This window comes from Micromonospora sp. NPDC005324 (assembly GCF_040607155.1).
Lineage (GTDB): Bacteria > Actinomycetota > Actinomycetes > Mycobacteriales > Micromonosporaceae > Micromonospora > Micromonospora trifolii.
Genome location: NZ_JBEXGE010000042.1, coordinates 1 through 57,671, shown reverse-complemented (window position 1 = coordinate 57,671; position 57,671 = coordinate 1). Strand labels below are relative to the sequence as shown.

Below are 57,671 nucleotides of genomic sequence, written 5' to 3'. Positions count from 1 at the left end.
GGCGTTCGCTGGCTGGCTGGTCGCGGCCTGGCAGGTCAGCCTTGGCTTCGGCGTGGGGCTGGGATTCGTATACGTCCTCGCCGCCCTCTGCCTGATCACACTGATAGCCTGGCTGATCCACCGCCCACGCCTTAGCCGCCGGCTGATCGTCGGTGATCTGATCGGCGGGCTGGTCTTCACCGCGGTGACCGGATACTTCGCATACGCGTACCAACACGTGCGCGAGCTCAACCCACATGTCACCCGGGACTGGGACTACGTCGCCTTTTTCTCCCCGACACTGCGCGGACTTCTCGTGGCTCCGCAGTCCTCGCTGCCCTGGGGCAACCTACACAACGACGCCCGCACCGCTCTTGGTGGCGCACCGACTGAGAAAGTGCTGCTGTGCGGGTATGCACTGTATCTACTGGCCTTCGCCGGCCTGTTCCTATCCCGCTGGTCACCGGTGCAACGGCTCCTGCTGCTGTTTGGGGCGGTCGTCGGAGTGTTGTTCGCGCTGGGCACGAACGGGCCGATCTACCGCCTGCTCTATCTTTACGTGCCCGGGTTCGATGGATCCCGTACACCGGGCCGGTTGATCTTGTGGCCCACTCTCTGCCTGGCCATCCTCGCGGCCGGCCTGGTTACCCACCTGGCCGAGGTGGCTCGCAGGCACGCCAAGCCGAAATGGTCGGTGGAAGCGGCACGGATACTGACCGTTCCGTTGCTGGTCCTCGTGCTAGCTGAGGGCCTGCCTGACCTGAACCACCCCCAAACCCCAGCCAAACCGGCCGCGATGGCGCTAGCCTCCGCGCACGCTCCGATCATGGTGTTGCCGTCCGACGACGGCATCGACCTCAACGTCCTACTTTGGTCGACCGACGGTTTTCCCGCCATGGTCAACGGTGCGGCCAGCTACACCACACCCAACCGTCAGGCGATCCGCGACGTTATGGCGACCTTCCCCAGCGAGCCGGCCTTGGATCGGTTGCACCAACTCGGCATCCGCAGCGTCGTCCTGCTGCGCAACCGGGTCCAAGGCACCCCATACGAACCACTGCTTAACGTGACCGACGTACCCGGCATCACCCGCCACGACGTCGAGTCAGACGTGGTTTACACCATCGACACCAACACGAAGTGATGTAAGGCGTGTCCTCGGGATACGGGAATCGTTCTGTCTGGACGTGAGGAGGGTGAGCAGCCGCCGTGGATCGTCTCGGACGAACTCTGGCCGAGGTCAAACCGCTGCTGCCACCCCGACCACCACGCCGGCCGGTTCCCCGGCCGCAAGCCCTTCGATGCAGCGACAGCCGACAACATCTGCAGCGCTTGACGCGCAATCAAGAGCAGAACTGCCGCTCCATCCAGGACGCAGATGAAGCGGCAGGTCAAAGCGTTGTGCAGCAGGCACGTTGACGGCCAACCATCCACGCCGTTACCGCCAACAAAGATCATCCGTTACCGGATGTTACCGCCGACACCTGGAAGGATCTTCATCCTTCCAGGTCAACCGGTCGGGACGGCCGGATTCGAACCGACGACCCCTTGTTACCGACAGTAGTCGGACCAAGCTTGTCATTGCCTGCCGAACATGGTCGCTGAGCTGCAGAGACACCGCCAGGCACTCATCGCTTCTTGTCACCCTTCGTCAACGATTGGACGGGGTTTTCGGGGGGTAAACGGGGGGCCCTCACAGAATCCCGCCAGGTCTGACCGCCCCCGCTAGCCCTGCCTCCGTGCCGCGCCCGCCTCAGGGCATGCGTACTGACCGAACCTGTGGCAGCCCTTCCTCAGCCAGTACAACCGTCACCGGGACCTCACGCGACGGGGGCCGCTCGATGCTGTCCCGCAACGACCGGTGCACCAGGCACTCGCACGACGGACTCAGCGGATCCGTACACCGGGCAAGAGCAGGCTTCAACCGTTGAACCCCGTCAACGGCGACCGGCCACGACCAGTCCATGTCCCACGGCTCCTCCCAGGGCTGGTGGAAACAATCATGATCGAAGTGCACGAGGAGGCCCGCCTCACACAAGGGACATGCGGACAGGCTGCTCCAGCGGTAGTTGACCTGGTGCCCGGGAGTACCGTGCGGCAGGCCCCAACTGCCGATACGAACAACGGTGCGGTGGTCCGCCCGGCAGGCGATACAGGTGCGCATGGCTAACCGTCCTCCGACATCAGGCGGCAGTCACTGTAGAGATCGACGCAATCACGGCCACCGTCCACCAGCAGCGCACAGCGCGTCAAGGGAGGTAAGACATCGACGCGACCAACACCGACACGAGCACCAGTAGCGGGCGAACGTAAAGATGCCTACCCCGTCCGGGATGATGGCGCCTCTCTTGTCAACCCGCGGGCAGCAGAGAGGTCTCCGTGTCTTTGATCATGATGCGGTAGACGACGTCAGGCGGGCTCAACCGGTGGTTGCAACACCGAGGACTTGGGCCACCTTCTCACCGGGGGTGGCCCAGCCCAGAGTCATGCGGGGACGGTCGTTGAGTTCGTCGGCGACGTGGTCGAGGCCGGCTTGGTCGATGGTGGTGAAGTCGAATTGGCCTTTGGGGAAATACTGGCGTAGCAGCCCGTTGGTGTTCTCGTTGCTGCCGCGTTGCCAGGGACTGTGCGGGTCGCAGAAGTAGACCGGGCAGTCGGTGGCGATGGTGAAGTCACGGTGCCGGGCCATCTCGACGTTGTTCGTCGGCTGGTTGTGCCGTGGCACCTCTCGGTGGTGTCGGCTTGATGGGTGCGTGAAAGCGCTGCTGTGTGAGCGGAGAGGCGTCTTGTTGGTTCAGTTCGATCGTCTGGACGGATTGTTGTGGGTTGGCTCAGGTGACGACGAGGTTGGCCATCATGGCCATGTCTTCGTGTTCGAGGTTGTGGCAGTGGAATACGTATTTGCCTCGGTAGCCGTCGAAGTGGATGAGGATTTTGGTTTGTTCGCCGGGGCGTAGGTCGATGGTGTCTTTCCAGCCGGCGTCGAACGGACCTGGACCTCCACTGCCCCGAGCCAGGACTTGGAAGGGGCTGAGGTGGATGTGGACGGGGTGGTGGAAGTCGGCGTTCAGTTGCCAGATTTCGGTGCTGCCGAGGCGAACGTGTGCGGCGACGGAGTCGGGGCTGAACGGGGCTTGGGAGATGAGCCAGCCGTCGTGGTCGTTGACGTCACCGGCCCGAAAGTCGAACTTGCGGGTGGCGACCGCGTCGGCTGGCCGCAGAACCGGGATGGCGGATAGTCGATCCGGGACTTTGAATGTCTGCGGCCGGCCTTCGCCGACGACGAATCGCATGACCTGTCCCATCGCTGCAGTGCCGAAGTCGTTGACCAGGGTGACTTCGGCGCCCGGGGCGTAGTGGGAGAAGTCGACGAGTACGTCGAAGCGTTGGGCGGGGGCCAGTTCGAGGTGATCGTGTCGGGTGGGTTCGGCGAGGAGCCCGCCGTCGGTGCCGATCTGGGTGATGGCGGACGGAGCCGCCGGGTCAAGGCGCAGTGACAGTCGTCGGGCGTTGCAGGCGTTGAGCAGGCGTATCCGGTAGGTGCCCCGGTCGACCGGCGCGATGGGCCAGGGTGTGCCGTTGACGAGCATGACGTCACCGAGGACGCCAGCGACGTAGTCGCCGTGAACTCCGTGTTGGTTGACCAGGGTGGGGTCGAGGCTGGGGTAGAGCAGCGATCCGTCGGTGTCGAAGCTGCGGTCGGTGATCATCAGTGGCAGCTCATGCTCGTTGTCCGGCAGGCGAAGATCTGCTTCTTCGTCGTCGTGGTGCAGGTGGAAGCCGGCGAGTCCTCGCCAGACGCTGGGACCGGTGAAGTCCATGCGGTGGTCGTGGTACCACAGGGTTGCTGCCCGCTGCTGGAGCGGGAAGGTATAGGTCCGCTCACCCTGTCGGGTGTCGCCGCCGGTGACCATTTCGTGGCCGCTGCCCGTCTGTTGATGGCGATGGTGCCGGGTGTAGTAGCTCATGTCGGTCGGGTAGACGTAGTCGGTCGGGTAGCCGTCGCTGTCCTGTGGTGTCCGTCCGCCGTGCAGGTGGACGACGGTGGGTAGCGGCAGGTTGTTGGTGTGCCGGACTTTGACGGTGCGGCCTCGTCTGCTGCGGATGGTGGGCCCGGGAAAAGAGCCGTTGTAGGCCCACAACTCGGTCGACAGCCCAGGCAGGATCGTGGCCCTCTCGACGCTTTGCGCGATGTCGTAGTAGTCGGTGGTCGCGTCGGAGCGGGTCGGGCGTAGTACGGGCGGGAAGGTGAGCCGCCGTCGGAATGGCGGTGGGAGCGGTGCGCGGCTGGGCAGGACCTTTCCGGTGGAACTGGCGCCGGCGATGCCTCTGACGAAGGGGACGCCGATTCCGGCGGCGGCGACCCCGGCTGCGGCGATGCCGAGAAAGGTTCTGCGGCTGATGGTGCTCATCGGGTCTTCCTCCACGCAGCGGCGGTGAGGGCGATCAGCAGCACGATGATGGTGACGCCCAGGGGGATGTGCACGGCCAGGATCAGTTGGTAGCCGAGCCAGGTCTGCAGTGCGGTCAGGACGAACAGCACGATCGACGCGGGCAGCGGCCAGCGTGGGCCCGCCCCGGCGCGGCGCCACACGGTCGCGGTGACGACGCTGGCCGCGAGCGCCGCGACGGTAAAGGTGGCTGTGTCCCGATGCAGGTGCAGTGCCCCGTAGCTGCCGGACAGGAACTGGCCGGCGAAAACGGCCTGGTCGAAGGCCAGAACCGCAGCGGTGGTGATGGTGAGCCGGAACAGCCAGATCGGCCACCGCCGCCTCGACGACGTGGGTTGGGACTGCGGGGATGGTGTGGTTCGCGTGGTCGTCACGATGCGTCAAATGCCAGGGTGTGGTGGGAACGGATGACCTGCACGTCGGCGAGCAGACGAGAAGCCGCCATGCTGGAACGGCCGCCAGGGCTGGCCAGCATTGCCGCCAGGGCGTCGTCGTCGCGCCAGCGTGCGTGGTGGATGACATGTCGCCCGTCGTCGGATCGGCTCAGTGTCGAACCGAGGGATCCGGGCGTGTGCTCCAGGACGTCGTGGCCGTTGGCGGTCAGCAGCGCGTGCAGCTGGTCCCGGTGTTGTTCGGTTACGGTGAAGACGCTCGTCACGGTCAGCTCGGCGCTCGCGGCTGCGGGATTGCCTGGTCGGCCGGCCGGGCGCTCGGTGGGGGCGGTCATCGCTGAGCTGCCAGGGTCTTGCGGACGGCGACGATCGTGACCGCGGCGAGGGTGGCGAAGACCGGTCCCGTGGCCGCGTGGGCGACGGCGAGCACGATGGTGTCGCCCCGGTCGTAGAAGATCACCTGCACGGTGGCGTTGATGACGTTGACACCGATCGCCGCACTGGTGGCGGCCAGGTGGACGCGGCGCAGCGCGGCGTTGCGGTACCAATCGCGCGGGCCGCCGGTGACCCGGTTGAGCAGCAGTCCTGTCAACGGGCGGCAAGCGATGATGCTGGCCAGGCACGCCATGATCACGGCGAACGGGATCAGCGTCGGCACCAGGAAGAAGCCCCGCGCCTCGCCGGTAACCGCGGCGACCAGCGCGCACACCGCCACCACCAGGATGCCGATCAGTGCCGACCTCGGCGACTGCCGGCGCGCCAGCCGGTAGCCCAGGCCGGCGAGAGCGGTCACGGCAGCGGCGATGATCGCCGGGTACAGGGAGGCAACGACATTCGCCGCGACAAACACTAGGCCTGGGGCCGCGGCCACGAGGATCCCGACCCAGCGCTCAGGGTCACTCCAGGTTTGCCTGATCGCCGCCCATCCTGACTCCGGTCCCTGGTGGCGGCCCTGCTGCGGGCCAGGTTGGAGTCGTGGTTCGGGGTTGCGGCTGGCGTCGTACTCGGGCATTCGATCGCCGATCGTCAGGGTGGCTCGTTGGTTGCTCATGACCAACATGGTTGCATGTGAAACGGTTTCTTGCCAACCTGTGTCTCGTGAGATAGTGTTCGGGCGTGCCTAACGAACAAGCCTTCGCCGACCAGTCAGCTACGTCCGGCACTCCGGAAAACCCGGAGGAGGGGTCGCCCTTTGCGATCGGGCTACTGCTGCGTCAGGCGCACGACCGCGTAGCGGCGGCGATGGACGATGCTTTGGCGCCGTTCGGCATCGAGCGGCGCCACTTGATGGTGATGATGCGGCTGCACGCCTCGGGGCCGCTCAGCCAACGTGACCTCGTCGCGCACACTAACCACGACAAAGCCTCGATCGTCCGGATTGTCGACGACCTCGAACGACTCGATCTCGCTTCACGCCAGCTGGTGCCCGGTGATCGGCGGCTGCGGGCCGTCACCCTGACCGAGCACGGGCGTGAGGTCTTCGCCCAGGCCCACCAGGCTGCCGAACCCGCGGCCTCGGCCGCAACGGCTCCCCTCACTGCTGCGCAGGCCCAGCAACTCCAGCGGCTCCTGCGCACGATGGTCGCCCCCGTGAACCCACCCGCCTGATACTCCGGGGGCTCACCGCACCGCCCGTCTCGGGGCGCCGGGTGTCGGCCGGCGGGCTCTACCGCCAGCTCGCTGGCACGAAAGGCAGCACCTCATGCGCGTTCTCATCACCGGCGCGGGCCTCGGCGGCCTGGCTCTCCTGCACGGACTACGAAGCGCGGGAATCGACGCCCGAGTGTTCGAACGATCGGCACACCGAGCACAGCAACCGGCCAGCTACGGGATCCACCTCAACGCCGACGGCCTTCGCGCCCTGCACGCCTGCCTCCCCGCCGAGAACTGGAAGATGATCGACGCGGCCGGAACTCCCGTACCGATGATCATCCGGTTCCACGACCCCCGCCGCGGCGTCCTGGCCACCATCGACAAGAGGTTCCCCGCAGACACCACCGACCCGATCACCAAACGCCGCGCGATCAGCCGCGGCAAGCTCCACGAAGCCCTCCTGCACAACACCCGCACCGACGATGCGGAACCACTCGTGCACTGGGACAAGAAGTTCACCCACTATGAGTTGCACAGCGACGGCGTCCGGGCGTACTTCGCCGACGGCTCCCACGCCGACGGCGACATCCTCATCGGTGCCGACGGCAGCAACTCCCAGGTACGCCACCAACGTCTCCCCAGCCTGCAACGTCAGGAACTCGGCATCATCAACATCGCCGGCCGCGTCCCCCTGGCAGGGACCGTCGCCGCCGCCCTACCAGCCGACCTCGCCGACGGCGGCATCAACAACGTCGTCCCCGCCCGCAACGGGTGGATGTTCCTCTCCACCTGGCCCACCGGCGATCCCGACAACACCGACGTCAGCAACGGCGCCGCCGAGTACGTCGTCTGGGCCTGGGCCGGATCGGAAAACTCATACCCGCAGGGAATGAAAGACCTCGACGGGATCCAGCTCAAGCGACTCGTCACCGAACGCGTCCACGACTGGGCAGCACCGCTACGGACCCTGGTCGACGCCACGGACGCCGCGACCATCACCACCGTGCCGCTACGGACCATGCCCCAGCTCCCCGAGTGGGCACCCTCGCGAGTCACACTCCTCGGCGACGCCATCCACAACATGACACCCATGGCTGGCATCGGCGCCAACACCGCCCTGCGCGACGCTGATCACCTCCGCCGAGCCCTCAGCACCAGCACCGACCCGGTAAGCGGCATCGGCGTCTACGAAACCGCCATGCGGCACTACGCCAACCAGGCCCTAGCCCTCTCCACCCGAAACGCGACCAACGCCGCCCTTGCCACACCAACGAACCGGGCCACATTCCGTGCGCTTCTCCGAGCGAGCGCCGCCATCCCCGCCCTACGACGCAAAATCTTCGGCCCGTCGATCTAATCAACCAGACACGGTTCTGTCTCTGCGGCGGATGACGTACATCGTGCCGATGCCGTCTGTCCCAGAGCATGCTCGTTCGTCACCCTCCGCACACTCAACTCGGCTACCGGAAGCCGCGCGGCGTTTCAGTTGCCATCCAGGGGGGCCTCGGCCGCCGTCACCGCGAAACCGGTGTGCGGGTCGTCGGCGCGTGTGGAGCGCTGGCCCCAGTGGGCCCGCACGAGTGGCCTGCCGAGCGACGCTTCCGTAGGGGCCGCCGCCGCAGCCGCGCCCCCGGCAATTCGGACCATTCTGATGTCCGACGGTGCCAGCAGATCTGGTGTCACCGCGCGTTGGGCAGGCCGGCCTCCGAGCGTAGTGTGCCCGGCGCCAAGGAAGGTGTGTCCGCACATGCCGGCGCGCTGCGTGTACGCCACTAGGCCAGGGCCGGCCTCGGCGGTTACGCTGCGCCGGTGGCAGAGTTGCCGGGGACGTGGAGCGTTCCAGTGGTGCGGGCGGACTTCACCGATGACGCCGACTGGAACCGGATCAGGGAGTGGATCGCGGAGCCTACCGAGGAGGGCTTCGGCGCGGACGTAGATTTCGTTGAGGACCGCGCGTTGAACGGCCTGGACGAAGGGACGATCGTGGCCGGCTACCCACCGAGCTACCCGCACGAGTACCGGCACCCGGTGCTGTTCGTGATCGACGCTGTCGCTGTGTCCACGCCAGACCAACCCGTGCTGGTCATCAACCTCAACGCCGGGGTCGACGCGCGACCGTTCCGGGCACTGCCGCAGCAGGTGCAGGCGATCCAGAACAACCTATCGCTTGCGAAAATGGACTACATCGAGTTTGCGACTTCAGCGGGCGCGGATGGTGTCTTCCGAGGTTTCTGACTCAAGATCAGGAACACTCTCATGCCGCGTCCCGGGCGGCGGCCCGCGATAACAGTTCGAGGTCGAATGGCCGTCTGGGGCAGGATGTAGGCGTGATCTTGTTGGTTCCCGCGGACCCTCTTCGGCCGCGCCACCCGGACGAGCATTTTGCCGCGGAGGCGCGGGCTGCGCGTGCTGCCGGGCTGGACGTGGCGGTGATCGACCACGACGCGTTGGCGCGGGGCGGAGATGTGCGCCGTGCGGTCGCCTCGGTCTCGAGCAGCGGTATGGCCGTGTACCGCGGCTGGATGCTGCGTAGCGAGCAGTACGCCATGTTCGCTGAGGTGCTCGCTGAACGTGGTGTGGTGTTGCGGACTGGTGCTGAGCAGTACCGGCGGGCACATGAGTTGCCTGGCTGGTATGCCGCTCTAGCTTCCGTGACCCCGCTATCGGTGTGGACCACGGGCTCCGAGCGGGCGGACTTCGACCGCGCGCGTGCCGAGCTGGGCGCTGGACCAGCGGTGTTGCGTGACTACAGCAAGTCGATGAAGCACTACTGGGACTCGGCCGCGTTCATTCCCGAGCTCGAGGACGGCGCGGCCGCGTGGAGCGTGGCGAGGCGCTTTTTGGAATTGCGTGACGACGACTTCGTGGGCGGGCTCGTGCTGCGGCGCTTCGAGCGATTCGCCTCGACCGAGGTACGGACGTGGTGGATCGACGGTGTATGCGTTCTGATCGGAGCGCATCCCGACAGCCCAAACGGTTCGGTGCCGGTCGAGGTCAACCTTGCCCCGGTCGCACCGTTGGTCGGCGGGCTCGGCCTGCCTTTCGTCACCGTGGACCTCGCTCTGCGCACGGACGGCCTGTGGCGGGTCATCGAACTCGGCGACGGGCAGGTAAGTGACCGACCAGAAACCATCGAACCTCAAACGATGATCGAGGTCCTGCTTGCCCAGGCCCGCTGATCGGCGTTACTGGGCACCTGACATTCCGCTCTCACCGCCGACCGAGCGCCACGCTCCGCCGCATCTGGTGGGTCCGCAACGGAACAGGTCGGTCACGTCCCGTGACGTGGTGTAAGCGTGAGTCTCTGCTCCTTGTTCAGTGTTCGGGTCGAGTTGGCGTTTGGCCAGTCATGAGTTGGTGAGCGTCGGCTGCGGCGTGGGTGACTTCGTGCCATCGGGGGTGGGTGAGGTAGTCGTCGTCGGCTGCGGTGGGTCCGAGTTCGTCGAGGATGGCTGACAGGGGTTTGAGTGTTGCGGTGATCGCGTCGGCCTCGTTGGCCCTGCTGAGGATGGTGCCGATGTCGCTGCTGGGTGAGCGTTGGTCCCAGAAGGTGTCGTCGATGAGCCAGTGCACGGCTTCGGTCAGGCCGGGCCATGACGTCGGGGTGTGCGGGCGGAGGGTCGCGAGGACCGCCAGGGCGGTGATGATGTCGGCTCTGCGGTCGGGCCAGGCGATGGTGGTCATGCGGCTGCCAGTTCGGTTGTCGCGACGGTGGGGGCGGGCGTGGTGATCAATGCCATGGTGCCTTCGGCGAGGTAGCGGCGATCGCCGGTCTCGAACGGTCGCCGAACCGTCCCACCGCCAGCATCTGCTCGTAGATCGCAAACTCGTCTGTCACAAGCCGATGTTCATGCAGTTCAGCAGAAGACTCACGGTAAGGGTCTCAGCTCGATGGCCTACTGGTATGGAGCGTCCGGTAGTCGCGCGCACTGACACCAGACCGTACCGGCTGCGGCCAGTCCGGTAGGGCAAGTTCGTCGCCTGCAAGCCGGCTGTTAGGCAACGCCACCGATTGGAACATCGACCGGGACTGAAGGCGTCGGGAAGGTGGATGAGCCGATCAGCGAGAGATCGGCTCATCCGAGGCAGCTCTGTACGACAAGACGTACCGGGATCTGCACCGGAGCCAGTACGCCGAAACCAGCCCTGACTCGACTTAGACCCGACGAGGACAACGCGGTCGGCCGAGCCGGCACTCGGATCGGCCGACCGCGTCTACACCCCTTCCCCGATGCCCAGTTGCACCTGGATCTCCTGGGCGCGTTCGGCCGCCGCGCTGGCGCCGTAGTGCCAGGGCATGTCCTCAAAGGTCCAGCCCAACAGCAGCATCAGGTCGCCGGTGTCCCGCCGGCACGCTTCCACTCGTGGGCGAAGTTGTGCCGCCAGCGGTGGGCGTGCACGTTCGCCACGCCAGCGGCGAGGCCCAACCGCTTCAGACGAATCTTGATGCCGTTGGCCGCCAACCTCCGGCCGCCACGGTCGGCGAGCCACAGATCCGGCAGCTCCGAACCCTTGTGCTTGCCCCGCGCCCGTAGGTAGCGGCTGATGGCCCGTGCCGTCTTCGGCCCAAATCGGACCCGGCGGTCCTTGGCACCCTTGCCGTGGTAGTGCACCGACTCCGTGTTCAGGTCGACGTCATCGAGCAGGAGGTTGCCGACCTCCGACAGACGCGCTCCGGTGTTGTAGTACAGGCGGATGATCGGCTCGTCGCGCAGGTGCGGAAAGGTCTTGCCCTTGCAGGCGTCCAGGAGCTTCTTCGTGTCCTGGTCCCGGATGATCGGGATCAGCTTCTGTGGCGTCTTGGGCTGCCGGACCCGATCCATCGGAGAGCGGTCGATGTCCTCCTCCGCCAGCAACCACTTGAAGAACTGCTGCAGACCCTTGTGCTTGTTCAACGCGGTCGACGCGGACCGGGTCTCGATCATCCACGCCTGAAACACCTCCGCATGCCCCCGGGTCACCTCCGTCGGGTCCTCCGCGGCGTCGGCGGCATCAGGGTCCGGCGAATGCTCGGCCAGGTAACGGGCCAGCTGCGCGGCGGCGAGGAGGTAGTTGTACCGGGTCGTCTCCGGGTAGTTGCCCGCCCGCAGCGTCCGGTCCCAGTCGCGCAGGTACCCCGCCCAGGTCAAGGACAGGTCGGTGGTGAGCTTGGTGAGGTCCAGAAGAGCCATGTCGGTCACCCGTCGAGTCAAGGGGTCGATAAGCGGCGTACTCGACCTCGACGAACCACCGTGAACACGAAAAAGAGGGTTTCCACAGGCTCTGACCTGTGGAAACCCTCTCGCTGTCGGGACGGCCGGATTCGAACCGACGACCCCTTGACCCCCAGTTTTACAACGATTCTGTCACGGTATGCCAGAACCGATTGATACGTCCGCAGATGCGGACAGAACGACAGCCCTTCGTGTCGCCCGCTGCTGCCTGATGCCAATCACTCTGCGGCTGCAGGCCTCGATCCGTCACCGGAATCGTTACGGCGACCGGTCAAGAACCCGTCCTGACATCGGGTCCAGGTAGCTCTTTTGTGGAAGGCACCCCTTGTAAGCATCCTAGGACAAGCTCTCTGCTTTCTCCCCTGCTCTTCGCGCAGCGGGATCCAACGCTGCAGAGGCGCAAGGGTTCGGGCGCCCCTGTTCGCCGTGCACGGTGTCGGGATAGTCCCTGACGGCGAACAGTGCTGGCAGCCCTGATCCTGCCGGCGAGGCAACGACGGTCTACTTCCCGCCCACCCAGGGGATTCGTCGAAGGGATCACCCGCCCCCCACCTTCATATCTGACCCACACACGCGCCTTCACCCAGCAGCCAAGGTATCGACATCACGGTGGATGGACCCCGATCCCTGCCCCGTCCAGCACCCAACAGTGCACGGAGGATCTGTCGCATCTACGGGCGATGATGGTGTGGTGACTCAGGCTTGCAGTTCGCTGCCCGGCCCACCTGCACGTTCGTCCTCGGCTCGATGGCGATCCGGCGAAACACGAACATCTCGATTACGAAGAAATCTACCGCCAGGTCCCGCCAAAAAGACCCGTGAAGCCCCCGGGGAGGACCAGCGAAATGAAACGCCCCTGCGAGCACCCCTTGTCATCTTGCCTGGTACTCGGCAATTAATTCTTCCTGAAATCGTATGACTTTACGGCACATGTCATTATTCTCTTGCATTTCAACCGTTACTCTACCGGTCAGCTGTGAAAGCAGTATCGACTCGTAGCATGCCGACAGAATCTCAAGCGCGACGTCAGCATCCATCGTCTCGGCGATACCCCCAACAAGGCGAGTCAACGCCATCAAAAACGGCCCAACCCCCGGTCGAATGGGCACGCTGGGAAGTGAATCGAGGCTCAGGTAGAAATCACTAACGAGACCGCTCTCCAGCCTCCACAGCGGCGAAGCTGAGCGACATGAGGCGAGCGTCGAATCAAATAGACTCGCAGTCGCCGGTGGAAAGTATTCCACGAAGGGAGGATCGAAGAGCAGAACTGTGCCCTCGACGCCCCTGACCGAGAGTTCGCACAGTTCGGACCTGGTCATATGACTGAGCTCAGCAGCATAGCCCTCGATGATGTTGTCCCACAGCAAGAGCATCGGTTCCTCAATCGTCAGCCGATTCAATGTCACTGGATCCCGTGGGGCGACGATCCTCGGGCCACGGGATCCAGTGAGGGCCAGTCTACCTTCGCTGGTGGTACAGCTGAATATTCGTATAGTCGTTGCCTCGCGCAGCGCAGTTTTGTCTAGTTGGCCCACAAGCTGGCCGAGATGCGGAAATGATCCCGTCAGCAATCTCATCGCCCTCATCGATTGCATTAAAGAGGATCTGTTCAGCATCCGTATCAATCTGCGGATTGAGATCGGTAGCAAATACTCGCCTGTACCCCAGGTTGGCAGCCAAAGCACGCAGCGCGCGATTCGTACCATTCTGGTTTACCGCGTACACGAGGTCACCTCCCAGTTGCCCGGTGGCTACCGTCGCGCCCCGATCGGCCCGCGTTCCGACGCCGTACGTATCGTGCAATGCCCTCGCATCATCGGCCAACCTTTGTGGGCTTACCGTCGCAGTAGAGGGCGTGCCATCACTGACGAGTTCGCAGGCATTGTTGTTGTGTACGAGGACCGGTGTAGTGCCGGCGATCACATAGTACGTGTGGATGTCGGCGACGGTGAGGTCGCGCATCTCGGCGTCGCCGCCGAGGTTCTGAACCTCGACCACGCTGACCTGCGCTCCAGGTCCCCCGCCACCCATGCCGGCACCGGTGCCGTCACCCTCAAGTCGCTTGTCGTCGTGCACGAGCAGGCGGTGGCCGACCTTCAGGTCGGCCGCGTCCACCCACTTGCGGTCGGTGGCGTCCCAGAACGGGTGATGCTGCGTGGTCTTCAGCACCGTCGACTTGCCCGAGTTGGCGTCCCGCACCGTGATGTTCGTGAGGTCTCGGTCCTGGTTGACGTGCAGAGCGGTGACCTTCTTGGCCGCAGTCTCCTCAGCCTCGGGGTCGGTCGCCGCCACCTTGTCGCCCAGTGCGATGTCCTTGATCGCCTTGGTGCTGCCGTCGGCCATGAGGACCCGGGTGGCCGGATCGAAGCTATGCCGCTGAGTCCTACAACCCGAGGCGGCCTGTCGTCCCTCGCCGGCCTGTGGCCGGCTCGGCCCAGCGCTTCTGCCGCTCTTGCCGCCGAGCGCCCGACTGGCGCCACCGCCGGCGAGCTTCGTCGCACCTCCGGTCAACCTGCTCACCCCGGCCGAGAGACCGCCGTCCAGGCCGCCCTCGAGCATTGTGCTGGCCAGGTTGCCCAGTGAGAACTTCTCATCTCCGCGCGCCACGTCGACCATGTATCCGGCGCCAGCGGACATCGCTCCAGCGGCGGCACCAGCCAGGATCAGACACCCGACGCCGGTGGCGCACAGGGCGGCCACTGCGACTGTTGCTGCGATGCCCACGGCCACCGTCGCCGCGAACTTCCACGGATCCTTCTTGATCGCTTCGACTGTTGATTTGAGGTTGGTGACGGCGGCTTTTGCCGCCTTCTTCGCAGTCTCCTTCACGCACTTGCTCACGCCGCCGGAGACGCATTTCTTGGCCGCGTGATAGGCGTCCTTGACCTTTTGGGCCTTCTTCTTCGCCCAGCGGACCGTGGTGTCCTTGACGACGTGGGCGGCCTTTTTCAGGTTGTTCTTGACGTTGCGTGCCGTCTTCTTTACGTCCTGCCACGCCTTCCCGGAGCGGACGTAGTTGAATGCCTGGTAGGAGCTTTTCGCCAGGGTGGTAGCGGCGCGGTAGGTGGTCTGGATCGCCGCAACAGGGTTGGTGACCAAAGAAACGGTGCTGCGGAAGGCCTTCTTGAGGCTCGAGAGGCCCCAGTGTCCTGTCGGGTCCGTGGTCGTCAGCGGGTTGGCGTCGCCGTACTGGAAGCGGTTGGCGTTGACCGAGTCGGGCACCGGGTTGTTGGACGCGGTGTCCCGGGTGTCGAACTGACCGGTATCCGGGTTGTACCACCGAGCGAGCATGTTGATCCGCCCGGTCAGGTTGTCAGTCCATTCCGACTGGTAACCGAGGCTGCCGAGCAGACCGGACGAGGCGACGACGGCACCGAGCGGGTCATAGGTGGTCGACCCGGAGAGGGTGGTGCCGGTGGCGGTGAATTGGCCAACGACGTCGTCGTGCTGGTCCGTCCACGCGTACCGAGAGCCTGTCCCTGTGCCGGAGCCGGTCGCGAGCAGCGAACCATCCGGGCCACGGGTATAGGTCGCCCCGCTGTCCTGGGCCAGGTCGTTGTCGAGACCTGTGTACCGGAAACCCGGCACGACGGCGCGACCAAGCGCGTCGTACGAGTAGCTGCGGGTGCCGCCCGTGGACTGCTGGGACTTCACCTGGCCGAAGGCGTCCGCAGTGGTGGCGAACGAACCCGCCGCGGAACTGGTCTGGCGCAAGGTTCCTCGCGCGGTGTACGAGTACGTCACGCCACCGCTCTGCGTCGCGAGCTGGTTGCGTGCGTCGTAGGTGAAGACCTTCCCGCCGGCCTGGGTCCGGTTCCCCGCGCCGTCGTACGTGTAGCCGATGGTGGTGGTGCCGTTGTTCCAGGTCGACAGCCGGTCGGCGAGGTCGTAGGTATAGGTGTTAAAGCTGGACCCGGCGAAGCCAGTGGTGACCTTTGAGGTCTCGTTGTTGTTGTTGTCGTAGCCGTAGGTGATCGAGCCTAGGGTGGTGGTACCGGCGGCATTTTTCAGTGTGTCGGACTTCAGCCGGTGCATCGCGTCGTATCCGAAGCTCCGCACGTTGCCGGAGTTGTAACTGATCGACGAGGCCTGCGACATGTTGTTGTAGCCGACCACGAGGTTGACGCCTGTGGTGGTATTGGCCGCCGTCCGGAATCGGCCGGCGTTGTCGTAGGTGTAGCTGCTGCTGCCGGCGGCGTCCGTGCGCGACGCCATCCTCCCGTCCTTGTTGTAGGTAAACGAGGACGAGTCGCCGGGACCGGTGATGGACAACGGCAGGCCACGGTCGTCGTACGAGACGGTGTTCGTGCCCGCAGGAACCCCGAGGCCTGTCACCCGCCCGGCGTCGTCGTAGTCGAAGGTCCGGTCGGCCGTGGTGGCCTCGGCACCGGTGCCGGCCTGTCGGGTCAGTCGGCCGGCGTCGTCATAGCTGTTGCTGGTGCGTACCCCGCCAGGAGCAATTTGGTCGACGACCCGAGCGGCCTTGTCGTAGGTCGTGGTGAAGGTGCGGTCGGCCAGGTTCGGGTGGCCCGGGGTGGAGGGTTCGATTCGTGATTCGGGCAGGCCCCAGGGGTTGTAGGTGGTCCAGAACTGGTTGCCCCGGCCGTCGGTGAAGCGCGTCTGGTTACCGGCGGCGTCGTATCCGAAGCTGGTCGTGATCGCGGTGGTGGCGGTGACCGGCTGACTCTGGCTCGTCAGACGGTTCACTGCGTCGTACCCGAAGGTGGTGGTGGTCGTGCGGCCGTCCGTCGACGACGTCAGGTTGCCGTTGTCGTCGTAGCCCTTTGATCGGGTGACGAGCACGGTTCCGGTGGCGTCCAGGTCCTGCTGCTGCGTGAGCCGGCCGAGCGGGTCGTACCTGGCGGTCTGCGCCGTAGCATCCGGCATGGTGATCCTGGTGGTGCGACCAAGTCCGTCGTACTGGTACTTGGTCTGGTTGTTCGCACCGTCGGTGGTGGTAAGTGGCGCGCCGGTGAAGTCGTAGGTGCTCGAGGTCTTCACGCCTGCCGCGGTGGTCACTGCCTGGGGCCACGGGCCCTGGCCGAGCGCGCCGGTGCCGTAGTCATAGTTAGTGGTGTTGGTCTCTCCGGTCTGGCGGACCACCTGGCTCGTGGTGAGCGGTCGGTCCATCAGGTCGTACGTTGACGTCTGCTTGGCGCCGGTGGGGTCGATCGACTCCAGGAACCGGCCGAGCTTGTCGTAGGTCGCCTGAGACACCTTGCCCCGCGGATCGGTGACCGCAATCCGATTGCCGAGGGAGTCGTAGTCGTAGCTTGTCGTCTTACCGTCGGCGCTGGTCACCGAGCGCACCTGATCGAGCTTGTCGTAGTCGGTGAGCACCGATGCCCCGGCGATTGGCGCACCGCCGGGCGGGGTGTAGTCCGGTGCGATGACCTCGGTGGGCCGGCCGAGAGCGTCCACTCGGGTACGGGTGACATTCGAGAGTGGGTCCTGCGTCTCGACCATCTCGCCGAACGTGTTGTAGCCGATCCGAGAGACCGGGACGACAGGCACACCAGCTGTGCCGAACACCTCGGCAGTCACCGACGGCTCCACCGTCTTCACCAACTGGCCAGCCTGGTCGTACTCGTAGCTGGTGGTCTTGCCCTTCGGGTCGGTGGTGGCGGTGGTGTTGCCCAGCTCGTCGATCGTGTAGTTGGTCGTCGGACCGGTGGTCGATCCCAATGCCTCACCGGTGCGGCCGTTGCCCCCGCCGTAGAGGGTGTTGATGTCGCCAGCGGACAGCGCTCGCGGGTAAAGCTGCACGTTGTCGATCGAACCGCTGAACTGGGTGCTGACACCATAAGGGAGGGTACCGCCACCGATGTTCGGCGACTGCGACGCAAAGGGGGAAGGGTTGGTGGCTCCGGTACCGGCAATGCCATTGACGTACAGGCTGAGGGTCTTGCCAACGGCATCGTAGACGCCGACCAGATGGACCCAAGTATTCGCGGCCAATGCTGTACTCGACGTAGCCGAGTAGCTGGTTGATGGGGTAGTCGAATCCGACGACGGCGTGCGGAAGGACCACTTGTTAAGGCCCTTGTTGTACTCAAGGAAGAACGCTGCGGTGTTCGCGCCTCGCTGCGTTAGAGCGGTCTGGTTTGCCAGGAAGTCCTTCGGTTTGACCCAGGCCGAGACCGAGTAAGACGCGGTGGTGTCGATGACGGGGGCGTTGACTTGGAGGCCCTTGCTGCCGTTGAAGGTAGCGAAGCCACCCCCCATGGTTACCTCGGTGCCGCCGCTTGCTTTCGAGGCGACCGCGGATGAGTCGTAGGCGACGTTGTACCCGTCGCTGAAGGTGGCCTCGTCCAGCTTGAACCAGGCGTTCGGCGCAACGGATGGGTCCGCGGCGATCCGTTCTGAGGTCATACGGCCGAGCGGGTCGTAGGTGCGGCTGGTCGATTGCAGCACCGTGGTCCCGCCCTTGTCGCTGGACCGGGTGGTAAGCACATGATCATCGGCGTCGAAGGTGAAGCTGGTGACACGGCCGGTCCCGTAGGCGTCGGTCGGCGCTCCGGTGCTGATCTGCACAACTCGGTTGGCGGGGTCACGACTGTACGCAGTTCGGGTTGCGCCGTTGTTGGTTTCCTGGCTCGACAACTCCCCGTCGGGCCGGTGGATGTTCTCCTCGAGCACGTAGGTGCGGGTGCCGTCGGTACGGGTGGCCCGTCGCAGCGTGCCGTCTCCGTTGTACGTGTAGTTCGTCGTGTAATTCATGGCGTCCGTGTCGGAGGCGAGATTGCCATCCGGGAAGTACGCCTTGAAACTGACCCTGGTGGTGGTTCCGTCGGCGCCGGTGACCGTCGTGACCAGGTCGTTGCCCTCGCCGTCGAAAGTCTTGCGTACCGCGTGCAGCACATCCCCCGAAGGGCAGGGGTTTCCGGGCACCGGAGAGCTGTCGCACGTTACCTCAGCAATGGTGTTGCCGTAGATGTCGTATTCGAGCAGGGTCGCCACGCCCGCGGGATTGACCGTCTTGATCATTCTACTGTGATCGTCGTAAAAGCTCTGGACCGCACGCTCCGCGTCGCCACCGGTCAGGTCCTGCACCCGGCGGCCCGTGACGTTGCCGTCGGGGTCGTAGTCAGTCGACGTTCGACCGGTGTGCACCGCGCCGGTGACCTGGTTCAGCACGGGGGGCTCGGTCTGCTCGACGACCTGGCCATCCGCGTCGTACCCCATGAAGGTGGTCAGGTCCCCCAGGGTTTCGGTCTTGACGGTCTTCGTGCTGACTCGACCCAGGCCGTCATGGGCGAACTCGGTCACCAGTCCTGCGCCATCAGTGATCCGCGCCAGATCGCCGGCGGAGTTGTACTCGTTGGTCTGGGTGGTGCCACCAGCGGACCTGGTTGTCACCGGCAGTCCGGCCGGCGTCGTGCCGCCACCAACCGCCGGCGTGGTCGCGCTGGTGTAGGTCACGGTGGTGGTCTTGCCAGTCGGGAAACCCGCGACGGGCGGAGTGGTGGTGCTCGTCCGGTTGCCGACGGTGTCGTACCCAAACCGGGTGAGGAACATCGGGTCTGTCGGGCTGTACGAGTTGGCCGTGCGGTACTCGATCAGTTGGTCATTGCGTGGATCCGGAGCAAGGTTGGTGCTGGTCGCGTCCGGATAGTAGTTGTAGTAGGCCGAGTCACACTTGATCGAAGTGATACACGCTGTCGTGCGGATTGTGTTGCCCCGCACGTCCCGGCCCGTCTCGGTCTTGTTCCGACCTCCGGGGACGGACGGTCGCGACCGGGGCAGTCGACTCACCCCAGGCGACGCTGCTGCCGCTGGAGCACCTTCGCCGTTACGGCTTGCAGCCCGGCACGGACTTCACAGTCCGCCGTTTCGACGTCGGTGTCGGCTTGCATGGCGACCACGTCGGCGGGGAACGTGACGCCGCTCGGGCACTGATCGCCGGCGAGGTCGACGCCGCCTGCGTGCTCGACGGCAACCACCTGCTCTTCACCAAGGAGGGCGTGCTGCCCTCCGGGAGCACCCGGCTGCTCACCACCACTGATCTCTACGACCACTGCAACATGACGGTCACCGGTATCGCCGACCCTTCCCTGTTGGCGCGGTTTGAAAAGCTGCTGCTGTCGATGTCGTACGCCGACCCGGCCATGCGCCCGCTGCTGGACCTGGAGGGACTTACCTCCTGGGAGCCTGGGCGTACGGACGGATACAACCTACTGGAATCGGCGGTCACCGCATCCGGCTTCTACGACGGGACGGGAAGGGTAACCGCGGACGAGTACTCGCCGTGAATTTGGACCTGGCCGGCCTGGCCTTCGACACCGGCGGCCGTCTGCTGGTACAGAAAACTCTGGCCGGTTTGGCGCCGGGTAGCACGATCACGGTCACCGGCCGCGACCCCTTCCTGACCCTGCACCTGAGGGCCTGGTGCCGGACGGCCGGCCACGGCGCGACCACCGGCGACGACGGCCGGGTCCAGGTCGTCAAGGGCCGCCAAGACGCCGACCGCTGGTCGCGCGCGGAACGGGCCGGCGAACCCGGCACGGTGACCCGCCGCCCGCCCGGGCACTGGGGGCTGGCCGCCCGCGGCGCGCTACTCGAAGCAGGCGGGCCCGAGCCGGCCTACGACCTGGCGGACCGGGACATCGTCTGGGCAGACCTGGCACCCCGGCTCTACGCTCACGCGGCCGCCGCGCAGTGGGACCCGGCGACCGTAGTCCCCTGGGACTCGCCGTTCACACTGCCGGCGGACATCGAGGCTGCGGTCGTGCAGATTATGACCTACCTGGTCGAGAACGAGCAGGCCGCCCTGGTGATCCCGGCTCGGCTGCTGACCCGCATCCACCCGCACTTCCGTGAGGTGGTCGGGCTACTCGCGGTTCAGGCCGCCGACGAGGCCCGGCACGTCGACGTCTTCACCCGCCGGGCGCTGCACACCGGTGGTCGGATGGGCACCTCCTCGGCCGGCGGCCGGGCGTCCCTGGCTTCACTGCTGGCCGAGCCGGACTTCACCCTGGCCTCGTTCCTACTGTCAGTACTTGGCGAGGGCACTTTTGTGTACCTGCTCACCTTCCTCGATCGATACGCCCCCGACCCTGTCACCCAGACGGTCACCCGATTGGCCCGCGCCGACGAGGCCCGGCACGTGGCGTTCGGGGTGGCGCACCTCGAACACCAGTCGGCATCGGACCCGACAATGCTCGGCCGGCTGCGTGGCGCCATCGAACGGCGCCACGACGTACTCATCGACACCGCCGGCCTCAATCAGGATGTGTTCGACGCCCTGCTCCTGCTCGCGGCAGGCGATTGGACCCCCGAGGCACTCACTCGCGGCCACCTCGCCGTGCAGCAGTTGCAAGCCGACATGGATACCGGACGCAGACGCCACCTGTCCCGGCTGGGCTTCCCCGACGACGAAGCCGCCGAACTATCCGCCCTGCATACTCGCAACTTCATGTGAGACTCGGATGGCAAGGGGTAGGAAGCTCCGTTGACCGAAATTTCACGTTTGGGGGCTTAGCGGACACTACCCAGGGGCTGTTCGCCTGCGGCGGCAGGGTAGCGAAGGGGTACACAGGTCCGTCTGGGTCGGTCAAGATTTCGCGTTCTACCATAGGTGTCCACGCGCTCTCCGAGGGTGCTGAGGCTCGGGAGCGTTTCTCACCGACCTCGGCGTACACCCGAAGCCGTTCGGTGAGTCGTCTGCCGATTTCCATCCGATTGAGCCCTTCATTACTGAGGTAGGACGCCCGCAGCGACCGCCTTCAAGTCCGCAACCGGAACATTCCCGTTCCCACCGACGATGATCACCACACCGTCCGGTGTCGTGATCACCAGCTGGTGGGCTGTAACTTCGGAGCCCACGAATTTGGTGAGTTGGGCTTGGCCGGCCGAAAGATCGTATCTATCGATCACCTCGGTGCCCTTGATGGCCCAACCGGTCAACCATTCGGTGATCTGCGCCTGACCAGCCTTGGCGGTCGTCCGTTCTGGGCGCAGCACCGAGATGTCGAGCCAGTTGCTCCCGTTGGGCAGCACGTAGGTGCGCAGCGTCGTTGCGGCGGTTGGATGTTCGGACGGAGGCACGGAGCCGTCGTTGTGCAGGTGGTCCTTCGACACCGCGTAGCTAGCAGATCCGTTCCCGGGAACACCGACCCGGAGCCCGTCTGGCACGAAGGTGACACGGTAGCCATCCAGCGGCTGGTGGATCGGGTCCGCAGCTGCGGTCGGTGAGGCGGCGGCTGAATCCGTGGTCGAGCTAGGAGGAGATGCCACATGAGTGGGTCCTGTCAGCGTGACCACAAATGTACCGACGATCGCTGTCGCGGCCACTGCGCCGCCTGCTGCCACGACACGTAGCACCCGACGCCTACGTAGGCCTCGATGCACTCCGGCGATGAATGCGTCGGTGACTGGAAGAGCGAAGTCCTCCTTGTCCAGGATGCCAAGCTCGTCGGCGGGGTTTTCGGCCACCAGAATCACCCTTCTGCTGTCATGGTCGCGCGGAGGCTGGACATGCCTCGAGAAAGTTGGGATCGCACCGTCGCTGGAGTGCAGCCCAGCAGCTGGCCGATCTCCTCGTCCGACAGGTCTGCCAGGTACCGCAATGCAATCGCTGCCCGCTGCTTCGGCGGCAGGTTCGCGAGGACTTGGCGGATTGCAGCCGTCGAGTCCACCGCGGCCAGCCCGGCGTCCTCGCGCCCGGCTTCCGGGATCTTGTCAGTGGGCATTGGCTTGCGACGTCGTCGCTCGTTAAGGAAGAGATTGACCATGGTGCGCTGGGCATAGCCGACGGGATTGCCGTCCAAGCGCAGCCTTGACCAGGCGAGCCCGACGCGGATGAGGGTTTCCTGGGCGAGGTCCTCCGCGGCGCTCCGGTCCTGCGTCAGGACGTTGCCAAAACGCAGGAGCCCGGGTGCGCTCTGTCGTACGAACGCCTCGAAACCGGAACCGTCCGGTGGGAATGGCGACACCTTCACACTATGACTACACGGCGAGTCCCTAAAGATGTTGCATGGGTCCCTAATTCTCTTCAGAGGGTGGTTCTGGGGCGTATGTCAGTGTTGGTTTGACCGTGGGGGTAGAGGTCCTGCTCGTGGTGCCACGCGGGCGACGTCGGCGAGGCGAGAGTGAAAGGCCGGCCTCGGGCTCGGTCAGGACTTGGCGGGCGACCGGGCGTCTGAACTTGGCTGGGATACCTTCGGTGTCCTTCCGCCGCCCCCCGAGTCGCTGGGAGCTCCGCGACGACACCCCTAAGTAAGCCTTCCTCGCTCTCGCCTGCGTCATCACCTACCGGCGCCGATTCCAACACTGGCATGGGCGATTCCGCCCCGCCCCGCCGTCGTGCGGCGCGCTCCCGGCCAAGCGCCCGGGACCGCCGTTTCCTAGCCGGGGCGCCAGCTGCCGGAACAGCTCCCTGTCAACAGAAGAGCCCATAGCGGCGCAGTCGGATCACGCCGTGTTTGTCCGAAATCGCCTGCCGTTAAGAGGTCCAGCGGCGACAACATCCCGCCGACGCATCGCGCCTACCAGGTGATTCATAGCGGTGGCAACCAAGGCCGGCTCGCGGAACTACCCGAGTTAAGGGTTCCAGCAGCGCCTCACACGCCACCGCATCTAGACAAAACAACAAAAAGAAGGCTTCCGCAAGTCGCTGAACTGCGGAAACCTTCTCGCTGTCGGGACGGCCGGATTCGAACCGACGACCCCTTGACCCCCAGTCAAGTGCGCTACCAAGCTGCGCCACGTCCCGCCCCCGCGCGGTTTCCCCCGCGGCAGCCGGTACAGCTTAGCGCAGCAGCTCCAAGTCGTCCGCACAGGCCCCACCGGCGTCGCGAGGCAGCCGAACCACCCCACATAGAGCTACCGCACAACCCCTAAAGCATCCTAGGAGGATGGGGGTGGGCAGGGAAATGCCGGATGGGCAGGATCGCCCATCCGGCATTCGGCAGAACTGGACCGGGTCAGCCGTGCGCCTTGCCTCGGCCGCCGGGGCCGAGCTTCTTGCGCGGGCGGACCGAGATCTCGATCGGGCTGCCCTCGTACCCGAACTCCTCGCGGAGCTTGCGCTCGACGAAGCGCTGGTAGCCGGCGTCCAGCGGGCCGGTGGTGAAGAGCACGAACCGTGGCGGCGCCACACCCGCCTGCGTCGCGAACAGGATCCGCGGCGCCCGCCCACCACGCACCGGGTGCGGGGTGGCCTGCACCAGCGCGGTCAGCCACTGGTTGAGGTGCGCGGTCGGCACGCGGGTTTCCCAGCTGGCCAGCGCCTTGTTCAGGGCGGGGGCCAGCTTGTCCACGGCACGGCCGGTCATCGCCGACAGGTTCAGCCGGATCGCCCAGGGGATGCGGCGCAACTCCCGGTCGATCTCCTTGTCCAGGTAGTACCGGCGGTCGGCGTCGACCAGGTCCCACTTGTTGAACGCGATGACCAGCGCCCGGCCCGACTCGGTCACCATCGACAGGATCCGCTGGTCCTGCTCGCTGATCGGCTCGCTGGAGTCCAGCAGCACCACTGCCACCTCGGCGGCCTCGATCGCGCCGGCGGTACGGAGGCTGGCGTAGTACTCGGTGCCGCTGGCCTTGCCGACCCGCTTGCGCAGCCCGGCCGTGTCCACCAGCTGCCAGGTCTGACCACCGATCTCGACCAGGCTGTCCACCGGGTCCACTGTGGTGCCCGCCACCGAGTCGACGACCGCCCGCTCCTCGCCGGAGAACCGGTTGAGCAGGCTGGACTTGCCGACGTTCGGCCGCCCGACCAGCGCCACCCGGCGCGGTCCACGCGGACGGTTCTCCACGATCGCCGGTGCCTCCGGCAGCGCGGCGAGGATGGCGTCCAGCAGGTCGCCGGAGCCGCGTCCGTGCAGCGCGGAGACCGGGAACGGCTCACCGAGGCCGAGCGACCACAGCGAGGTGGCCTCCATCTCGATGGAGTTGTTGTCGGCCTTGTTGGCCACCAGGATCACCGGCTTGGCGCTGCGCCGCAGCATCTTCACCGCGGCCTCGTCCACGTCGGTGGAGCCCACCATCGCGTCGACAACGAAGAGCACCACGTCGGCGGTGACGACCGCCGTCTCGGCCTGCGCCGCGATGGCCGCGGCCCGGTCCTTCGCGTCCGGTTCCCAGCCGCCGGTGTCCACCACTGTGAACGCCCGGCCGTTCCACTGCGCGTCGTACGGAACCCGGTCCCGGGTCACACCAGGGACGTCCTCGACGACCGCCTGCCGGCGGCCGATGATCCGGTTGACAAGCGTCGACTTGCCCACGTTGGGGCGGCCGACAACGGCAACCACCGGCTGCGGGCCGCTCGGTTCCTCGACGACGACCTCGGGCTCCCGCAGCTCGACCCAGCCGGCCGAGTCGGCGCTCATGCCGCTCCTCCGCTTCGCTCCGGACCGTCATGAGACACAACCGCGCTGAGCCCGATGATTCGCTCGCTACGCTCGCTCATGCCACGCCCCGCTCGGTAAGCAGCTCGCGCAGCCGCGCCACGACCTCGTCGATGCCCAACTCGGTGGTGTCCAGCACCACCGCGTCGGGCGCCTGGGCCAGCGGGTTGACCTTGCGGGTCGAGTCGAGGCGGTCCCGCCGGGCCAGGTCGGCGGCGGTGGCCGCCACGTCCGCGGCGTCCTCGGCGCTGCGCCGGGCGGCACGGGCCGCCTCGGACGCGGTCAGGAAGACCTTCAGGTCGGCGTTCGGCGCCACGACCGAGCCAATGTCGCGACCCTCGACCACCATCCGGCCAGCATTGGCGATCATTTCGCGCTGCCGGGTGACGAGCAGCTCACGGACAGCCGGCACGGCGGCGACGGCGGAAACCGCGCCGGTCACCTCGGTGCCACGGATGTCCGCGTCCACGCCCACACCGTCGACGGTCACTGCGTACCCCTGCGGGTGGGTGCCGATGCGCAGGTTGACCTCGCCGGCGACCTTTGCCACCGACGCGGCGTCGGTGAGGTCTACGCCGGAGCGCAGCACGGCCCACGTGATCGCCCGGTACATCGCCCCGGTGTCCAGGTAGCGCGCACCGATGCTCGCGGCGAGCCGCCGCGACACGGTGGACTTACCCGAACCGGACGGCCCGTCCACAGCGACCACACATCGCCTGGCCCGTACGTTTTCCTCCACCGTGTCCTCCTCAGCCCGTACCTCACGGATCGCCCGGTGATCTGGCGCCGCAAGCGGTTGTCAATCGTCATCAATCATGCCCGGGGCCACTAGCGGACCCGCGCGCGACGCCGCCGGAGGCGACCCACGCCACCCGGGCGGCCGCGTCCCGGCCATCGGTGCAGCCTACCGGCTGCCGTACCCCGAACTTGGGGGTCAGTCACCCACCGCGTTGAACAGGGCGGCGACCTCGGCGTTGGTCAACCGCCGGATCCGCCCGGTCCGCAGCTCACCCAGCCGGATCGGCCCGATCGAGGTACGCACCAGCCGGGTGACCGGGTGACCGACCTCGTCCATCAGCCGCCGGACGATGTGCTTGCGGCCCTCGTGCAGGCTCAGCTCCACCTGGGCGCTTTTGCCCAGGGTGTCCACCACCTTGAACGAGTCGACTGTGACCAGCCCGTCCTCCAGCTCGACGCCGGCCAGCAGCCGCTTGCTCAGGTTCCGCGGGATCGGCCCGACCACCTCGGCCAGGTAGGTCTTCAGCACCTGGTACGAGGGGTGCATGAGCTTGTGCGCGAGGGTGCCGTCGTTGGTGAGCAGCAGCAGCCCCTCGCTGTCCGCGTCGAGCCGCCCGACGTGGTAGACCCGCTGCTCCAGCCGGGCGCCGATGAAGTCCGCCAGCTCGTTTCGTCCCTTGTCGTCCGCCATGGAGGTAACCACCCCACGCGGCTTGTTCATCGCCACGTAGACCAGGCGAATGTCGACCTGGAGGCGCTCCCCGTCCACGTGGATCACGGAGGTGGCCGGGTCGACCTTGTCGCCGAGCTTGGCGACCCGCCCGTCCACCGTGACCCGGCGGCGGAAGATCAGGTCTTCGCAGGCGCGCCGGGACCCCACGCCGGCGGCAGCGAGCACCTTCTGCAGGCGCTCAGCCCCCTCGTAGACGGGCGCGTCGGCTTTGGGGGAACGGTTATCGGGTCGCATCAGCAAGCTCTTCTACGTCGTCGGGCAGGAAGGGTGCGAGGGGCGGCAGCTCGTCGACGGTGTTCAGCCCGAGCTTCTCCAGGAACAACGTGGTGGTCCGGTAGAGGAACGCCCCGCTGTCCGTTTCGGTGCCGCACTCCTCGATGAGGCCACGGGTGACCAGCGTACGGATAACCCCGTCGCAGTTCACACCCCGGATGGCTGAGATTCGCGAACGGGTCACCGGCTGCTTGTACGCAACCACGGCGAGCGTCTCCAGCGCCGCCTGGGTCAGCCGCACGGACTGCCCGTCCAACACGAACCGCTCAACGTACGTAGCGTATTCCGGCCGGGTGTACAGCCGCCACCCGCCGGCCGCCCGGCGCAGCTCGAAGCCGTGCCCGGCCGCTGTGTAACCGGCGGCGATCTCGTCGAGCATCGGCCCCACCCGCTCGGCGGGCTGCTCCAGCACCTGAGCCAGCACCAGCTCGCTGACCGGCTCGTCGACGACCAGCAGGATCGCCTCCAACGCGCCGCGCAGCTCGGGGTCGGACAGCTCGGGCGCGGGCTCCGGCGCGACAGTCGCGCGCCGCCGCCCCGCCGGCTGCCGCCGGGGTACGTCCCCAGCGCCACCCCCCGCCGTGGCCTCCGTCACCGCACCGAGGTCGGGCCGCGCCGAGCCGACCTCGTCCGAGGCTGCCTCAACAGGATCTGGCTCACCCGAGGCCACCTCAACAGGGCCCGGCCCATCCGGGTCAACCTGCGCCGTGCCGGAGGCGACCACGTCCGGCTCGGCGGAATTGGCGGCGGCGTCGGGTTCCGGTCGAGGCGGTGCCGCTTCGGGTTCTTCGGTGTCCGGTGCTGCGGCTGACTCGTCCGGCGGCGCAGCGCTGTCGGCGGCGGGCGGGCGGGGGCGGTCCCACGGGGGAACCCAGGCGGCGGCCTGGTCGGCCAGCGAGTCCCGTCGTTGCTCGTCACTCATCCCGCGCACCCTCCGTCGTTCCCGTCCCGTCCGGCCCGCCGGCCTCCCCCGTCGACGCAAGGTCAGCCCCCGCCGGCCCAGGCCCAGGCTCCTGGTCGGCCAGGGTGCCGGCGTACTCGTCGACGTGCAGCTCGGTGTCGCCGTCGACCGGGCCGGTCCAGCGCACTGTCAGCTCCTCCAGGGCCTGCTCCTGCACGAAGGAGACCAGGCCCTCCCGGTACAGCTCGAGCAGCGCGAGGAACCGGGCCACCACCTCCAGGGTCGCCTCGCAGTCGGCGCAGAGCAGCGAGAACGTGGCGAAGCCGGCCCGGCGGAGCCGGGCGGTGAGGATCGCCGCGTGTTCTCGGACACTGACCCGGACCATGTGCACGTGGGCGATGGAGACCTCCGGCACCGGCTTCGGGGTCATCGCCCTCACGGCCAGCTTCAGCAGCCGCTGCGGGCCGATGCCGAGCACCAGGTCGGGCAGCGCCTCGGCGTAGCGGGCCTCCAGGCTCACGGCACGCGGATAGCGTCGGCCGCCGACGGCCTCCAGCTCGGCGATGTGCGCCGCCGCCTCCTTGTACGCCTTGTACTGCAACAGCCGGGCGAAGAGCAGGTCCCGTGCCTCCAGCAGGGCGAGGTCCGCCTCGTCCTCCACCTCGGCGGACGGCAGCAGTCGGGCCGCCTTCAGGTCGAGCAGGGTCGCGGCGATGAGCAGGAACTCGCTGGCCTCGTCCAGGTCCCAGTTGTCGCCCATCGCCCTGATGTAGGCGATGAACTCGTCGGTGACCGTGTGCAGGGCCACCTCGGTGACGTCGAGTTTGTGCTTGCCGATCAGTTGCAGCAGCAGGTCGAACGGGCCGGTGAAGTTGGCCAGCCGGACCGTGAACCCTGTGGGCTGCACACCGTCGACCACTGCCGCAGCGGCGGTCTCGGGCGGGTCGAGGGGTGGCGCGGTCACCGGACGACCGTAGTCCACGAGGCGGGCACCGGGCGTTCCGGCTACCGCTCCGACTGGGCGGCGATCACCTCGCGGGCCAGCTGACGGTAGTTACGTGCCCCGGAGGAGGCCGGGTCCATCGTGGTGATGGGGGCACCGGCCACGGTGGACTCGGGGAACTTCACCGTCTTGGTGATGACCGTCTGGTAGACCTTGTCGCCGAACGCCTCCACGACCCGCTGGAGGACCTGGCGGCAGTGCGTGGTGCGGCTGTCGTACATGGTGGCGAGGATGCCTTCGAGCTCCAGGTCGAAGTTGAGTCGCTCGCGCACCTTGTCGATGGTGTCCAGCAGCAGTGCCACACCGCGCAGGCTGAAGAACTCGCACTCCAGCGGGATGAGCACGCCGTGCGCGACGGTCAACGCGTTGATCGCCAGCAGGCCGAGTGACGGCTGGCAGTCGATCAGGATGTAGTCGTACTCCTTGCGGACCGTGCGCAGGACCCGGGCCAGGGCCATCTCGCGGGCGACCTCGTTGACGAGCTGGATCTCGGCGGCGGAGAGGTCGATGTTGGCCGGCAGCAGGTGCAACCCCGCGACGTCGGTCTTGATGACGACGTCCTCGGCGAGGATGTCGTCCTGCATGAGCAGGTTGTAGATGGACAGGTCGAGGTTGTGCGGGTTGACGCCCAGCCCCACCGAGAGCGCGCCCTGCGGGTCGAAGTCGACGAGCAGCACCTTGCGGCCGTACTCCGCGAGCGCCGCGCCCAGGTTGATGGTGGTGGTGGTCTTGCCGACGCCACCCTTCTGGTTGGCCATCGCGATGATGCGCGCGGGGCCGTGCCGGTCGGTGGGCATCGGCTCGGGGATGGGCTTGCGCATCGTGTAGGCAGCCGGGTCCGCAGGACCCAGGTCCGCGCCGAGCGTGGCCTGCTGCTCGCGGAGCTCCGACGTCCAGGTCTCGGCACGGTCACCGTTGCCAGCCATGTGCTCGTTGCCCCCTCCCGACGACCCACCCGGCGTCGGAGCCGTCCGACGTCCTTCGCGGCGCCGCTGCGCACCCCGGTCGTGTCGCCCCAGGAGGTCCGCGCCGATGCCGACTGTACGCCACCGACCAGCAGGGGGTTCGGCACCGGCCCGGCGTGTCGGCGCCGACCGCTACCGGTTCAACCCTGTGCGCGCGGATGCGCGGTCGCGTAGACCTCGCGCAGCCGCTCCACGGTGACCAGTGTGTACACCTGGGTGGTGGTCACCGAGGCGTGGCCGAGCAGCTCCTGGACCACCCGGACGTCGGCGCCGCCGTCGAGCAGGTGGGTGGCGTAGGAGTGGCGCAGGGTGTGCGGGGAGACGGCGGCCGGCCCGTCGACGGGCAGCCCGGCCCGGTCGGCGGCGCGGCGCAGGATGCCCCAGGCGCCCTGGCGGGACAGCGCGCCACCGCGGGCGTTGAGGAACACCGCCGGGGTGCCCCGGCCGGCGGCGGCCAGCTCGGGACGGGCCCGGACCAGGTAGGCGCGCACGGCGTCGACGGCGTACCCGCCGATGGGCACCAGCCGCACCCGGCCGCCCTTGCCGCGCAGCAGCACCGCGCCGTCGTCGGTGTCGAGGTCGTCCACGGCGGCGCCGACCGCTTCGGAGATGCGCGCGCCGGTGCCGTACAGGAACTCCAGCAGCGCCCGGTCGCGCAGCGCGAGGGACGCGCCGTCGCCGGTCGCGGTGGTCGTGCCGGCGGTCTCCAGCAGCCGGACCACGTCGTCGACAGGTAGCGCCCGGGGCAGCCGTCGGGGCGGCGTGGGCGGGCGGACGTCGCGGCTCGGGTCGGCGCCGGCCAGGCCCTCGCGCAGCGCGAAGCGGTGAAGGCCGCGTACCGCGCTGGCCGCGCGGGCGGCGGAGGAGACCGCCAGCGGCGGGTGCGCGTCGTCGCCGGCGCGCAGCCGCGCCAGGTGCGACTCGACGAGGCCGGCGCCGACCGACGCGAGGTCGGTGACGCCGGCATCGGCCAGGGTGGCGAGATAGCGGTCCAGATCCCGACGGTACGAGGCGAGCGTGTTCGCGGAGAGGCCACGCTCGACGGTCAGGTGGTCGAGGTAACCACGAACGGCACGGCGCAGCGCCGGCGTGGGTGGTGTGCCCACGCCGGCGGAGTCCGTGCCGCTGGTCAGCCCGCCACCGTTCAGGCCAGCGCGTCGGCCAGCGGGAGCACGTCCATGCCGTGCGCCTCGGCGACCGGGCCGTAGGTGACCTGACCGGCGTGGGTGTTGAGGCCCAGCGCCAGCGCCGGGTCGTTGCGCAGCGCCTCGCGCCAGCCCTGGTTGGCCAGCTCCAGGGCGTACGGCAGGGTGACGTTGGTCAGCGCGTAGGTGCTGGTGTTCGGCACCGCGCCGGGCATGTTCGCGACGCAGTAGAAGATCGACTCGTGCACCTTGTAGACCGGGTCGGCGTGCGTGGTGGGACGCGAGTCCTCGAAGCAGCCGCCCTGGTCGATGGCGATGTCGACGAGCACGCTGCCCGGCTTCATCCGGGAGACCAGCTCGTTGGAGATCAGCGTCGGGGCCTTCGCGCCGGGCACCAGCACCGCGCCGATGACCAGGTCGGCGTCGAGCACGGCGCGCTCGACCTCGTACGCGTTGGAGGCGACGGTCTGCAGGTGGCCCCGGTAGATCGCGTCGGCCTGCCGCAGCCGGGCGACGTTCTTGTCCAGCAGCAGCACCTCGGACTGCAGGCCCAGGGCGATCGCGGCGGCGTTCATGCCGGAGACGCCGGCGCCGATGACCACGGTCTTGGCCGCGTACACGCCGGAGACGCCGCCGGGCAGCACACCGCGCCCACCGCCGGTACGCATCATGTAGAAGGCGCCCACCTGCGGGGCGAGCCGGCCGGCCACCTCGGACATCGGGGCGAGCAGCGGCAGCGACCGGTCGGGCAGCTCGACGGTCTCGTACGCGATACCGGTGACCCCGCGATCGATCAGCGCGTCGGTGCACTCCTTGGAGGCGGCCAGGTGCAGGTAGGTGAAGAGCACCTGCCCCTCGCGCATCCGGTGGTACTCCTCGGCGATCGGCTCCTTGACCTTGAGCACCAGCTCGGCGGACTCCCACACCTCGTCGGCGGTGGCGAGGATCTTCGCGCCGGCGGCGGCGAACTCCTCGTCGGTGATGCTGGAGCCAACCCCGGCGCCGGACTCGACGAAGACCTGGTGACCGCTGCGGGTGAACTCGTTGACACCCGCTGGCGTGATCGCCACGCGGTACTCGTGGTTCTTGACCTCGCGGGGGATTCCGACCTTCACGATGCAGACACCTCTCTTCGGGGCTGCTCTCCCCCGACTGCTCGGTGCCACGACGGCCCCTTTGCCATCGCGGTACACCGGTCCTGCGGCGGCAGTCTAGGCGCGCCCGGTGCCGCCGCGAGCCAGCACAGTGGCATCCGGTGCCCGGGTGTCCTGACGATGTGTCAGGGCACCGCCGGGATTCAGCGGTCGAGCGTCACCTCAGCCAACAGGACAGTGTTTCACCATTATCGTCCCATCTGTCGGGTGGCGGTGCGGACAGCCGGCGAGTGGATCACTAATGTGTCCGCCCATGACCACTCCTCCTTACCAGCCCGGTTACCCCCAGCCGGGGTACCCGCAGGGCGTCTCCGACAAGAGCAAGATCGTCGCGGGTGTCCTCGGCATCTTCCTCGGCACCTTCGGTGCCGGTCGGTTCTACACCGGACACACCAAGATCGCCGTTCTCCAGCTCGTGGTGGGTGTCTGCACCGGCGGTATCGGCGGCCTCTGGGGCCTCATCGACGGCATCCTCATCCTGGTCAACGGCGGCACCGACGCGCAGGGCCGTCCGCTGCGCGACTCCTAGACCAGCAAGCGAAAGGGGCCCCGCGGCTGACCGCGGGGCCCCTTTGGCGCGTACTCCCTCACCGGCTGGACCGGCGGCGTCGCTCAGCGCGGCAGCGGCGCGTCCGCCCGGCGCAGAGCGGTGAAGCCGGTGTCCCGCGCGCGGGCCGCGGCCAGCAGCCCGGCCACCGCGGACGCGTTGGTGATCTCACCGGCCAGGACCATGGCGACCGCCTCGTCCAGGTCGATCCGGACGACCTGCAGGTCGGCCTCCTCGTCGTGGCGCTCGTGCCGCTCGTCGGCCGGCACGTCGGCGAGGTCGCGGGCCAGGAACACCCGGACGATCTCGTTGGTGAACCCCGGCGAGCTGTGCAGGTCCACCAGCACGTCGACCCGCCCGGCGGTGAGGTCCGCCTCCTCGGCCAACTCCCGCAGCGCGGCCACCGGCAGCTCCTCGCCGGAGACGTCCATCAGACCGGCCGGCAGCTCCCACAGGTGCCGCCCGACCGGATGCCGGTACTGCCGGATCAGCACCACCTGGCCGGCGTCGTCGATCGCCACCACGGCCACGGCCCCGACGTGCCGAACGAGGTCACGCAGCCCGGTCCCGCCGCCCGGCATGGTCACCTCCTCGGTGACCACGTCGAAGATCCGCCCCCGGTACCGCTCCTTTCGGGAACGCACCTCGTACCGGTGCTCGATCGCGCTCACGCCGCCGCCTCGCTGCGCTCGACGACGCCGCGAGACGCCCCAGTGAGCCTGCTGGTTCGCTCGCTGCGCTCGCTCACGAGGCCGACGACGCCTTCGTCGCGGCGCCGTTGCGGGCGGCCTTGCGCGCCGTCGGGGCCTCCGCCGCCGCGTCCAGGTCGACCGGCAGCTGGTCTGCCTGCGAGTACGCCACCGCGGCCTTGACGAACGAGGCGAACAGCGGGTGCGGGCGGGTCGGACGGCTCTTCAACTCGGGGTGCGCCTGGGTGGCCACGAAGAACGGGTGCAGGCTCCGGTCCAGTTCGATGAACTCGACCAGCCGGCCGTCCGGAGAGGTGCCGGAGATGTGCAGGCCCGCCTTGGTCAGCGCGTCCCGGTAGGCGTTGTTCACCTCGTACCGGTGCCGGTGCCGCTCGCTGATCTCGGTGCTGCCGTACGCCTCGGCGACGATCGAGCCCTCGGTCAACGTCGCCGGGTACGCGCCCAGCCGCATGGTGCCGCCCAGGTCGCCCCGGCCGGCGACGATGTCCTCCTGGTCGGCCATCGTGGCGATGACTGGGTGGGCCGCCTGCTCGTCGAACTCCAACGAGTTGGCGCCGTCCAGGTCGGCCAGGTGCCGGGCCACCTCGATGGTCATGCACTGCAGACCGAGGCAGAGGCCCAGCAGCGGGATGCCGGCCTCGCGGGCGTACCGGGCGGTGCCGATCTTGCCTTCGATGCCGCGCACGCCGAAGCCGCCGGGGATGAGGACGCCGTCCACGCCGGCCAACGCCGCGGCGGCGCCGGCCGGGGTGACGCACTCGTCGCTGGGCACCCAGCGCAGCTGCACCCGGGCCCGGTGACCGAAGCCCGCCGCCCGGATCGCCTCACTCACCGACAGGTACGCGTCGGGCAGGTCGACGTACTTGCCGACCACCGCCACGGTGACGGTGTGCCGGGGACGGTGCACCCGCTCCAGCAGGTCGTCCCAGCTGGCCCAGTCCACGTCCCGGAAGGAGAGGCCGAGCCGGCGCACCACGTAGGCGTCGAGCCCCTCCCGGTGCAGCACCTTCGGGATGTCGTAGATGCTCGGGGCGTCCGGGGCGGCGACGACCGCCTCGGCGTCCACGTCGCAGTAGAGCGACAGCTTCTCCTTGAGCTTGACCGGGATCTCCCGGTCACAGCGGAGCACTATCGCGTCCGGCTGGATACCGATGTTGCGCAGCTGCGCCACCGAGTGCTGGGTCGGCTTGGTCTTCAGCTCACCCGAGGGCGCCAGATACGGCACCAGCGAGACGTGCAGGTAGAAGCAGTTGTCGCGGCCCAGGTCGTGGCGGACCTGGCGGATCGCCTCCAGGAAGGGCAGCGACTCGATGTCGCCGACAGTGCCACCCACCTCGGTGATCACCACGTCGGGGAGCTGACCGTCCTCGTCCGGGTCGGCCATCGCCAGGATCCGCGACTTGATCTCGTTGGTGATGTGCGGGATGACCTGGACGGTGTCGCCCAGGTACTCGCCGCGCCGCTCCTTGGCGATCACGTCGGAGTAGATCTGGCCGGTGGTGACGTTCGCCTTGCCGGACAGCGCCCGGTCGAGGAACCGCTCGTAGTGCCCGACGTCGAGGTCGGTCTCGGCGCCGTCCTCGGTGACGAAGACCTCACCGTGCTGGAACGGGTTCATCGTCCCCGGGTCGACGTTCAGGTAGGGGTCGAGCTTCTGCATCACCACACGCAGCCCGCGCGCGGTCAGCAGGTTGCCGAGGCTGGAGGCGGTGAGGCCCTTACCCAGCGAGGAGGCGACGCCCCCGGTGACGAAAATGTGCCTGGTCGTCCGTGCTGATGGGGCCAAGGCCTGCTCCCGTGTCGTCTGTCGCGGTCATGCAGACCGCCGTGCTTGATCAGCAAAGTGATCACGCGATCCACGGGATTCGACGGTAACACCTCCCGGGCGGGTACCCGCAGGCCGCACCCCGGGTGCGACACCTGCGGGCCATCCGGACGAGGCCCGGCGCTCAGGACGCGGCAATCTCCGTCGACGACCGGGAGACCTGCCGGGGCGCTACGGGCACCGTCGGCGCGGCGTCCGGCGTCGACAGGCTCGCGGTCGGCCCGGCCGGCTCGTCGACGTCCCCACGGCACTCGCCCGGGGTGTCCGACGCCGGTGGGGCGAGGGTCGCCGGTGCGCTCGGGGTCGGGCCGGTGATCGGACGAGGGTGCACGGCACCCAGCGGCCCACCGCCGCCGGTCGGACCGTCACCGCCACCGACCGGGCCGACCCCGCCGGACCCCGAGTCGTCGTCGGCGCCGTTGGCCCGGGAGCGGCCCGCTACCGGGCGGGTCCGGTCCGCGGCATGCCCGAGCACCCGCAGCGACGCCAGGGCGGCCATCGGCACCACCAGGGCGGCGGCAGCGCCCATCAGGTCCAGTGCCGCGCCGTCGAGCACACCACCGAGCACCGCGGCGACCACAGTGCCGGCGAACGCGGCCCGGACCGCCGGGTAGATGCCGAACAGCCGCATCAGCCCGCCCCACGGCTGCAACAGGGCGAACCACATCAGCAACCCGCCGGCCAGCGCCAGCACTGTCAGCGGGCTGTTGACCAGCGTCTCGAAGTTCTCCGTGCTGGACCGGTGCACGGCGAATCCGCCGGTGCCGTCACCGAGCGCGGAGAGGAACCGGCCCAGGCTGCCCCGCTCCGCCGGGGGACGCCGCAGGTCCACCACGGCGAACCCGATACCGACCGCCAGCGCGGCCATGGCGGCCCAGGCCAGCCGGCTGATCGTCAACCAGCCACCGGCGCTGATCACGGCGGCGACGCTCACCCCGGCGGTGAGCGCGATCGCGCCGACCGGGTCGGCGCCCAGGTACGGGCTGCCGACCACCACCACGGCGAGGCCACCCACCGCCACCATCACCGCCGGCCGCCAGCCGCGGTGCACCCGTTGGGCGAACCAGCCGCCGCTGACCAGCGCGCCGGCGAGAAACACTCCCAGCCCCACAGTGCTCAGGCCGGCGTACCGGCCGCCCTGCAACGCGGAGTAGCCGACCACACTGTTGAGCTGGAGGCGGGCCCCGGTGAGCACGTCCAGCCCGACCACGAGCGTGGTGAGGCCGGCCACCGCGCCGAGCGGCCCGAGGGTGTTCGCGTACCCGGGGACGAACCGCACCGCCGCGGTGCCGGCGGCCACCAGCAACGCGGTCGCCCCGGCGAAGATCCAGCCGGGGTGCTCGCCGCGCCACCAGGGCACCGCGTCGGCCAGCAGCGCCGCCGGCACTGTCAACGCCGCGGCGACCAGCAGCAGCTCCATCACCGCCACGATCCGCCCGGAGACGGGCGTCGCGGCCGGGCCGGCGCGCGGACGGGCCCGGCGCAGCAGCGGCAGGATCGCGATCGCCAACAGCACCTGCACCCCGGCGAGCAGCGCGAAGAACACCCCGGAGACGGAACGCTGGGCGGCCGCCTCCCGGTCGGCGTTCGCCGGCGCGTTGATGGCCTCGGTCAGGTCGGCGGGACGGCCGCCGGTGCTGATCGCCGGACGGCCGAGGAAGAGCCGCTCGGGCATGGGCCGGCCCAACGCGGCGAGGGCGGTCGGCGCGAGGTCGACAAGTTGCAGGTACCCGTCCCGGCCGGTGCTGGCCGAGGTGAGCCACCCCCGCTCCCAGCCCGGCCCGTCGGCGACCGCCACGTGCAGCCGGGCCGGCTGGGTGGTGTCGGAGATCCCCGCGACCAGCACCAACGACCGTGGGGGTCGCGCCGCCAGCACCCGGGCCAGTTCGGCGTCCGCCGCCCGGGCCTCCTCGGCGCGGGTGGCCGGGTCGGCCCCCTCCACGGTGCCGAGGTCGACGATGCTCAGCACACACGAGCCGAGCAGCGGCCGCGGGTCGGCCGGCAACCCCGAGGCGTACCGGTCGACGCGGCCGTACGGTCGGGCGGCGGCCACGGCCGCGCCCGGGCCCACGGCGACGGAGCACCGCACCGACTCGGACAACGAGCCGGGCAGGGCGCCCCAGGGCAGCCGCTGCTGGTTGTACTGGACCACGCTCTCCTGGTCGGGCAGGTTCGCACCGATGCCGTCCGGTTGTTCCACAGTCACCGCCGCCGACGGGCAACCGTCGACCGACCTGCTGCCGTTCCACGCGGCGAAACTGCCCGCGCCCAGTGTCAACCAGCCGTCCACCGGGCAGGTGGGCCGGTGCGCGGAACGCACCGACAGTGAGCCGATCGAGCCGTCCTGGGCCATCCGCCACAACGTCGGGGTGCTCTGCGGATCCACGTCCTCCCAGCGCAGCCCGGCGATCCCGGCGAGCACCACGAAGTCGGCGGTGCGTTGCGGGGTGCCCTGGGGTGGGCGGGCGGCGAGCGCGGTGACGCCCAGCGCCACCACGAGCACTGTCAACAGGGCGGGGGCGATTCGGCGCAACATCACCGGTGTCCCGTTCTCGGGGCGTCGGAGCCCGGTGCGGCCGCCGGACCGCCGGGGTTCCCGGTCAGCTCGGCGTAGAGGGCGGCGAGCGTGGCGACGGTGTCCGCCTCGGTCGGCCACGTCGCCGCCCGTTCGGCGCCACGCCGGCCCCACTCCGCCCGCGCCGCCGGGTCGTCCAGCAACGCGCGGACGGCCGCGTCGACAGCGTCCACGTCACCGGCGGGGACCAGTGTGGCGGCGTCGCCGACCAGGTCCGGGAGACCGCCGACAGCGGTGGCCACCAGTGGCACACCGGCGCGCAGCGCCTCCTGGGCGAAGAGCTGTCGCGCCTCCCAGTCGCTGGTCACCACCGCCAGGTCGGCGCCGGCGAGCAGGTCGGCCACGTCGGTGCGGTGCCCCAGCAGGGTCACCGGGGCGCGGGCGGCGGAGGTCCGCGCGGCGAGCGGCAGATACGCCGGCCCGCTGCCCGCGATCACCACGACCGGCGGCGGGGTACGCGTACGCCAGCGGGCCGCCGCGTCGATCAGCACGTCGTAGCGCTTCTGTGGGTGCAACCGCCCGACCGAGAGAATCAACGGCTGGTCCGGGCGGACACCGAACTCGGCGCGTATCGCCGCCGGGCGTCGACGCGGCGGGGGCAGCGTCGGCGCGGCGACCGGGGCCAGCCGGGCGTCGGCGGCGCCCACCTCGGCGGCCCGTCGGACCAGGTCCGCGGAGGCACCGAGCGCCACCCGGACGCCCCGGGCCACCACCCGTTCGACGAGCCGGGACACCCCGCCCCGCAGTCCCCCGGCGAGCACCGCGTTGTGCCAGGTGACGATCAGCGGGGCGGCCGGACGGGCCAGCACGGCGACCAACCCGGCCCGCAGGCCGTGCGCGTGCACCACGTCGACGCTTGCGGCGGCGAGCACCCGGCGCAGCGCGAGCACCGCCCGCGCGTCGGCCGGAGTCGGGCTGGCCGGGATCTCCACCGGCTCGAACCGGGCACCGACACCGGTGAAGTCGAACTGCTCCTGAGTGGCGGCGGGCCCGCAGACCAGGACGGTGGCGCCACCCGCGACGAGGCCACGGGCCACCGAACGGACGTGTTGGCCGACCCCGCCGGTGCTGGACGCGAGCACCAACGCGACGGTGCCCGACCAGCCGGCAGGCAGTGGCTCAGTCATCGCGTCGCCGTCTCCTTCCCGTCGCCCCGCTCCGGGGAGCCCGCGCCCGGTGTCGGCGCGCCGCCGGACGGCCCCCGCCGGCCCAGACGCCGCAGCACCCCGGCGAGCAGTGGCGCTACGTCCCGCCGGTCGACGAACCAGACCACGGCGAGGAACACAAACCCAACCAGAACCCCGGACAGCATGCCCTGACCGAACGCCGCCGCCGTCGTCGGGGTGCCGCCGTCCGACTGGTCGAGCCACCGGCTGAGGCCCCACCCGCCGAGCCCGGCGAGCACACCGGCGAGACCACCGGCCGCTCCGGCCCGCGCCGCGCCCGCGAGGGCGGGACGCCCGGCGCTGCGCAGCACCGCCACTAGCAGCAGGGCGCCGAGCACCAGCATCCCCACCGAGTTCGCTGACGTCACAGCGAGCACCCGGTCGCGCAGTGGCAGCACCGCGCCGAGCAGCAGCACGACTGCCGGCACCACCAGGAAACCGACCGCCGTGGCGAGCGTCGCCGCCCGAGTCTCGCCCCTGGCGTAGAGCGCCCTGGTGAGCACCGCGAAGAGGCCGTAGCCGACCAGGCCGGGGGCGTACCCGATGATCGCGGCGGCGGCGGTCGACGCGGTGTCCGACGGGAAGAAGAAGTGCCCGACCGGCCCGGCGGTCCCGATCAACGCGGCCGTGCCGAGGCAACTGAACAGGAGCACACCGCGGACGGCCGGTGCCAGGGTCGCGCGGTAGGTGTGCTCGTCCCCGGCGGCCCGCGCCGCCGCCAGGGTCGGGTAGGCAGCGATGGCCAGCGGCACCGCCAGCACCGCCCACGGCAACAGGTAGACGGTCTGCGCGAGGTTGTAGACGCCCGGGTTGCTCCGCGCTCCGGCGGTGACCTGGTTCAGGCTGACGATCAGAGCGATCTGCTGGGTGGTGACGGTGACAGCGCCGGCCACGGCCAACCCGCCGACCCGGGCCCGCGCGTCGGCGGGGAACCCGAACCCGGGCCGCAGCCCGAGGTGCAGCCGGCGGACCGGAACCAGCAACGACAACGACAGCACCACCACGCCGAGGGTCGTGCCGCCGGAGAGCAGCAACTCGCCGCCGGGGCTCACCCCGCCGACGGTGGCGTACCGGCCCTGCGTGGCGGTGAACCCCAGGTACACGAGGATGACGGTGAGACTGGACAGCAACGGGGCGAGCACCGGCCAGGCGAAGCGGCGGTGTGCCTGGAGCACCCCGGTGAGCACGATGCCGACCCCGTACAGCGGCAGTTGCGGCGCGAAGACCCGCAGCATCCGCACGCCGCTCTGCTGCTGGGCGGTGGTCAGATGGTGGCCCAGCGACTCGACCACCGGGCCGGCGAGCAGCACCACGAGCAGCGCGAGCGGGACCAGCAGGGCCAGCGTCCAGGTCAGCAGCGCCCCGGTGGTCCGGGCCACGGCCGTCCGGTCGCCCGCCGCGACCGCGCCGGCGAGCAGCGGCACGACGAGGCTGGCCAGCGCTCCCCCGGCGACGATCTCGAAGATGAAGTTCGGCACCGCGTTGGCGACCACGTAGGTGCCACCGAGGTCGGTGGGCGCCAGGCTCCAGGTGAACACGGCGGTGCGGCCGAGGCCGGCGAGTCGGCTGGCAACGGTGAGGACGGCGATGAGCGCGGCTGCCCCGGCCAGCCGGCCGGCGCCGGCGAGGGGTGCCGGTCTGGTCACGTCAGTCGGCGCGTCGGCCCAGCGCGTCGAGTTCGCGTAGCCCTGGGGTCCGCTGGATCACCGCGGTGAAGCTGACCTTCTCGCTGGCGGCGGTGAGCCCGGCGAGGACGGCGAGCAGACCGGCCCGGCCGAGCGGGCCGCTACGGGCGGCGAGGGCGACGCCGAGCAGTGCCCCGAGCGCGTTCGCGCCACTGTCGCCGAGCATCACGTCCTCGGCCAGGTCGTCGCGGAGCAGGCCGGCGGCGGCGCCGGCCGCGCCGGCGGCGATCCCGCCCTGCGGGCCGCCGGTCAGCGGTGCCGCGAGCAGCAGCCCGGACTTGATCGCGCGGCCCGGCCGCAGGTCGAGCAGGTTGAGCAGGTTGGCCGTGCCGGCGATCACGCCGGCGCCGAGCAGCACGTCGACACCCCGGCCGAACGCGCCGTGCCGCTGCCGGCGCGGGTGCGCGGCGACCCGGGGGTCGGCGGCGAGCAGCGCGGCGGCGCCCAGCCCGGCGGCGCCCACCCCGACGACCTTGACCAGGCCGGCGGTGACCCGCCCCTCGCGCAGCGCGGCGAGGTGCCCGGCGAAGCCCTTGGCCGTCTTCTGCTCCGGCCGCGCGCCGACCACGTCGTCGTACAGGCCGACGCCGCCCGCGCCGAGACCGGCGAGAAGGGCGGCCCCACCGGCGGCGCCGCCGGTGGCACCGAACGCGCCGGCGGCGGCCGCGCTGGCGGCGAGCGCCGGCCCGGCGGCGAGGCTCACCGTGCGGCCACGGAAGTTGGTGCGCTCCAACGCGGGCCCGGCCGGCGAGGTACGCGCCTCACGCAGCGCGTAGCGGGCCGCCGCGGCGCCCGCGCCGGCGATCAACAGCCGGCCCAGCGCGCTCACGCCGCCACCTCGCTGGCTCGGTCACGCGCCACCAGCTCGGATCCGGACACGGGGGTACGTCGTTCGCTCACTGGGGCAGTCTAGGCAGCAGCGACGGGGCGTTGTCGCCGACGCCGTACTGCCCGGCCTTCTTCTCGGTGAGTTGTTGCACCAGGGCGAGGGTGGTGACCACCTGACCCTGCACGGTGTTGGCGTTGTCTACGGTGGAGATGGTCTGGGCGAGCACCGGGTCGCCGCGCACCACGCCGACCAGGTTGCCGCCGACCGAACCGTTGCCGCCCACCACGATCGCCCCGGTGCGGTCGAACTGCTCGGCGATCTTGACCACCGACTCGTCCCGCTTGTCGGAGTCCTTGTCGACGTACGGCTGACCGCTGACCACGACGACCGCCTCCGCCGAGGCGGTGACCTTGTTGCTGTCGGTGGTCAGGTAGCCGGCGTTGTTGTAGGCGGCGAGCACCGCCCGACGGTCGGCGTCACTGACCGGCGCGACGCCCTGGGACCGGTCCAGCAGGACGCTGGCCAGCAGCGCGCTGGAGGTCTCCACACCGTGCCCGTTGCCCGGCAGGCCGGTGGTCTGCGCGGTCGGTCGGGCGGCGGTGACGGCCAACTCCAGCAGGTTGGAGTTGTTGTCCGGGTTGATGAACTTGTCCTGGAGGTCGACCTGACCGGTGATGGTGGCCCCGGCCTGCTGGAGCTTCTTGAGCACGCCCTCGGTGTGGTCGCGCCCGTTGGGCAGGCTCAGCACCACGACCCGACGCCCGGTGAGGGTGCCGGGCAGGACGACCTGGGAGATCTCCTCGGCGAACTCCTCTTCCAGCGCGAGTTGCTTCTCCATGTTGCTGACCGTCTGGCGCCACTGCTGGTTGTCCTTGCGTAGCCCGGTGACCTGCTCCTTGAGCGAGTCGGCGACCGGGCCGTTGAGGGCGGCTGTGCCGACCACCAGGCCGATCGCCAGAGCCAGGAAGACCGCGGTGAGGGACACCACGTGGTAGCGGAAGTTGATCACGCTTGCAGCCTCTTGATCGGTCGGAAACTAGAAGAGCCGGTACAGCTGGAACACGAAATTGTCCCACCACTCGGCGACCACGCCCAGGTACGCCTTCCCGACTGTCGACACGGCCACCGCGGACGCCATCGCCGCGATCGCCGACAGCACCAGCAGCAGCAGCGACGAGCCGGAGATGCTCTGCCGGTAGAGCCGGCTCACCCCCTTGGCGTCGACCAGCTTGCCGCCGACCTTCAGCCGGGTCAGGAACGTCGAGGCCATGCCGCCGCGGCCCTTGTCGAGGAACTCGACGAGGGTGGCGTGGGTGCCGACCGCTACCAGCAGCGAGGCGCCCTTCTCGTCGGCGAGCAGCATGGCCAGATCCTCGCTGGTCGCCGCGGCCGGGAAGGTGATCGCCGGCACACCGAGGCCGTTGACCCGGGGCAGGCCGGGCGCACGCCCGTCCGGGTACGCGTGCACGATCACCTCGGCGCCGCAGCGCAGCACGTCGTCGGTGACCGAATCCATGTCCCCGATGATCATGTCCGGGGTGTAGCCGGCCTCGACCAGGGCGTCCGCGCCGCCGTCGACGCCGATGAGCACCGGCTTGAACTCCCGGATGTACGGGCGCAGCACGTCCAGGTCGGCCTTGTAGTCGTAGCCGCGCACCACGATCAGGCAGTGCCGACCCTGCATCTGGGTTTCGATGTCCGGCACCCCGACACCGTCGAGCAGCAGGTCGCGTTCCTGACGCAGGTAGTCCATCGTGTTGGCGGCGAACGCCTCCAACTGCACCGACAGACCCTCCCGGGCGTCCGCCATCGCCTTGCCGACCGACTCGGCGTCCTGAAGGCTGCCGTGGGCCACCGGCTCGTCACCGGCGAAGACCGTGTTGCCCTCGATGCGCACCTGGTCGCCCTCGCGGATGCGCTCGAAGACGCCCTCCCCCAGGTCGTCGAGGAGCGGAATGCCGGCGGCGATCAACACCTCCGGGCCGAGGTTCGGGTAACGGCCGGAGACCGAGGGCTTGGCGTTGAGCACCGCCGCGACCCCGACGGCGACGAGCGAGTCGGCCGCCACCCGGTCCAGGTCGACGTGGTCGATCACCGCGATGTCACCAGGGCGCAGCCGACCGACCAGGCGTTTCGTCCGTCGATCAAGGCGCGCGGTGCCGAGGACTCTGCCCGGTTCGGAGTTCCGGTTCCGGCGCAACGTGGGTAGACGCATCGTGACCATCCTGGCATGTGAGGCAGGCTTTTCTGTCGCGACATGCCTGAGCAGGGCCGCCTACCCAGGGAAGCACACACCGGCACAAGCCGGTGTGCTTGCGCTCACAATACGCGGCGTCACAACCGCCTTTCCTTGGCGGCCACTGCCAAAAGCTCCTCGGCATGGGCGATACCCAGATCCGAATCGGGCAAACCCGCCAGCATGCGCGCCAACTCCCGAGCCCGCTCGGTGTCCTCCACCACGCGTACCCCGCTGGTCGTCACGGCACCGCCGGTGTCCTTCGCCACCACCAGGTGCCGGTCGGCGAACGCGGCCACCTGCGGCAGGTGCGTGACCACCAGCACCTGGTGGCTGCGGGCCAGCCGGGCCAACCGGCGGCCGATCTCCACCGCCGCCTGCCCGCCGACTCCCGCGTCGACCTCGTCGAAGACCAACGTGGGCGGGCCGCCGGAGCCGGCGAACACGACCTCGATGGCGAGCATCACCCGGGACAGCTCACCGCCGGAGGCGCCGCGCTGCAACGGCAGCGACGGCGCGCCCGGGTGGGCCAGCAACCGCATCTCCACCTCGTCGCCGCCGTCCGGGGTGACACCCACCTCGACGCCGTTGACCGCAAGCGTCGGCTCGGCACGCCCGGCCGGACGGGGCAGCACCGCCACCTCGATCCGCGCGTGCGGCATGGCCAGCCCGGCCAACTCGACGGTGACCTGGTCGGCGAAGCGGACCGCCGCCTCCTGCCGGGAGGCGGACACCCGCCCGGCCAGGTCGGCCACCTCGACGGCGAGCCGCTGGCCCTCCCGCTCCAACTCGTCGAGCACGTCGTCGGACATGTCCAGGTCGGACAGTCGGGTGCGCGCCCGATCGGCCCAGGCGATCACCCCGTCGACGTCGTCGGCGTACTTGCGGGTCAACGCGCGCAGCGCCGCCCGCCGCTCGTAGACGTGCTGCAATCGGGCCGGGTCCGCGTCCAGCGTCGCCAGGTACGCCGACAGCTCCGCCGACACGTCGGTGACCAACGTGGCCGCCTCCTCCAGGCGGGCCGCCAGCTCACCGAGCGCCGGATCGGTGCCGGACTGCGCCTCCAGGGTCCGCCGGGCGGTGCCGAGCAGCGCCGTAGCGTCCGGGGTCTCCTCGGCGGCCTCCGCACCACCGGCCACGCACTGCTGGGCGATCTGCGCTGCCGTCCGCAGGCCCTCGGCGTGCTCCAGCCGCTGCGCCTCGGTCTTCAGCTCGTCGTCCTCACCGGGCTGCGGATCGACCCGGGTGATCTCGTCGAGGCCCAACCGCAGCAGGTCGGCCTCCTGGTTGCGCTCGCGGGCGTTGCGCCGCCGGTCGGCCAGGTCGTCGACGACCCGACGCCACCCCGTGTACGCCTCGCGCAGCGCGTCGAGCAGCTTCTCGTGCGCGGGGCCGGCGAAACGGTCCAGTGCGGCCCGCTGCTCGGCCGGGCGCAGCAACCGCAGCTGGTCGGACTGGCCGTGCACGGCGACCGCCTGCTCGCCGACCTCACCGAGCATCGAGACCGGCATGCTCCGACCGCCGACGTGGGCGCGCGAGCGCCCCTCCACCGTCACCGTGCGGCTCAGCAGCACCGAGCCGTCCTCGTCGGGTTCGCCGCCGGCCTCGGTGATGCGTGCGTGCACGGCGTCGGCGACCCGCCCCTTCAGCCGCAGCCGCCCCTCCACCACGGCACGGCCGGGTTGGGCGCGGACGCGCCCGGCGTCGGCCCGGCCGCCGAAGAGCAGGCCGAGGCCGGTGACCACCATCGTCTTGCCCGCACCGGTCTCGCCGGTGATGACGTTCATGCCGCCGGTCAACGGCAGCGTGGTGTCTTCGATGACGCCCAGTCCGGTGATGCGCAGCTCTTCCAGCACAGCCACCGACAGTAGACGCGAGGCCCGACAATTGACCAGCCGACGGGCCCGGGTACGGCCCGTACCCGGCCGACGTACAGTTCTGCCCCGTGTTGGACGTGATCGGCCTGACCTCGGCTGAGGAGGAGCTCTACCGCTGCCTGCTCCAGCTCACCACGGCCCGCATCGACGAGTTGGCCCGTCGCCTGCACCGGCCCCGTGAGCAGGTCGTCGCCCAGGTCGAGGCGCTGCGCGGCAAGGGCCTCGTGCAGCGCAGCGACAACGACGCGGACGCCCCGCTGCGCCCGACCGCCCCGGACGTCGCCCTCGGCGGGACGCTGCTGCGGCGACAGGAGGACCTGGAGTCGGCCCGCCGACTGGTCACCCAACTGGCCGAGGAGTATCGCTCCGGGCTGCGCCGACACCACGTTGACCACCTGGTCGAGGTGATCACCGGTGCCCGGGTTCTGCGGGACCGCCTGCGCGACCTGCAGAACTCGGCGCGTACCGAGGTGCTCTGGTTCTGCCGGGCCAATCCCCTCGCCATGGCCGGCCCGGAGAATGTCGAGGAGTTCGACGCGCTGGCCCGGGGGGTGAGCTACCGGGCCATCTACGAGCGTGACCTGCTGCTGGAGCCGGGCGCGTTGGCCGACCTGGCCAAGGGGGTCGCCGCCGGGGAACAGGCCCGCGTCCTGGACCGGCTGCCGGTCCGACTGGCCATCGTGGACGCCAGCACGGCCATCTGCCCGTTGGTGCCCGACCGCGACGGCGGCGAACCGAGCGCCGCGGTGATCGGCCGCAGTCAACTGCTCGACGCGCTGCTCGCCCTCTTCGAGAGTCACTGGCGGGTGGCCACCCGGCTGCGCCTCGACGACCCCCTCGCCGTCGCGGCCCCCGAGGCTCGACGGCCGGAACCCGAGGACCGCCCTGGCGACGGTTACCAGCCCGACGCCGACGAGGCCCGGCTGCTGTCGCTGTTCGTGGCGGGCGTACCGGACAAGTCCATCGCCTCGCAGCTCGGGGTGAGCCGGCGGACAGTGCAACGGCGGATCGCCGACCTGATGGCCGCCGCCGGCGTGGACACCCGGCCCGGGTTGGCGTTCCAGGTGGCCCGACGCGGCTGGCTCTGACCCGTTGAGGGTCCGCCGTCGACCGACGGCGGACCCTCGACCGGCGGGGCGGGACGGCCAGGCCGCCCCGCCCCGCCCGATCACCGCAGCCCGTACGCCTGGAGCACCATCTGGTCGACGGTGTTCCCGGCCCGGTCGGCGGCGTGCACCCGCAGCGACACCGTTCCGCGCCCCGCCGGCACGGTAGCGGTGTACCGGGTGCCCGACCCCGTGGTCGGCGCGTTGCGCCAGGTGACGCCCCCGTCGAGGGAGACCTGCACCCGGACGCTGGTGCCGGTCGGCGCCCGCACCCCGGCCGGCTGCCGCAGGGTCAGCCCCAGCTGGTGCGGCCGGTTGCCGCGTACCGTGCCGCGCAGGTCGGCCGGCACCCGGTAGTCCACCTGGAGCAGCGGCAACGGCGTGGCGGCGTCGCCCGCCGGTCGGGCCGAGGTGAACTCCCACGCCGTGTCGGTCCGCGTGCCGTAACGCCACTCGGCCGAGGACCGCTGGGTGGTCACGTCCAGGCGGTAGCGGGCGGCCCCGGCGGTCGTGGGCACCGACGCCCAGCCGTCGGAGAGGTCGGCGATCTGCTGCCCGTTGCGGCTGACCCGTGCCGCGACGGTGTCCGACTCCTCGCTCTCGCCGGCCACGCTGTAGTGCCCCTCGGCGTCGACGAACTCGGGCACCCGCAGCTCCAGGTTGTCACCGGTGCGGGTGGGCACCGGCGCCCCACGGGCCGGGACGGCCGGACGGAGCACCGGCGCGTGCCAGGTCTCGGTCACCCGGTCGTCGGCGGCATAGCGCCGGGGCTGCTGGGTCAGACCACCGGCCAGCTGCCCCCACTGCATGAACATCTGCTTGTGCAGCACCCGTTGTTGCCACCAGTTGTCGCCGGAGCTGACGAACTCCTGCCGGGTGGTGCCGTTGCGGACCATGCGCTGGTCGTCGTTCCAGGCGTACTCCTGCCACGGACGCCAGCCGAACCGCTCCTCGGTGGCCCAGCCCGCGCCCAGGTCGCCGTAGCTCGCGGTCACCTCGGCGGTGTTCCTGGAGGTCACCGTGTGTACGACACGCTCCGGCACCCGACCCTTCGACACCTGCCACACGTCGTACAGGTAGGGGCTGTCCACGGTCAGCGTCAGGTCCAGCGTCGCCCGACCCTTGCGCGCCGCCGCGATCAGCCGCTGCCCGTCGTCGTACGCGACCACCATCGACGGGATCGGCAGCCGGTCCCCGATCGGGCGCCAGACCGTCCAGGCGGAACGGTCCTCCGGGCGGACGATGAGAACGGCGGCGGCGCCGGCTGCTGCGGCGGCGGCGACCTGCTCCTCCTCCGAGCGGTTCGGGTCAGCGGCGAGCAGCGCGGCCGCGCCCCGCACCCGGGTCAACTCGGCGGCGGTTCCGGTGCCGGCCCACACCAGCGGCAGCTTCCGCCGACCGGTCGGCGCCGGCGACGTGCCCAGCAGATTGATGTCCGACGGACCGGACACCCCGCTGATCGTCGCGTCCACCATGGGCGCGACGAGCTGCCACCGCGAGGCGAACTCGAACTCGCCCTGGCGCACCTGGCGCGTCGGCGTGACGTTGACCCGCTGAACGGTGCTGTAGGCCATCACACCGTGGTCGATCTGCCGGCCATTGCCCAGCACCCGGTGCACGTAGTAGCTGAGCGTGGCCCGCTGCTCGCTGGGCTTCGGCGTCTCGATCCGCACCGGCGTGCCCTTGCGCGCGTCGAGCACCACTGTCAGGTCCCGGTCGACGACCAGCTCCGGCTCGACGGCCTCGGTCAGTTGCTCGTCCAACGGAGCACCGTGCTCGAACATCGCGGTCAGCACATACGTGCCCTCCTCGACCTGCAGGGTGCCCTCGCCACCCCACATGCCCCAGAAGTCCGACTCGGGCTGCTCACCGAAGACTGTCAACCCCGGCGAGAGGCCCGGCTGACCCTCCCGGTCCAGCAGCTTGATGGTGAGGTGGTGCACGGGACCGCTGACGGTGAGCCCGACCGGCGTGCGCACGGCGACACCGTTCGTGCCTGTCGCCACCAGCCAGCCACCGTGCGGGCCCCGGCCCAGCTTCGCCGGGTCGGCGCGCAGCGGCACGGCCACGCTGCCGCCCGCCGGCACTGTCACCTCGCCGGAGGTCACGGCGACCCCGTCGGGCTCGGCCGCGCCGGTGTCCAGGTTGCGCAGTTCCAGGGCCGGTCGCAGGGTCTGCGCGGTCTTCGTACCGTTGGTGTACGTCACGGTCCGCTCGACCGCCGCACCGCCGGTGGAGATCCGGCCGAAGTCTGCGGTGGCCGAGGCGTACACCTGCTGCCCGAGCGCCCGCGCCACGTCGACCCGACCGCCACCCTGCTCGAAGACGGTCAGGGCCGGGTTCGCCTTCGTGGTGCTGACCAGCGCGTCCTTGAGCTTCGCGGCGGGCCAGTCCGGGTGTTCCTGGGCGAGGATCGCCGCCGCCCCGGCCACGTGCGGGGTGGCCATCGAGGTGCCGGACGCGGTCGTGTAGGCGTCGCCCACCGGCGTACCCATGGCGGTGCCGGCGGCCCGGGCGGCGACGATGCCGACGCCCGGCGCGGTGATCTCGGGCTTGAGGCCGTTGTCGCCGAGGCGCGGGCCCCGGCTGGAGAACTCCGCCAGGTTGTCGGCACGGTCCACCGCGCCGACGGTGAGCGCCGCCGCGGCCGCGCCGGGCGCACCGACGGTCCGCGCGGCGCCCGAGTTGCCGGCGGCGACCACGAACAGCGCGCCGGTCTCGGCGGTCAGGTCGTTCACCGCCTGGCTCATCGGGTCGGTGCCGTCGGTCGGGTCGCCGCCGAGGCTCATGCTGACGACCTTCGCGCCGGAGTGGGCGGCCCACTCCATGCCCGCGATGATGGACGAGTCGTAGCCGGAGCCACCGTCGTCGAGCACCTTGCCGATCAGCAACTTCGCGCCGGGGGCGACGCCCTTGCGCAGCCCGTCGGACGCCGCGCCGCTGCCGGCGATGGTCGACGCCACGTGGGTGCCGTGCCCGTGCCCGTCGCGAGGGCTGCCGCTGTTGGAGAAGTCCTGCGCCTCGGCGATCCGACCGGCCAGGTCGGGATGAGTGGCGTCGACGCCGGTGTCGAGCACCGCCACCTTCACGCCGGCACCGTCCCGCCCGGCCGCCCAGGCGATCGGGGCGCCGATCTGCGGCACGGAGTGCTCCAGCGCCGGGTGGACCTTCCCGTCCAGCCAGATGCGGGCGATGCCGGCGCCGAGCTGGGGCGCGGCGGCAGTGGTGGTCCGGCTGGCCGGCGTACCGGCGAGCGTGGTCCACAGGCCACCGAGGGCGCCCTTGCCGACCCGCAGCGCCGCGCCGTTGATGCTCTCCAGCGGCCGGGCGTCGGTGGCACCGGTGAGCGGCTTGACCCGCCCGGCCGCCTGCTCCTGGTAGCGCACGATCAGTGGCAACGCGCCCTGCGCGGCATCGCCGTATCCGTCGGCGGCCAACTCCTGCACGTCGAACAGGTTGGCGTCGAGGACCCCGCTCGAGACGTAGGGCAGGGCGTCGCTGGGCAGCACCCGCAGGCGGCCGTCGACCTCCAGGGTCTGGAAGATGACCCGCTCGCGCCCGGGTCCCGGGCGGACGGTGGCGGCGACCCGGCCCGGCGCCGCGGGCGCGAGCTCGACCTGGTCGCCGGTGATCAGAGTGATGCGGACGGGTGCGTGCTGGGCGGGCGTGCCCGACGTCGGGCCGGTGGGCCGGGCGGGCGGGTCGGCGGACGCCGGTGCGGCGACGCCGACCACCAACGCGCCGACCGCGCCGACGGCGAGCCAGCGTGGGGACCAGTGCATGCGATGGGCTCCTCTACTCCTCCAGGCCCGCCATCCGTAGATGAGGGCCGATCGGAGTCTGCGTCGGAGCGTGTCACCAGGTCACTAGTCGTCGGCCGCCGCAGCGGCGACATGTCGTCAGGTGGACACCCGACAGCCACTGACAGTGTGCGCCACGGTCACCGGCGGCTGCCGCGCCAACCGTGCACGGGGAGGCCGAACTTGGCCACCAGCCGGTCGGTGAACGGGCGGGGGCGCAGCCGCACGATGCGTACCGGCAGGGCGCCCCGGCGCACCGTCACCCGCGCGCCGGGTGGCAGGTCGTAGACGCGCCGGCCGTCGCAGGAGAGCACGGCGAGGGTGGTGAACGGGTCGACGGTGATCACGAAGGTGGACGTCGGGGCCGTGACCAACGGGCGGCTGAACAACGCGTGCGCGCTGATCGGCACCAGCAGCAACGCCTCCACCTCCGGCCAGACCACCGGGCCGCCACCGGAGAACGCGTACGCGGTGGAGCCGGTGGGGGTGGCGCAGACGACACCGTCGCAGCCGTAGCGCGACAGCGGCCGGCCGTCCACGTCGACGAGCAGCTCCAGCATCTGGGCCCGCTCGCCCTTCTCGATGCTGATCTCGTTGAGCGCCCAGGACTCGATGGTCGGCCCACCGTCGAACTCGGCCGTGACGTCCAGCGTCAGCCGCTCGTCGACCGTGTAGTTGCGGCCGACGACGTCCCGGACCGCCGTGTCCAGGTCGTCGATCTCCGCCTCCGCCAGGAAGCCCACCTTGCCGAGGTTGATGCCGAGCAGGGGCGCCTTCGCGGGCCGGGCCAGCTCGGCGGCGCGCAGGAAGGTGCCGTCACCACCGAGCGCGAAGACGATCTCGGCGCCCTCGGCGGCCTGCGGGCCGGCGACCGGCACCACACCGGGCAGGTCGAGGTCGTCGGCCTCGTCGGCGACCACCCGTACCTCGAAACCGGCGTCGATCAGGTCGGCGGCGACCGACCGGGCGTGCTCCGTGCTGCGCCGACGGCCGGTGTGGGTCACCAGCAGCGCGGTGCGGCTCATCGGGCCGCCCGCCCACGCCGGACCGGGCGGCGTCGCGCCACCGGCGCCGTCGCCTCGGCACGGCCGCGTGTCACCGAGCGGCCCGTTGCGGCGCCCTCACTGCGCGCGTTCACCCTGCGACCTCCTCCGCCGCCACGTCCGGCACGTCGCCGGCCGTCGTCGAGCCGTCCGGCCCGGCCGCCACCACGGCCCGCACCCGCTCCGGGTCGGCCGCTGGTGCGCCCCGGCGCAACCATACGAAGAACTCCACGTTGCCGCTCGGCCCGGGCAGCGGGCTGGCCGCCACGTCGGCCAGTCCGAGGCCGAGCCGCACGGCCGCCGCGGCCACGTCCAGCACCGCTTCGGCGCGCAGCTCCGGATCGCGGACCACACCGCCGGCGCCGACCCGGTCCTTGCCGACCTCGAACTGCGGCTTGACCATCAAGGCCAGGTCACCGTCGTCGCGGGTGCAGCCGGCCAGCGCCGGCAGCACCAGTCGCAGCGAGATGAACGACAGGTCGGCCACCGTGAGGTCGACCGGGCCACCGATCGTGTCAGCATCGAGGGTACGGACATTCGTGCGCTCCAGGACGCGGACCCGCTCGTTCGTGCGCAGCGGCCAGGCGAGCTGCCCGTAGCCGACGTCCACGGCGACCACCTCGGCCGCGTCGGCGCGCAGCAGCACGTCGGTGAACCCACCTGTCGACGCTCCCGCGTCCAGGCAACGCCGTCCGGCGACGTGCAGCCCACCGGGGGCGAACGCGGCCAGCGCGCCGGCGAGCTTGTGCCCGCCTCGGGAGACGTACTCCTCGGCCGGGTCCGCACCGGTCACCAGGAGCGGATCGGCGGGGTCGACCATCGCGGCCGCCTTGCGGGCGACCACGCCCCGCAGTTGGACCCGGCCGGCCTCCACCAACGCGGCGGCCTGCTCACGGGAGCGGGCCAGACCGCGGCGGACGAGTTCGGCGTCCAGCCGGTTACGACGTGCCATGGGTGGTTCTCCGGTCTACTCAGGCCTGGTCGTGCCGCTCAGGTCTGGTCGATGGTGGCGAGGGTTTCCCGCAGCGTCTCGTAGGCCGCCTCGTACTGGGCGATCTGGTCGGCGGGAGCGAGCGTCGACGCGTTGGCGATGGCCCGCACGGCGGCGTCCACCGCCGGATGCCGCGTCTCGTCGTCCCCGAGATCCGGCGGCGGCCCGGGGCGGGCACCCATCGGCGGACCGGGACGGGCCGGAAGGGACCCGCCAGCCAGCGGGCCGGGACGGGCCGGGAACGAGCCGCCAACCGGCGGGCCGGGACGGGCCGGGAACGAGCCGCCAACCGGCGGGCCGGGACGGGCCGGGAAGGACCCGCCGGGCGGTGGACCGGGCCGGGTCATTCGGCGTCGTCCGGCCGCTGCTTGCGGACCGCCTTCTTCGCGGGCATCACCGCCGGCGTCGGGACGTCCTCGTCGGCGGTCCGGCTGATCGTCGCCGGCGGCCTCTTGGCGATGGCCTTCTTCGCCACGGCCTTCTTCGCGACGGCCTTCTTCGCCACCGGCGCGGAGACCGGGGCACCGGCCGAGGCGTCGGACGGCACGAGGCCGGTGCCGGGCCGCGCGGCGACGGTCGGGTCGGGTTGTGGCGTGGGCCCGGCGGTCGGCGTGCCGGCCGGCTCGGTCGACCGCGCCTCCCGCAGCTGCCGTTCCAGGTCGTGCACCCGCCGGGTCAGCTCGGCCACCTCGTCGGCGGTGGCCAGACCGACAGCGCCGAGGGCCCGGTCGACCTCGAAGCGGACCAGCTTGGTCAACGCCTCCCGGTTGGCGGCGCCGGTGGTCACCAGCTCCTCGCCGAGGGCCTGCAGTTGGGCGGCGGTCGCGCCGCCGGAGCCGACGAGGCGACGTGCCACGTCCTGGGCCTTCTTCCGGGGCGCCTCCGCAAGGCCCATGGCCAGCTCGAGGTAGGCGCGCCACGCGTCCTGCATGCCTGAGTCCTTCCACGGGGCGGGGTGTGCAGGTGTCACGCTACCGGGCACCCCGGACCGACCCGTGCGGTACGGTGCCGAGGACGGCGTGGCGATCAACGAGGGGGAGATGTGGCCAGCGTGGACGAGTGCCGGCAGGCGTTACAGGAGCTGGCCGCCCGGTTGGATCGCAACGCCGAGACGGTACGCGACCGGATCGACCTGGACCGGACGCTGGCCTGCCGGATCACCGACCTGGACACCGCGTTCCACGGCCGGATCACCGGCGGCCGACTGGTCGAGCTGACCGACGGCGACAACCCCAAAGCCAAGATCGCGCTGAGCACGTCCAGCGACGACCTTCTCGCCCTGGTCCGGGGCGACCTGGACGTCACCAGCGCGGTGACCTCCCGCCGGGTGTCGATCAAGGCCAACCCGTTCGACCTGCTCAAGTTGCGCAAGCTGCTCTGACGACCGCCCCGGCTCACGCCGCCGCGGTCAGACCGAAACTCTCCACCGCGTGAGCCGCGTCCGGGCCCACCGGGCGGATCTTCGGCAACGCCGGCACCGGCACCGACCAGGCCACCGCGCAGAGCGCGGCCAGGGCGTCCAGCGGCCGACCGGTACCATCCAGCTCCAACACGCCGTCCCGTTCGGTCACGGACCAGCCGCCAGCCTCCGCCGGGCCCGGGACCCGCACGGCGGCAGCCGGGTCGAAGAGCCCCGCCAGGTCTTTCGCGACGTACGTGGGACGTCGCTGCGGCTCGGCGGCCAACAGCTCCGGTACGCCGCTGACGCCGGTGAGCACGAGCAGGCTGTCCAGCCCGGCCCGGCGGGCGCCCTCGATGTCGGTGTCCAGCCGGTCACCCACCACCAGGCTCCGCCCACCGCCACTGCGTCGGGCAGCGGTCTCGAACAGCGCCGGCTCCGGCTTGCCGACCACCACGTCGGGGTCCCGCTCCAGTGCCGTACGCAGCACTGCCACCAGCGAACCATTCCCGGGCAGTGGCCCCCGCCCACTGGGCAGGGTCCGATCGGTGTTGGTGGCGATCCAGATCGCACCCGCCCGCACCGCGACCGACGCTTCGGCCAGCTCGGCCCAGCCGACCTGCGGGCCGTACCCCTGCACCACCGCCGCCGGCTTCTCATCGGCCTGGGTGACCGGGTTCAGACCGACCGCGCGCAGCTCCGCGCGCAGCGCCTCCGCACCGACCACCAGCACCGACGCGCCGGCGGGCAGCCGGTCGCGCAGCAACTCGGCCGAGGCGGCGGCGGAGGTGAGGACCTCCTCCGGCCGGGCCGGCACGCCCATCCCGGTCAGCAGGTCAGCGACCTCGCTGGACCGGCGGGACGCGTTGTTGGTGGCGTACGCCACCGCCCGTCCCTCGGCGTGCAGCCGGGCCACCGTCTCGACGGCGCCGGGGATCGGCCGGTCGATCAGGTAGATCACGCCGTCCAGGTCGAAGACGACAAGGGCGTACCCGTCGACCAGCCGCTCCCCCACGCCCGCGCTCACCGCTGCGTCGACCCCGACTCGTCGTCCCGAGCCGGCACGGTCCCGTCGGCGTTCGCCGCGTCCCCGTCCGTCACGCCGCTGTCGCCAGTGGTGGCCGCGTCGGCGTTGCCGCTCTCGGTGGGGTGACGGTCCTCGTCCTCGTCGTCGAAGCCTTCGTCGTCGGCGGGACGGCCGACAGCGTCGTCCTCCTCGTCGTCGTCGAAGTCGTCGTCATCGTCGTCGTCGTCGTCATCGTCGTCGTCGTCGTCGTCGTCATCGTCGTCGTCGTCGTCATCGTCGGCATCGTCATCGCCGGCAAGGTCGGCGTAGGGTCGGGCCGGCACCGCGCCGGGAGCGCCCGGGCCTGCGGCGATCTCCTCGGCGGCCTCGTCCTCGTCGTCACCCTCGATGACCACGCCGTCGAGTTCGAGCAGCCGCTCGGCGGCGTCGGTCTCGCCCTCGGTGTCCACGTCGGCGGCGCGGGAGAACCATTCGCGGGCCTCCTCGCGCCGGCCCACCGCGAGCAGCGCGTCGGCGTACGCGTACCGCAGCCGGGCCGTCCACGGCACGGTGGCCTCGTTGGTGAGGTCCGGGACCTGGAGCATCGCGACCGCGGCGTCCTTCTGCCCGAGGTCACCCCGCGCGCCGGCGGCGACGATCAGCAGTTCGATCGCCACGGCCTGGTCCAGCTTCTCCCGGTCCGCGCCGCGGAACAGGTCGATGGCCCGCTCCGGCCGGCCGAGAGCCCGCTCGCAGTCCGCGAGCACGGCCAGGTGGCTCTGCAACCCGCTCATCCGGTGGTACGTGCGCAGCTCGGCGATCGCCGACTGCCACTCCCCCGCGCGGTAGGCGGCCAGACCGACCGCCTCACGGACAGCGGAGATGCGCGACGCGAGCCGCCGGGCGGCCAGCGCGTGCGCCAACGCCTCGGCCGGATCCTCGTCGATCAGCTGCCCAGTGGCGACCAGGTGCCGGGCCACCGTCTCGGCGACCGGCTTGTTCAGCGAGAGCAGCTCAGCGCGGACGTCCTTGTCGAGGTCGGTCGCGACGATGTCGTCCGGCAGCGCCGGGGCCAAGTTACGCCCGCTCTCGGACGACTCGGAGCCACCCGCGCGGTCATCGCGACGGAACTCCCCGTCGCGACGCGGCCGATCGTCGGACCGGAAACCCCCGGTACGCTCTCCGCCCCGGTAGCCGCCCTCGCGGTCGCCACCACGGAAACCGCCCTCGCGGGGGGCGCTGGAACGGGAGCTGTCCCGGTCTCCGCCCCGGAAGCCGCCTTCGCGACGGTCGCCGCCCCGGTAGCCACCCTCACGGGGGGCGCTGGAACGCGAACCGTCCCGGTCACCACCCCGGAAACCACCCTCGCGGGGAGCGCTGGAACGCGAACCGTCACGATCGCCACCCCGGAAACCACCCTCACGGGGAGCGCTGGAACGCGAACCGTCCCGGTCGCCGCCCCGGAAACCACCGTCGCGGTCGCCGCCCCGGAAGCCACCCTCGCGGGGCGGGCCGGAGCGAGTGCGATCGCCACCCTGGTAACCGCCCTCACGACGGTCACCGCCACGGAAACCACCCTCACGAGGAGCACTGGAACGCGAACCGTCACGGTCGCCGCCACGGAAGCCACCGTCGCGACGGTCGCCGCCACGGAAGCCACCGTCGCGGTCACCACCGCGGAAGCCACCCTCGCGCGGCGGGCCGGAGCGAGTGCGATCGCCACCCTGGTAACCGCCCTCACGACGGTCACCACCACGGAAACCACCGTCGCGGTCACCACCCCGGAAGCCACCCTCGCGGGGAGCGCTGGAACGCGATCCATCGCGGTCGCCACCGCGGAAGCCGCCCTCGCGGCGGTCGCCGCCACGGAAGCCACCGTCGCGGTCACCACCGCGGTAGCCGCCCTCACGGGGAGCGCTGGAACGCGAACCGTCCCGGTCCCCGCCACGGAAACCACCCTCACGGTCACCACCGCGGAAACCGCCCTCACGACGGTCACCACCACGGAAACCACCCTCACGGGGAGCACTGGAACGCGATCCATCGCGGTCGCCACCCTCACGGGGAGCACTGGAACGCGAACCGTCCCGGTCGCCACCCCGGAAGCCACCTTCGCGACGGTCACCGCCACGGAAGCCGCCCTCGCGGTCGCCGCCCCGGAAGCCACCCTCGCGGGGCGGGCCGGAGCGAGTGCGATCGCCACCCTGGTAACCGCCCTCACGACGGTCACCACCACGGAAACCGCCCTCGCGCGGAGCACTGGAACGCGAACCGTCACGGTCCCCGCCCCGGAAACCACCCTCACGGCGATCGCCACCACGGAAGCCACCGTCGCGGTCGCCGCCCCGGTAGCCGCCTTCGCGGGGAGCGCTGGAACGCGAATTGTCGCGGTCGCCGCCCCGGAAACCACCCTCACGGGGAGCGCCGGACCGGAAGCCGCCCTCACGCGGGGCACCCGAGCGTGACCCATCACGGTCGCCGCCTTCGCGCGGAGCGCTGGAGCGCGAGCCATCACGGTCGCCGCCACGGTAGCCGCCTTCGCGCGGAGCGCTGGAGCGCGAGCCGTCGCGGTCGCCGCCCCGGAAACCACCCTCGCGGCGGTCGCCGCCGCGGTAGCCGCCCTCACGGGGGGCGCTGGAGCGAGAGCTGTCCCGGTCACCACCACGGGAGCCAGAGTCGCGGCCGCCGGCGTATCCGCCTCGGGCGCCGCCGCCGCTGTCGCGGTCTCCCCGGTACGGGGGCCGACCTTGGTCATCGCGGCGCGGGCCGCGGTCGCTTCCGCCCGCACCGTCAGTACGGTCTTCGTAACGACGGGGACGGTCTCCGCCCTGCGGTCCTGAACTCACAGGTACATCCTTCCTGATTGCGCCACCAATGGCGCTACGCAGTCGAGGGGGGGCCCGGGGGGGGGGGGCGGCGGCGGGGGTGATTTTGTTGTTTCCGCACACCGTAAGAAAAACATAAAACCCTCATTAATAAAATATTCA

Annotated in this window: 45 protein-coding genes, 1 tRNA gene and 1 pseudogene (1 of these 47 running past the window's edge); 11 read left to right on the top strand and 36 right to left on the bottom strand. The window is 70.1% G+C overall.

The annotated features are described in order from the left end of the window. Positions 1-1,123, top strand: the 3' portion of a protein-coding gene (locus ABZS40_RS30900) for a hypothetical protein (RefSeq protein ID WP_354947386.1). Its footprint begins 542 nt before the window's first position; 1,123 of the gene's 1,665 nt are visible here — the last part of the coding sequence; its start codon lies beyond the left edge, outside the window; it ends in the stop codon at positions 1,121-1,123. Positions 1,124-2,398: 1,275 nt separating this feature from the next. Here ABZS40_RS30900 and ABZS40_RS30895 read toward each other — a convergent pair. The 5 genes and pseudogenes from ABZS40_RS30895 to ABZS40_RS30875 all read right to left on the bottom strand — a co-directional run. Next, a pseudogene (locus ABZS40_RS30895) lies at positions 2,399-2,671 on the bottom strand (IS30 family transposase); the annotation flags it as partial. A gap of 139 nt (positions 2,672-2,810) precedes the next feature. Further along, complete coding sequence (locus ABZS40_RS30890; RefSeq protein ID WP_354947384.1) at positions 2,811-4,391, bottom strand: multicopper oxidase domain-containing protein; 1,581 nt, start codon at positions 4,389-4,391, stop codon at positions 2,811-2,813. Next, a complete protein-coding gene (locus ABZS40_RS30885) occupies positions 4,388-4,804 on the bottom strand; it encodes a hypothetical protein (protein WP_354947382.1) in 417 nt (138 codons plus the stop codon). Before ABZS40_RS30885 ends, ABZS40_RS30890 begins: the two co-directional genes overlap by 4 nt. Next, positions 4,801-5,088, bottom strand: a complete 288-nt coding sequence (locus ABZS40_RS30880; RefSeq protein WP_354947380.1) for an antibiotic biosynthesis monooxygenase — start codon at positions 5,086-5,088, stop codon at positions 4,801-4,803. Before ABZS40_RS30880 ends, ABZS40_RS30885 begins: the two co-directional genes overlap by 4 nt. 65 nt (positions 5,089-5,153) lie before the next feature. Next, positions 5,154-5,873: a DUF3159 domain-containing protein gene (locus ABZS40_RS30875; protein ID WP_354947378.1), complete on the bottom strand. Its 720-nt coding sequence runs from the start codon at positions 5,871-5,873 to the stop codon at positions 5,154-5,156. Between the two features lie 65 nt (positions 5,874-5,938). Here ABZS40_RS30875 and ABZS40_RS30870 point away from each other — a divergent pair, with 65 nt between their 5' ends. The 4 genes from ABZS40_RS30870 to ABZS40_RS30855 all read left to right on the top strand — a co-directional run bounded on the left by ABZS40_RS30870 (position 5,939) and on the right by ABZS40_RS30855 (position 9,594). Continuing rightward, positions 5,939-6,430, top strand: a complete 492-nt coding sequence (locus ABZS40_RS30870; protein WP_354947376.1) for a MarR family transcriptional regulator — start codon at positions 5,939-5,941, stop codon at positions 6,428-6,430. A 94-nt stretch (positions 6,431-6,524) separates the two neighbouring features. Next, positions 6,525-7,772 (top strand): NAD(P)/FAD-dependent oxidoreductase, encoded by a 1,248-nt coding sequence (locus ABZS40_RS30865; protein ID WP_354947374.1) that lies wholly within the window; start codon positions 6,525-6,527, stop codon positions 7,770-7,772. A gap of 485 nt (positions 7,773-8,257) precedes the next feature. Continuing rightward, positions 8,258-8,650 carry a hypothetical protein gene (locus ABZS40_RS30860; RefSeq protein ID WP_354947372.1) on the top strand — a complete coding sequence of 131 codons (393 nt, stop codon included), beginning with the start codon at positions 8,258-8,260 and terminating at the stop codon, positions 8,648-8,650. Between the two features lie 92 nt (positions 8,651-8,742). Continuing rightward, a complete protein-coding gene (locus tag ABZS40_RS30855) occupies positions 8,743-9,594 on the top strand; it encodes an ATP-grasp domain-containing protein (protein WP_354947370.1) in 852 nt (283 codons plus the stop codon). Positions 9,595-9,730: 136 nt separating this feature from the next. Here ABZS40_RS30855 and ABZS40_RS30850 read toward each other — a convergent pair whose 3' ends face one another. The 4 genes from ABZS40_RS30850 to ABZS40_RS30835 form a co-directional block, all read right to left on the bottom strand. Then, positions 9,731-10,099 carry a hypothetical protein gene (locus ABZS40_RS30850; protein WP_354947368.1) on the bottom strand — a complete coding sequence of 123 codons (369 nt, stop codon included), beginning with the start codon at positions 10,097-10,099 and terminating at the stop codon, positions 9,731-9,733. Positions 10,100-10,743: 644 nt separating this feature from the next. Beyond that, positions 10,744-11,586, bottom strand: a complete 843-nt coding sequence (locus tag ABZS40_RS30845; protein ID WP_354947366.1) for a tyrosine-type recombinase/integrase — start codon at positions 11,584-11,586, stop codon at positions 10,744-10,746. Positions 11,587-12,500: 914 nt separating this feature from the next. Then, complete coding sequence (locus ABZS40_RS30840) at positions 12,501-13,001, bottom strand: hypothetical protein (RefSeq protein ID WP_354947364.1); 501 nt, start codon at positions 12,999-13,001, stop codon at positions 12,501-12,503. Positions 13,002-13,086: 85 nt separating this feature from the next. Further along, on the bottom strand, positions 13,087-19,314 hold the full coding sequence (locus tag ABZS40_RS30835) for a LamG-like jellyroll fold domain-containing protein (protein ID WP_354947362.1): 6,228 nt from the start codon (positions 19,312-19,314) through the stop codon (positions 13,087-13,089). Between ABZS40_RS30835 and ABZS40_RS30830 the strand changes: the two genes are divergently transcribed. Both ABZS40_RS30830 and ABZS40_RS30825 read left to right on the top strand, forming a co-directional pair. Beyond that, positions 19,299-19,880, top strand: a complete 582-nt coding sequence (locus tag ABZS40_RS30830) for a PhnD/SsuA/transferrin family substrate-binding protein (RefSeq protein ID WP_354947360.1) — start codon at positions 19,299-19,301, stop codon at positions 19,878-19,880. The two genes, ABZS40_RS30835 and ABZS40_RS30830, sit on opposite strands and share 16 nt — an antisense overlap. Next, positions 19,877-21,049: a ferritin-like domain-containing protein gene (locus tag ABZS40_RS30825; RefSeq protein ID WP_354947358.1), complete on the top strand. Its 1,173-nt coding sequence runs from the start codon at positions 19,877-19,879 to the stop codon at positions 21,047-21,049. Before ABZS40_RS30830 ends, ABZS40_RS30825 begins: the two co-directional genes overlap by 4 nt. Before the next feature lie 272 nt (positions 21,050-21,321). On the opposite strand, the gene ABZS40_RS30820 is transcribed toward ABZS40_RS30825, so the two are convergent. The 11 genes from ABZS40_RS30820 to ald form a co-directional block, all read right to left on the bottom strand. After that, on the bottom strand, positions 21,322-22,071 hold the full coding sequence (locus tag ABZS40_RS30820; protein ID WP_354947357.1) for a hypothetical protein: 750 nt from the start codon (positions 22,069-22,071) through the stop codon (positions 21,322-21,324). Beyond that, positions 22,068-22,568 (bottom strand): SigE family RNA polymerase sigma factor, encoded by a 501-nt coding sequence (locus tag ABZS40_RS30815; RefSeq protein WP_354947355.1) that lies wholly within the window; start codon positions 22,566-22,568, stop codon positions 22,068-22,070. The genes ABZS40_RS30820 and ABZS40_RS30815 overlap by 4 nt, the downstream gene beginning before the upstream one ends. Before the next feature lie 699 nt (positions 22,569-23,267). Further along, positions 23,268-23,341, bottom strand: a tRNA-Pro gene (locus ABZS40_RS30810). A gap of 211 nt (positions 23,342-23,552) precedes the next feature. After that, positions 23,553-24,959 carry a ribosome biogenesis GTPase Der gene (der, locus tag ABZS40_RS30805; RefSeq protein WP_354947353.1) on the bottom strand — a complete coding sequence of 469 codons (1,407 nt, stop codon included), beginning with the start codon at positions 24,957-24,959 and terminating at the stop codon, positions 23,553-23,555. Positions 24,960-25,035: 76 nt separating this feature from the next. Next, positions 25,036-25,716, bottom strand: coding sequence for a (d)CMP kinase (gene cmk / locus ABZS40_RS30800; RefSeq protein ID WP_354947351.1), 681 nt, complete (start codon positions 25,714-25,716; stop codon positions 25,036-25,038). 195 nt (positions 25,717-25,911) lie between these two features. Further along, positions 25,912-26,682: a pseudouridine synthase gene (locus ABZS40_RS30795; RefSeq protein WP_354947349.1), complete on the bottom strand. Its 771-nt coding sequence runs from the start codon at positions 26,680-26,682 to the stop codon at positions 25,912-25,914. After that, positions 26,669-27,643, bottom strand: coding sequence for an SMC-Scp complex subunit ScpB (gene scpB, locus ABZS40_RS30790; RefSeq protein ID WP_354947347.1), 975 nt, complete (start codon positions 27,641-27,643; stop codon positions 26,669-26,671). The genes ABZS40_RS30795 and scpB overlap by 14 nt, the downstream gene beginning before the upstream one ends. After that, positions 27,636-28,604 carry a segregation/condensation protein A gene (locus ABZS40_RS30785; protein ID WP_354947345.1) on the bottom strand — a complete coding sequence of 323 codons (969 nt, stop codon included), beginning with the start codon at positions 28,602-28,604 and terminating at the stop codon, positions 27,636-27,638. Before ABZS40_RS30785 ends, scpB begins: the two co-directional genes overlap by 8 nt. A gap of 23 nt (positions 28,605-28,627) precedes the next feature. Next, complete coding sequence (locus ABZS40_RS30780; RefSeq protein WP_124817891.1) at positions 28,628-29,551, bottom strand: ParA family protein; 924 nt, start codon at positions 29,549-29,551, stop codon at positions 28,628-28,630. 179 nt (positions 29,552-29,730) lie between these two features. Further along, positions 29,731-30,696 (bottom strand): site-specific tyrosine recombinase XerD, encoded by a 966-nt coding sequence (locus ABZS40_RS30775; RefSeq protein WP_354947343.1) that lies wholly within the window; start codon positions 30,694-30,696, stop codon positions 29,731-29,733. 38 nt (positions 30,697-30,734) lie between these two features. After that, positions 30,735-31,850 carry an alanine dehydrogenase gene (ald, locus tag ABZS40_RS30770; protein ID WP_354947341.1) on the bottom strand — a complete coding sequence of 372 codons (1,116 nt, stop codon included), beginning with the start codon at positions 31,848-31,850 and terminating at the stop codon, positions 30,735-30,737. Positions 31,851-32,142: 292 nt separating this feature from the next. Here ald and ABZS40_RS30765 point away from each other — a divergent pair, with 292 nt between their 5' ends. After that, entirely contained in the window at positions 32,143-32,418 is a 276-nt protein-coding gene (locus tag ABZS40_RS30765; protein WP_354947339.1) for a TM2 domain-containing protein, read from the top strand. 83 nt (positions 32,419-32,501) lie between these two features. On the opposite strand, the gene ABZS40_RS30760 is transcribed toward ABZS40_RS30765, so the two are convergent. From ABZS40_RS30760 to recN, 9 genes are all read right to left on the bottom strand, one after another. Further along, positions 32,502-33,107 carry an NUDIX hydrolase gene (locus ABZS40_RS30760; protein WP_354947337.1) on the bottom strand — a complete coding sequence of 202 codons (606 nt, stop codon included), beginning with the start codon at positions 33,105-33,107 and terminating at the stop codon, positions 32,502-32,504. A 73-nt stretch (positions 33,108-33,180) separates the two neighbouring features. Beyond that, on the bottom strand, positions 33,181-34,932 hold the full coding sequence (locus ABZS40_RS30755) for a CTP synthase (RefSeq protein ID WP_354947335.1): 1,752 nt from the start codon (positions 34,930-34,932) through the stop codon (positions 33,181-33,183). Positions 34,933-35,095: 163 nt separating this feature from the next. Continuing rightward, on the bottom strand, positions 35,096-37,507 hold the full coding sequence (locus tag ABZS40_RS30750) for a hypothetical protein (protein WP_354947333.1): 2,412 nt from the start codon (positions 37,505-37,507) through the stop codon (positions 35,096-35,098). Beyond that, a complete protein-coding gene (locus ABZS40_RS30745) occupies positions 37,507-38,673 on the bottom strand; it encodes a glycosyltransferase family 4 protein (protein WP_354947331.1) in 1,167 nt (388 codons plus the stop codon). Before ABZS40_RS30745 ends, ABZS40_RS30750 begins: the two co-directional genes overlap by 1 nt. Then, positions 38,670-40,358 (bottom strand): lipid II flippase MurJ, encoded by a 1,689-nt coding sequence (locus ABZS40_RS30740; RefSeq protein WP_354947329.1) that lies wholly within the window; start codon positions 40,356-40,358, stop codon positions 38,670-38,672. The genes ABZS40_RS30745 and ABZS40_RS30740 overlap by 4 nt, the downstream gene beginning before the upstream one ends. A 1-nt stretch (position 40,359) precedes the next feature. Next, on the bottom strand, positions 40,360-41,226 hold the full coding sequence (locus tag ABZS40_RS30735) for a hypothetical protein (protein WP_354947327.1): 867 nt from the start codon (positions 41,224-41,226) through the stop codon (positions 40,360-40,362). A 67-nt stretch (positions 41,227-41,293) separates the two neighbouring features. Next, positions 41,294-42,235, bottom strand: a complete 942-nt coding sequence (locus ABZS40_RS30730; protein ID WP_354947325.1) for a copper transporter — start codon at positions 42,233-42,235, stop codon at positions 41,294-41,296. Between the two features lie 27 nt (positions 42,236-42,262). Continuing rightward, positions 42,263-43,441, bottom strand: a complete 1,179-nt coding sequence (steA, locus tag ABZS40_RS30725; RefSeq protein ID WP_091407271.1) for a putative cytokinetic ring protein SteA — start codon at positions 43,439-43,441, stop codon at positions 42,263-42,265. 119 nt (positions 43,442-43,560) lie between these two features. Next, positions 43,561-45,318: a DNA repair protein RecN gene (gene recN / locus ABZS40_RS30720; RefSeq protein ID WP_354947416.1), complete on the bottom strand. Its 1,758-nt coding sequence runs from the start codon at positions 45,316-45,318 to the stop codon at positions 43,561-43,563. A gap of 89 nt (positions 45,319-45,407) precedes the next feature. Here recN and ABZS40_RS30715 point away from each other — a divergent pair, with 89 nt between their 5' ends. Next, positions 45,408-46,427, top strand: a complete 1,020-nt coding sequence (locus tag ABZS40_RS30715; protein WP_354947322.1) for a helix-turn-helix domain-containing protein — start codon at positions 45,408-45,410, stop codon at positions 46,425-46,427. A gap of 80 nt (positions 46,428-46,507) precedes the next feature. Here the strand turns inward: ABZS40_RS30715 and ABZS40_RS30710 are convergent, their stop codons facing one another. The 5 genes from ABZS40_RS30710 to ABZS40_RS30690 all read right to left on the bottom strand — a co-directional run bounded on the left by ABZS40_RS30710 (position 46,508) and on the right by ABZS40_RS30690 (position 53,210). Next, on the bottom strand, positions 46,508-50,227 hold the full coding sequence (locus ABZS40_RS30710; RefSeq protein ID WP_354947320.1) for a S8 family serine peptidase: 3,720 nt from the start codon (positions 50,225-50,227) through the stop codon (positions 46,508-46,510). A 158-nt stretch (positions 50,228-50,385) separates the two neighbouring features. After that, positions 50,386-51,270: an NAD kinase gene (locus ABZS40_RS30705; protein ID WP_091407282.1), complete on the bottom strand. Its 885-nt coding sequence runs from the start codon at positions 51,268-51,270 to the stop codon at positions 50,386-50,388. A 109-nt stretch (positions 51,271-51,379) separates the two neighbouring features. Beyond that, complete coding sequence (locus ABZS40_RS30700) at positions 51,380-52,240, bottom strand: TlyA family RNA methyltransferase (protein WP_354947318.1); 861 nt, start codon at positions 52,238-52,240, stop codon at positions 51,380-51,382. A gap of 38 nt (positions 52,241-52,278) precedes the next feature. Next, positions 52,279-52,500: a hypothetical protein gene (locus tag ABZS40_RS30695; protein ID WP_354947414.1), complete on the bottom strand. Its 222-nt coding sequence runs from the start codon at positions 52,498-52,500 to the stop codon at positions 52,279-52,281. A 122-nt stretch (positions 52,501-52,622) separates the two neighbouring features. Then, a complete protein-coding gene (locus tag ABZS40_RS30690; protein WP_354947316.1) occupies positions 52,623-53,210 on the bottom strand; it encodes a hypothetical protein in 588 nt (195 codons plus the stop codon). Between the two features lie 111 nt (positions 53,211-53,321). On the opposite strand from ABZS40_RS30690, the gene ABZS40_RS30685 reads away from it, so the two are divergent. Next, positions 53,322-53,660: an SCP2 sterol-binding domain-containing protein gene (locus tag ABZS40_RS30685; RefSeq protein WP_354947314.1), complete on the top strand. Its 339-nt coding sequence runs from the start codon at positions 53,322-53,324 to the stop codon at positions 53,658-53,660. 13 nt (positions 53,661-53,673) lie between these two features. Here ABZS40_RS30685 and ABZS40_RS30680 read toward each other — a convergent pair whose 3' ends face one another. Further along, positions 53,674-54,705, bottom strand: coding sequence for an HAD-IIA family hydrolase (locus tag ABZS40_RS30680; protein WP_354947312.1), 1,032 nt, complete (start codon positions 54,703-54,705; stop codon positions 53,674-53,676). Next, the gene (locus ABZS40_RS30675) at positions 54,702-55,664 is read right to left on the bottom strand and encodes a Replicase polyprotein 1ab (RefSeq protein ID WP_354947412.1); all 963 of its coding nucleotides are present in this window, start codon (positions 55,662-55,664) and stop codon (positions 54,702-54,704) included. The genes ABZS40_RS30680 and ABZS40_RS30675 overlap by 4 nt, the downstream gene beginning before the upstream one ends. On the opposite strand from ABZS40_RS30675, the gene ABZS40_RS30670 reads away from it, so the two are divergent. Continuing rightward, positions 55,653-57,149, top strand: a complete 1,497-nt coding sequence (locus ABZS40_RS30670) for a hypothetical protein (protein ID WP_354947310.1) — start codon at positions 55,653-55,655, stop codon at positions 57,147-57,149. The genes ABZS40_RS30675 and ABZS40_RS30670 overlap by 12 nt on opposite strands. The last annotated feature ends 522 nt before the right edge of the window (positions 57,150-57,671 follow it).

Bases quoted from the DNA above. Each gene is read 5' to 3' on its own strand.
- ABZS40_RS30890 (WP_354947384.1), bottom strand. From the start codon at position 4,391: ATGAGCACCATCAGCCGCAGAACCTTTCTCGGCATCGCCGCAGCCGGG.
- ABZS40_RS30875 (WP_354947378.1), bottom strand. From the start codon at position 5,873: ATGAGCAACCAACGAGCCACCCTGACGATCGGCGATCGAATGCCCGAG.
- ABZS40_RS30865 (WP_354947374.1), top strand. From the start codon at position 6,525: ATGCGCGTTCTCATCACCGGCGCGGGCCTCGGCGGCCTGGCTCTCCTG.
- ABZS40_RS30850 (WP_354947368.1), bottom strand. From the start codon at position 10,099: ATGACCACCATCGCCTGGCCCGACCGCAGAGCCGACATCATCACCGCC.
- ABZS40_RS30845 (WP_354947366.1), bottom strand. From the start codon at position 11,586: ATGGCTCTTCTGGACCTCACCAAGCTCACCACCGACCTGTCCTTGACC.
- ABZS40_RS30840 (WP_354947364.1), bottom strand. From the start codon at position 13,001: ATGCTCTTGCTGTGGGACAACATCATCGAGGGCTATGCTGCTGAGCTC.
- der (WP_354947353.1), bottom strand. From the start codon at position 24,959: ATGAGCGCCGACTCGGCCGGCTGGGTCGAGCTGCGGGAGCCCGAGGTC.
- ABZS40_RS30795 (WP_354947349.1), bottom strand. From the start codon at position 26,682: ATGCGACCCGATAACCGTTCCCCCAAAGCCGACGCGCCCGTCTACGAG.
- scpB (WP_354947347.1), bottom strand. From the start codon at position 27,643: ATGAGTGACGAGCAACGACGGGACTCGCTGGCCGACCAGGCCGCCGCC.
- ABZS40_RS30780 (WP_124817891.1), bottom strand. From the start codon at position 29,551: ATGGCTGGCAACGGTGACCGTGCCGAGACCTGGACGTCGGAGCTCCGC.
- ABZS40_RS30765 (WP_354947339.1), top strand. From the start codon at position 32,143: ATGACCACTCCTCCTTACCAGCCCGGTTACCCCCAGCCGGGGTACCCG.
- ABZS40_RS30750 (WP_354947333.1), bottom strand. From the start codon at position 37,507: ATGTTGCGCCGAATCGCCCCCGCCCTGTTGACAGTGCTCGTGGTGGCG.
- ABZS40_RS30745 (WP_354947331.1), bottom strand. From the start codon at position 38,673: ATGACTGAGCCACTGCCTGCCGGCTGGTCGGGCACCGTCGCGTTGGTG.
- steA (WP_091407271.1), bottom strand. From the start codon at position 43,441: ATGCGTCTACCCACGTTGCGCCGGAACCGGAACTCCGAACCGGGCAGA.
- ABZS40_RS30710 (WP_354947320.1), bottom strand. From the start codon at position 50,227: ATGCACTGGTCCCCACGCTGGCTCGCCGTCGGCGCGGTCGGCGCGTTG.
- ABZS40_RS30705 (WP_091407282.1), bottom strand. From the start codon at position 51,270: ATGAGCCGCACCGCGCTGCTGGTGACCCACACCGGCCGTCGGCGCAGC.
- ABZS40_RS30700 (WP_354947318.1), bottom strand. From the start codon at position 52,240: ATGGCACGTCGTAACCGGCTGGACGCCGAACTCGTCCGCCGCGGTCTG.
- ABZS40_RS30690 (WP_354947316.1), bottom strand. From the start codon at position 53,210: ATGCAGGACGCGTGGCGCGCCTACCTCGAGCTGGCCATGGGCCTTGCG.